Source organism: Pontibacter sp. SGAir0037, assembly GCF_005491705.1.
GTDB lineage: Bacteria > Bacteroidota > Bacteroidia > Cytophagales > Hymenobacteraceae > Pontibacter.
Genome location: NZ_CP028092.1, coordinates 1,845,490 through 1,903,160, shown reverse-complemented (window position 1 = coordinate 1,903,160; position 57,671 = coordinate 1,845,490). Strand labels below are relative to the sequence as shown.

General features: G+C 45.4%; 30 protein-coding genes, 2 tRNA genes, 3 rRNA genes and 1 pseudogene (1 of these 36 running past the window's edge). 28 read left to right on the top strand and 8 right to left on the bottom strand.

The features are described from left to right. The first annotated feature begins 884 nt into the window (after positions 1 to 884). The 11 genes and pseudogenes from C1N53_RS07800 (at position 885) to C1N53_RS07750 (ending at position 20,116) form a co-directional block, all read left to right on the top strand. Entirely contained in the window at positions 885 to 4,025 is a 3,141-nt protein-coding gene (locus C1N53_RS07800; protein WP_137758767.1) for a TonB-dependent receptor, read from the top strand. Between the two features lie 9 nt (positions 4,026 to 4,034). After that, entirely contained in the window at positions 4,035 to 5,678 is a 1,644-nt protein-coding gene (locus tag C1N53_RS07795) for a RagB/SusD family nutrient uptake outer membrane protein (protein ID WP_137758766.1), read from the top strand. Between the two features lie 110 nt (positions 5,679 to 5,788). Next, positions 5,789 to 7,282, top strand: coding sequence for a PQQ-binding-like beta-propeller repeat protein (locus tag C1N53_RS07790; RefSeq protein ID WP_168193988.1), 1,494 nt, complete (start codon positions 5,789 to 5,791; stop codon positions 7,280 to 7,282). A 151-nt stretch (positions 7,283 to 7,433) separates the two neighbouring features. After that, entirely contained in the window at positions 7,434 to 8,279 is an 846-nt protein-coding gene (locus C1N53_RS07785; RefSeq protein WP_168193987.1) for an endonuclease/exonuclease/phosphatase family protein, read from the top strand. Between the two features lie 195 nt (positions 8,280 to 8,474). Next, positions 8,475 to 9,713 carry an ROK family transcriptional regulator gene (locus tag C1N53_RS07780; protein ID WP_137758764.1) on the top strand — a complete coding sequence of 413 codons (1,239 nt, stop codon included), beginning with the start codon at positions 8,475 to 8,477 and terminating at the stop codon, positions 9,711 to 9,713. A 156-nt stretch (positions 9,714 to 9,869) separates the two neighbouring features. After that, a pseudogene (nagB, locus tag C1N53_RS07775) lies at positions 9,870 to 11,816 on the top strand (glucosamine-6-phosphate deaminase); the annotation flags it as partial. 109 nt (positions 11,817 to 11,925) lie between these two features. Further along, complete coding sequence (locus tag C1N53_RS07770; RefSeq protein WP_137758762.1) at positions 11,926 to 12,810, top strand: ROK family protein; 885 nt, start codon at positions 11,926 to 11,928, stop codon at positions 12,808 to 12,810. Positions 12,811 to 12,847: 37 nt separating this feature from the next. Then, positions 12,848 to 13,687: an endonuclease/exonuclease/phosphatase family protein gene (locus C1N53_RS07765; protein WP_240773429.1), complete on the top strand. Its 840-nt coding sequence runs from the start codon at positions 12,848 to 12,850 to the stop codon at positions 13,685 to 13,687. Between the two features lie 147 nt (positions 13,688 to 13,834). Beyond that, on the top strand, positions 13,835 to 16,036 hold the full coding sequence (locus C1N53_RS07760) for an alpha-N-acetylglucosaminidase (protein ID WP_137758761.1): 2,202 nt from the start codon (positions 13,835 to 13,837) through the stop codon (positions 16,034 to 16,036). Between the two features lie 35 nt (positions 16,037 to 16,071). Beyond that, positions 16,072 to 18,354: an alpha-N-acetylglucosaminidase gene (locus C1N53_RS07755; RefSeq protein ID WP_240773428.1), complete on the top strand. Its 2,283-nt coding sequence runs from the start codon at positions 16,072 to 16,074 to the stop codon at positions 18,352 to 18,354. A 364-nt stretch (positions 18,355 to 18,718) separates the two neighbouring features. Next, complete coding sequence (locus C1N53_RS07750) at positions 18,719 to 20,116, top strand: Gfo/Idh/MocA family protein (RefSeq protein ID WP_137758760.1); 1,398 nt, start codon at positions 18,719 to 18,721, stop codon at positions 20,114 to 20,116. A 17-nt stretch (positions 20,117 to 20,133) separates the two neighbouring features. Here C1N53_RS07750 and C1N53_RS07745 read toward each other — a convergent pair whose 3' ends face one another. From C1N53_RS07745 to C1N53_RS07715, 7 genes are all read right to left on the bottom strand, one after another. Beyond that, positions 20,134 to 20,574 carry a hypothetical protein gene (locus C1N53_RS07745; RefSeq protein WP_137758759.1) on the bottom strand — a complete coding sequence of 147 codons (441 nt, stop codon included), beginning with the start codon at positions 20,572 to 20,574 and terminating at the stop codon, positions 20,134 to 20,136. A gap of 88 nt (positions 20,575 to 20,662) precedes the next feature. Beyond that, the gene (locus C1N53_RS07740; protein WP_137758758.1) at positions 20,663 to 21,913 is read right to left on the bottom strand and encodes an alkaline phosphatase family protein; all 1,251 of its coding nucleotides are present in this window, start codon (positions 21,911 to 21,913) and stop codon (positions 20,663 to 20,665) included. Positions 21,914 to 21,915: 2 nt separating this feature from the next. After that, positions 21,916 to 23,376, bottom strand: coding sequence for a SusD/RagB family nutrient-binding outer membrane lipoprotein (locus tag C1N53_RS07735; protein ID WP_137758757.1), 1,461 nt, complete (start codon positions 23,374 to 23,376; stop codon positions 21,916 to 21,918). A 14-nt stretch (positions 23,377 to 23,390) separates the two neighbouring features. Then, positions 23,391 to 26,804 (bottom strand): SusC/RagA family TonB-linked outer membrane protein, encoded by a 3,414-nt coding sequence (locus C1N53_RS07730; protein ID WP_137758756.1) that lies wholly within the window; start codon positions 26,802 to 26,804, stop codon positions 23,391 to 23,393. A gap of 12 nt (positions 26,805 to 26,816) precedes the next feature. Beyond that, on the bottom strand, positions 26,817 to 27,809 hold the full coding sequence (locus C1N53_RS07725) for a FecR family protein (RefSeq protein WP_137758755.1): 993 nt from the start codon (positions 27,807 to 27,809) through the stop codon (positions 26,817 to 26,819). A gap of 70 nt (positions 27,810 to 27,879) precedes the next feature. After that, on the bottom strand, positions 27,880 to 28,440 hold the full coding sequence (locus C1N53_RS07720) for an RNA polymerase sigma factor (RefSeq protein WP_137758754.1): 561 nt from the start codon (positions 28,438 to 28,440) through the stop codon (positions 27,880 to 27,882). 182 nt (positions 28,441 to 28,622) lie between these two features. Then, a complete protein-coding gene (locus C1N53_RS07715; protein ID WP_137758753.1) occupies positions 28,623 to 30,071 on the bottom strand; it encodes an NAD-dependent succinate-semialdehyde dehydrogenase in 1,449 nt (482 codons plus the stop codon). Between the two features lie 907 nt (positions 30,072 to 30,978). Between C1N53_RS07715 and C1N53_RS07710 the strand changes: the two genes are divergently transcribed. The 16 genes from C1N53_RS07710 (at position 30,979) to C1N53_RS07635 (ending at position 55,842) form a co-directional block, all read left to right on the top strand. Then, a 16S ribosomal RNA gene (locus tag C1N53_RS07710) occupies positions 30,979 to 32,502 on the top strand. Positions 32,503 to 32,607: 105 nt separating this feature from the next. After that, a tRNA-Ile gene (locus tag C1N53_RS07705) sits at positions 32,608 to 32,681 on the top strand. Positions 32,682 to 32,771: 90 nt separating this feature from the next. Further along, positions 32,772 to 32,845 (top strand) — tRNA-Ala (locus C1N53_RS07700). Between the two features lie 216 nt (positions 32,846 to 33,061). Further along, a 23S ribosomal RNA gene (locus C1N53_RS07695) occupies positions 33,062 to 35,955 on the top strand. A gap of 100 nt (positions 35,956 to 36,055) precedes the next feature. After that, positions 36,056 to 36,167: ribosomal RNA gene (rrf, locus tag C1N53_RS07690) — 5S ribosomal RNA — on the top strand. The 16S, 23S and 5S rRNA genes sit together here with 2 tRNA genes alongside, the layout of an rRNA operon. 349 nt (positions 36,168 to 36,516) lie before the next feature. After that, positions 36,517 to 39,423: a triple tyrosine motif-containing protein gene (locus C1N53_RS07685; RefSeq protein ID WP_137758752.1), complete on the top strand. Its 2,907-nt coding sequence runs from the start codon at positions 36,517 to 36,519 to the stop codon at positions 39,421 to 39,423. Between the two features lie 570 nt (positions 39,424 to 39,993). Then, entirely contained in the window at positions 39,994 to 42,999 is a 3,006-nt protein-coding gene (locus C1N53_RS07680; protein ID WP_137758751.1) for a TonB-dependent receptor, read from the top strand. An 18-nt stretch (positions 43,000 to 43,017) separates the two neighbouring features. Beyond that, positions 43,018 to 44,526: a RagB/SusD family nutrient uptake outer membrane protein gene (locus C1N53_RS07675; protein ID WP_137758750.1), complete on the top strand. Its 1,509-nt coding sequence runs from the start codon at positions 43,018 to 43,020 to the stop codon at positions 44,524 to 44,526. 42 nt (positions 44,527 to 44,568) lie between these two features. Continuing rightward, positions 44,569 to 45,408, top strand: coding sequence for a LamG-like jellyroll fold domain-containing protein (locus C1N53_RS07670; RefSeq protein WP_137758749.1), 840 nt, complete (start codon positions 44,569 to 44,571; stop codon positions 45,406 to 45,408). Between the two features lie 96 nt (positions 45,409 to 45,504). Next, positions 45,505 to 47,166, top strand: a complete 1,662-nt coding sequence (locus tag C1N53_RS07665) for a glucoamylase family protein (protein WP_137758748.1) — start codon at positions 45,505 to 45,507, stop codon at positions 47,164 to 47,166. An 11-nt stretch (positions 47,167 to 47,177) separates the two neighbouring features. Beyond that, positions 47,178 to 48,587 carry a glucoamylase family protein gene (locus tag C1N53_RS07660; RefSeq protein ID WP_137758747.1) on the top strand — a complete coding sequence of 470 codons (1,410 nt, stop codon included), beginning with the start codon at positions 47,178 to 47,180 and terminating at the stop codon, positions 48,585 to 48,587. 45 nt (positions 48,588 to 48,632) lie between these two features. Beyond that, complete coding sequence (gene bglX / locus C1N53_RS07655; protein WP_240773427.1) at positions 48,633 to 50,981, top strand: beta-glucosidase BglX; 2,349 nt, start codon at positions 48,633 to 48,635, stop codon at positions 50,979 to 50,981. Between the two features lie 115 nt (positions 50,982 to 51,096). Continuing rightward, positions 51,097 to 53,424 (top strand): c-type cytochrome, encoded by a 2,328-nt coding sequence (locus C1N53_RS07650; RefSeq protein ID WP_137758746.1) that lies wholly within the window; start codon positions 51,097 to 51,099, stop codon positions 53,422 to 53,424. Positions 53,425 to 53,460: 36 nt separating this feature from the next. Further along, on the top strand, positions 53,461 to 54,282 hold the full coding sequence (locus C1N53_RS07645; RefSeq protein ID WP_240773426.1) for a formylglycine-generating enzyme family protein: 822 nt from the start codon (positions 53,461 to 53,463) through the stop codon (positions 54,280 to 54,282). Between the two features lies 1 nt (position 54,283). Further along, positions 54,284 to 54,997 (top strand): DUF1080 domain-containing protein, encoded by a 714-nt coding sequence (locus tag C1N53_RS07640; protein WP_137758744.1) that lies wholly within the window; start codon positions 54,284 to 54,286, stop codon positions 54,995 to 54,997. A 56-nt stretch (positions 54,998 to 55,053) separates the two neighbouring features. Next, complete coding sequence (locus tag C1N53_RS07635; RefSeq protein WP_206077626.1) at positions 55,054 to 55,842, top strand: prolyl oligopeptidase family serine peptidase; 789 nt, start codon at positions 55,054 to 55,056, stop codon at positions 55,840 to 55,842. Positions 55,843 to 56,060: 218 nt separating this feature from the next. Here the strand turns inward: C1N53_RS07635 and C1N53_RS07630 are convergent, their stop codons facing one another. Further along, positions 56,061 to 56,732, bottom strand: coding sequence for a DUF4397 domain-containing protein (locus C1N53_RS07630; protein WP_168193986.1), 672 nt, complete (start codon positions 56,730 to 56,732; stop codon positions 56,061 to 56,063). Between the two features lie 785 nt (positions 56,733 to 57,517). Here C1N53_RS07630 and C1N53_RS07625 point away from each other — a divergent pair. After that, on the top strand, positions 57,518 to 57,671 hold the beginning of the coding sequence (locus C1N53_RS07625) for a cyanophycinase (RefSeq protein WP_137758742.1). 740 nt of this gene lie beyond the right edge of the window; 154 of the gene's 894 nt are visible here — the first part of the coding sequence; it begins with the start codon at positions 57,518 to 57,520; the stop codon falls past the right edge of the window.

The following is a 57,671-nucleotide window of genomic DNA, read 5'->3' as shown; positions in this document are numbered from 1 at the left end:
AATCGGATAGCCGTACAGGTGCTTTAAAAAAAGCGCCTGTACGGCTATTTTTTTAAAGCCATATTACCCTTCTGGCTCATCTTCTGCTGAAATGCGCTGTCGTACTACTGTGCTGCACAAGATGCTGTTACAGCATCTAAATAAATCAGCTCGTTTTAGCAGCTTTCACCCCCTCGAAAAGCTCACCTCGGCTAAATTTATTTTATTATTAAGTCCTGTTAGTGATTCTTAACATAATAGTAAAACACATTTCTTTTCATAGAATATATAAACCAATAATTTTGACTTATTAAAAAAAATAACAAAAGTATTGTTTGTAATTTAAAATTTTTGCTTCTTTAGATAAACATTCAACATGTTCATAAACATCAAAGAAGGTTCGAGCTAAGGCATCCGGTAAGTAGGATAAACAAAAATGGTAAGAATGTCTGCTCAAGCTTTGAGTAAGTGTACAGCCTGAAGAAGCAACATATAGAGTTTTGGTGTAAGGTCGATGCCGTACCGTGGCACCTTCTACAGGATCAGGTAGGAGGTTTTAGAAAGATAGAGGAAGCAGGTACTAGCTATTGATTCAGAAGAAATTAGTGAATAGGGTTTAACACTTTCTTTCCTGATTAAGAAGCTGCACCAAGTTAAGTTCAAAAGATTATAGGATAAAGTAGATAATAGCTGATACAATTTAGAAGCGTTTCGCCTGGAAAAACCTGAAACGCCATTTTTTAAAGTAGCAGTTGAATCACTTTTAAGTAATAAACCACTGTGTCAGGAATGGCTTGGAAAATATACTCCGGCCACTGAAGTGAATAGGCTATTGCTTTAAAAAGCCCAGCCTGCAGTACTTATTTTAATCAGGAACAGAATAACCACTAAACTTTCATGTTGTTATGAACCAAAAGTTACAATCAAGAAACAGTGGAGGCTCGCGTCGAAGATGCTCGCTGCTATTGTTGGCCGTGCTCGGTTTCGCCCCTATAGAAGGCTATACCCTCGGGCATGAAAACGCAGCCTCCGGTTCGATGGTTGCCATGAATTCCCCCCTCGACAAAAGCCAGGACAATACGGTAACAGGTGTAATAAGAGGCACCGACGGGCAGCCACTGCCTGGCGTGTCGGTATCGGTTAAAGGAACTAGTACCGGAGCCATTACAGATGTAAATGGCCGTTTCACCATTAATGTTGCTGGTGTTTCAGATCCGGTTCTGGTTGTATCCTATATCGGTTTTCAGCGTCAGGAGATTACCATAGGCAGCCAAAGTACTTTCGATATCTCCCTTCAGGAAGATGTTAAAATGATGGATGAAGTGGTGGTGGTAGGTTATGGCACCCAGAAAAAGGCCAACCTGACAGGTGCAGTAAGTCAGGTTACATCGGAGGTGCTGGTAAACAGACCAATTACGAACTTGAATTCTGGACTACAAGGTACTATGCCAGGGGTTACTATTACAGGTGCCTTAGGAGCTCCAGGTAATAATGCAGGTAATATTAGAATCAGGGGTATTGGTACCTGGGGTGATGCATCACCACTAGTAGTGATTGATGGTGTGCCGGGTGGTAACCTTAACATTTTGAACCCAGATGATATTGAAAGCATATCGATTCTTAAAGATGCTGCTTCCTCTTCTATTTTTGGAGTACGAGGGGCCAATGGGGTAATTATGGTGACCACAAAAAAAGGTACAACTGGAAAGCCTAGTATTTCTTTTAATACTTATTTTGGTTTGCAGACACCTACAGCTCTGCCTGAATTTTTGGGATCACCGGAGTATATGGAGCTCTTGAATGAGGCAATGGTCAATGCAGGAAGAAATCCTACTTATACTGATGAAGATATTGCCATTGCCAGAAGCGGCTCTGATCCTAATTACTTTGCTAACACCAGGTGGATGGATGAAATCTTTAAAAAGCATGCTCCGCAACAAAATCACAGTTTAAGTATAAATGGTGGTACAGATGGTATGAACTACTACATCTCTTATGCATATCTTAATGAGGGGGGGTTAGTTACAGGGGATAATTTTAGTGCTAACAGACATAACATACGTGCAAAAATTTCTACGAAGATAATTGATAGAATAGATGTGACTGCCAATATGGGTTATGTAGATAGAACTTATACTAGCCCAGCAAATGGAACAGGTTCAATTAGCGCAGCTACATCTATTTTGCCACTTGTACCTGTACGCAATACTGCTGGTAGTTGGGGGTATATCGGCGGGCAAAGTAATCCTGTTGCTTTAGCTACAGACGGTGGATACAATGATTTTACTTCACAAGAGTTTACAGGAAATTTAAATGCTACTTTAAATCTATTTAAAGGGTTTAATCTTCGTGGTCAATATGCCTTATTTAGATCTAACTCCAAACGAGATATTTTTAATAAAACTATTAATTATTTTAGTCCTGAGGATGGAAAATTAGTTTATCAAACAGGAAACCCTAATAAATTTGAGACAAGAGATTACTCAAATATTAAAAAAGGTATTATTGCTACTGCTGAATATGAACGCAGGTTTGCTGATAAACACGACGTCAAGCTGTTGTTAGGTGTTTCTCAAGAACAAGAATTAAGTGATAATTTTGAAGCATCAAGGACCCATTTACCTACTCAATCAGTAGGGCACATCAGGCTAGGTACAGACAATCAACTGAATGATGGTAGTGCTACTCAAAGTGCTTTACGCTCTTTGTTTGGCAGGGCAAACTACGGTTTTAATAATAAATATTTAATTGAAGGAAACTTTCGCTACGACGGCTCATCCCAATTTATAAGCAACCTTCGCTGGAAATTATTTGCGGCTGGTTCAGTAGGGTGGGTATTTACTGAAGAGAACTTTTTTGCTGGACTAAGAGATGTTGTTGAGTTTGGTAAAATTAGGGCTTCTTACGGAACACAAGGTAATGATAGAATTGGAAATTATGCCTTTATGGACATTTTAGGTCCCGTACAGACTATGCCAATTGGAAATGCAAACAGGATTGGCTATAGACAAACAATTGTTGCTAATGAAATTCTTACTTGGGAGTCCGCAATTAAATCAAATATTGGAATTGACTTAGCATTCTTAAGGAATCGCTTAAATATTTCAGCTGATTACTTCATTAATCAAAGTGATAATCTGCTTCTTAATTTACAAAATCCAGCAGTGTTTGGTGCTCCTGATCCAATACAAAATGCCGGTAAGATGGAGAATAGAGGTTGGGAATTGCAACTAAACTGGAATGATAGAATCGGGGAAGTGAGTTATGGTGCGAATTTTAATATTTCTGATGTAAGAAACAAAGTTGTTGATTTAGGAAATTCTAATCCAACTTATGGTGATCGAGTAAGGTTTATAGGCCAACCCCTAGAAGCATTTTATGGTTTGGTGGCAGAGCGAATTGCGCAAGAGTCTGATTTTCGATATGATCCAGAATCTGGAGAGTTTGTACCTGACTTTCCGTACATCGCTACTGATCCAGTTCGTCCTGGAGACATCATCTATAAGGATCTAAATGAAGATGGCAAAGTTACACTTGACGAAGATCGTCAAGTAATTGGTAGCCATATACCAAGGTATACCTATGGCTTCCGAGGGAATATCGGCTGGAAAGGTTTTGATCTTAACTTTTTCTTACAAGGCGTTGGTAAAGTAAACGGCTATCTGACTGGCTCTACTCGACATGCTTTCATGGATCAAAGTACAATGCCGCAGCCTATCCATTTGGATCGTTGGACACCCGACAATCCTAATGCAAGCTACCCTCGTCTTTCATTTCAGCAAACTTTTAATCAACGTTTATCAACCTTTTGGTTAGAAGATGCTTCTTATTTAAGACTAAAGAATGTTCAGATCGGCTATACACTGCCGTCGACTATTTCGGAGAGATTAAAAATTAATCGCTTAAGAGTATATGCTTCTGCTGATAACCTGTTAACCATAACAAATTTTTTCTATGGATATGATCCTGAATCACCGGTAGGTGGAGCAAATTTTTATCCGCAGGTGAAAACCTTTGTGTTTGGTCTAAATATCAACTTAAAGTAAGAATTTTCAATGAAAAATAAATTTATATTCGGCTTAGTCTTTAGTACAATGCTTCTTAGTTCATGTAATAATGATTTTTTAGACATAGCACCTAGGGATGTTCTTTCAAATGATAATTTTTGGGAAACTGAGGAGCAACTAGTTTTGGCTGTTGATGCACTATATGCCAACGTGAAAGCAAAAAACACGGTCGATATGGAAAACATGGGCGATAATACTTTATGGCCTTCAACGACAGCTTATCAACAAATTGGTAGTGGGGTTTATGGGCATGACCTTCCGACTTTAAATACTGAATGGACAACCCAATATCAAGCTGTTCGCCAAGCAAATGCCTTTCTAGAAAATTATAATAAGGCAACTTCTGTAAGTACAGCCAGAAGGGAAGCATTGGCAGCTGAAGCACGTGTAATCAGGGCACTTGGATATTTATTTCTAACTAGTTTTTTTGGTGATGTACCTTTAGTAACTACCACTCTAACAATTGAAGAAGTGTATGGGCCAAGAAATCCAAAGGAGGATGTAATAGATTTTATCCTTGAGGATCTTGAACTAGCTGCCACGCATTTACCCGCCGAGATTCCATCAGGTAATAATTTGGGAAGAATGAGTAAAGGGGCTGCTTTAGGTTTGAAAGCTAGGATTGCACTTTATAATGGGCGGTATGATATAGCTGAAAAAGCTGCTAAAGATGTTATGGATCTTAAGGTTTACCAATTATTTAACACAGGAGATCCTACACGAAATTATTACGAGTTGTTCACTTATAAAGGAAGGTTAGCAAATGGCCTGAATAAGGAGACAATGATTGCTCGCATGCACTTACCTGATATCTTAATGCACAATCTTAGTCGTGAAATTCAGGTGCCTGACCAAGTAATTCGGTGGAATCCCACCAAATCACTGGTAGACTCTTATCTGATGAAAGATGGTTTGCCTATTGATAAATCGGAACTTTATACGGAGAATAGTTATGCAGATATTTTCAAGAACCGAGATCCCCGTATGACACAAACCATATTAAGTCCGGGTGCTGCCTGGGGAGGGCGAGTTGATGGTAGAAATGTGAATGACGGTACATTTGTTGAACCTAAATTTGATAACGACCGCAGAGGAGCTGTAACCATAACAGGTTACTACTTTACCAAGTATGCTGAAATTTCTACTATTGGTCAGGTTGGTCGGGATCATAATGACATTCACCTGCTGCGCTATGCTGAAGTATTGCTGACCTATGCAGAAGCAAGAATGGAACAGGGTAAATTAACACAGAATGATCTAGATATAAGCATTAACCTGTTGCGTGATAGGGTAGGAATGAAGCACATGGAGCTTTCAGAACTGGCAAATCATGGTTTAGATGTTCGAGAGGAAATTCGCCGTGAAAGACGTGTGGAATTAGCTTTGGAAGGACAGCGTTGGTTTGACCTGATGCGCTGGAAACAAGGCTCAAAATTGGCTGAGGATGTAAAAGGTATGAAAAAGTCATGGGCGGCAAACCAATCGCATGTGGCAAACTTTGCACAGGATCAGAATGGCTATATCGTAGCTTTTAGCGGCAGAACCTTTGTGGCGCCACGTAATTACCTGTGGCCGGTTCCGTTGGCTCAACTCCAGCTCAACCCTAACCTGGGTCAGAATCCGGGCTGGTAATTAAGATATGCCTGTTGCTCCTGGTGCTTCAGCACTTGTGGTACAGTTGTAAGGGGCGACAGCGGCAAACGTTTATCATGTTAACATCAAAAACATCAAATGATAAAGAAATGGAAAAAGTAAAAGTCATGTTATTAAGCGTTTTGTTGAGCTTAATTGCATTCAGCTGTAAAGATGATGACTTAGGTGATCTGGTTCCGCCTGAAGTAGTTTTTAATTACACTCCAGCTACTCCTGTAGAAGGGCAGGAGGTTTTGTTTTACGCAGACAGGGCCGTTGGTTCCGGAGAAGTATCTACCTGGAACTGGAACTTTGGGGATGCCAAAGGTTCTACTTCGAACAAGCGAAATCCTTATTTCACTTATGAGGCAGCTGGTACTTATAACGTAACCTTAACAGTTACGAATGCTGCCGGGGCCACACATCAGGTTTCCAACCAAGTAGTAATTGCACCAAAACCGAAAGAGTTGGTAGCAAGCATTGTGTGGGAGTTTAACAATAATACAGCCGTTACTGCCATTAACGAAGGTTCTAGTTCACCCGTTATTGGCGATGATGGTACCATCTATTACCTCGAGTCTAGGTTTGGCAATAATGGTAAGGTTGTGGCTGTAACAGATCAGGGGCAGACAGCTCAATTAAAATGGGCTAGAGAAGTAGGTCACTATATTGCTAATGCTCCTTCAATTGGTCCAGATGGAAATATATATGTAAATACCTGGGATAATGCCAAAGCCATTCAAAAGCTGAATGGTCAGGATGGAACAGTTATGTGGACTGGTGGAGGTTCTGGAGTTTTGGGCGCTTCTAACACGACACCAGCCATAGACTCTCAAGGGAACATTTACCATGGGTCAAGGTTTACTGCACCAAATGGAGGATTCTTCTCTTTTAGTCCAACAGGAGAAAAACGCTGGCAAATTATTGGAGTTGGTGCCTTCTATACCGCGCCGGTTCTTAGTCCTGATGAAAAAACTGTTTACGTGCTTAATACCAACGAAGGTAAACTTTGGGCGGTGAACACGGCAGATGGTACCAGCAAATGGACAGAGTCGGTAGGTATGGGCAGTGGTACACATGGTAGCTCTCTTTCAATGGATGCTGATGGTACTATTTACTATACAACTAATGCACATGTTGTTGCTATCACTGATAATGGTACAACCGGGGCTGTTAAATGGTCAGCAACTGTTACCGGAGCAGCTCAGTCTGGTGTGGTAATCGGAGCCAACGGAGACCTTTACACCGGATCAGCCGCAGGCCTGGTTGCCTTAGAACCGGCTAATGGAAATGTTAAATGGACTTACAATTTAACAACTACTGAAAGTGTGCCTGCAGTAGACAAGAACGGCTATATCTATATTGGTTCTGCTGACGGAAAATTGGTAGTAGTGAGCAGCGAAGGTCTTTTGGCTAAAGAATTTCCGTTGGGAACAGGAGCTGTAAATTCCCCAACCATTGCTAATGATGGAACTGTGTATGTGGAGGCATTAGCCGGATCAAACATCAAGCTTTATAAAATAGCTGTAGAAGAAAGTGGTCCTGCCGATTCGCCATGGCCTATGAAAGGTCGTAACGTGAAAAATACGGCACAGACGAAATAGTATATTAGCAGTTTATGCAAAGCCATTCATCCCGGCAATCTTACAAGACTTGGAGATTGATGCGGATGAATGGTTTGCTTTCCAACATCTAAAAATTGATGGTAAAGTTGTTCATGCAAAAGCTTTGCCTTTCTGTATCTTGAAATTCAGTATGAAAAATATATTTCTTAGCCTTGCTGCGGGTATTGTTTTGTTCGCGAGTGCTTGTGGTAGTTCTTCAGAAGCACCTGCGCCATCACCGGAAGAAAAGCCGGGTGTAGAACGTGTGGCATCTTTAAAGGTAATGTCTTATAATATTCATCACTGTAATCCGCCATCCAAAGCCAATGTAATAGATGTAGGGGCCATCGTAAATGTGATCAACGCAGAAAAGCCTGACCTGGTAGCGCTACAGGAAGTGGATGTAAATACTCAGCGATCGGGAGTCAGTTTAAACCAGGCGGCAGAAATTGCAACCAGGCTGCGCATGAGCTACTACTTTGGTAAGGCAATAGATTACCAGGGCGGCGGATATGGTGTGGCTATTTTGTCTAAGTACCCCTTATCCCAGACGGTAGTGCATCGCCTGCCTACACTGCCGGGTAGTGGTGGAGAAGCAAGGGTATTGGCTACAGGTATAGTTACCTTGCCCGATGGCACTCAACTACGCTTTGGCAGCACTCACCTGGATGCCTTGTCAGATCCGGCTAACAGGCAGGCACAGGTAGACCAGATCAACAGCATTGCCTCCAATGAATCCCTGCCGTTTATTATTGCCGGAGATTTTAATGCTGTTAATGGTTCTGCCATCATCAACACCCTGGATCAGCGCTTTCAAAGGACCTGCAGCGGGTATTGTGCCCCAACCATTCCTGTAAACAATCCATCAAGAGCCATCGACTTTATAGCTTACAGGCACCCGCTAAATAAATTCAGCACCGGAAGTCATAAGGTAATTGATGAGCGCTATGCCTCAGATCATTTACCGGTAGTGGCTGTCATCAGCATAGCAGAATAATGAATACTCATATTGAATAAGTTCTTTCTGATGTTTTAGATTAAAGATCCTTTAAATATAATTAAGCTTATATTTGTTCTTTATTTTAAAGTATATATTAGCTAAAGTCGGAATTCTTTTTTAAAAATTTTATAAAAGTTCTTGCTTTAAAAGGAATAAATTACATTCTTTAGGTAATTAATAGCACGAGACGAAATGAGTACTTTGATACTTGAGGATTCCTACCTGGATACACTTAACCACGTTGAGAGGAAGAAGCATACTCAGAAGATAAAGATAATAAAGCACTTATATGTAAAAGGGCCTAAAACAAATGCTGACCTCTGTAGCGATTTCAATATCAGCTCACCTACATCTATAAATTTATTAAATGAGCTGATGGTTGAGGGACTGGTGGAAAAGCAGGGGAGAGGTAAATCGGAAGGTGGCCGCAAACCTGACCTGTACGGTTTGCGTGATCAGTCTTTGTTCGTGCTAAGTATCGCCATGGGAAGATTTAAAACCCGAATGGCCATCTTCGATAATAACAATAACAACATTACGGGGGTTAAGACTTTCCCTCTCAAGATATCAGAAGGTATTGCCGTGCTGGAGCAGTTGCAGCAGTTTGTGCAGGGCCTGATTGAGGAGTCGGGTATCAACTCAGATAAATTGATGGGTATCGGTGTAAGCATGCCGGGTTTGGTGGCTTCCAAAGAAGGAAATAATTATACCTACATGCATACAGATTCCGAACTGGAATCCTTACAGCAGGTGCTAACCAAAAGATTTAAAAAGCCGGTTTACATACAAAATGATGTGAAAAGTGCTGCAATGGCCGAACATCGTTTCGGTCTGGCCCGTGGTAAAAGAGATGTGCTGGTGCTTTCACTGGATTGGGGTGTTGGTTTAGGCGTGATCATGGATGGGAAACTTAGAAGCGGTGCCACAGGATTTGCAGGTGAGATTGGCCATATTCCCTTGGAGAATGATGGAGCCCTGTGCTACTGCGGAAAACGCGGCTGCCTGGAAACAGTGGCGTCGGGTATTGCTTTGGCAAACATGGCGAAAGAGGGGATCAAATCCGGTCAACACTCTTTGCTTAACCAGCTGTCGGATCAGGAAATAGACAGCATAGAGCCACAACTGGTTATAGATGCTGCCAACCGTGGAGACCAGTATGCCATTAATATTCTTTCTAAGATAGGTATGAACTTGGGGAAAGGTATTTCGATTCTGATTCAGCTGTTTAATCCGGAGCTCATTATTCTGGGAGGAAAAATTGCAGAGGCAAAGCAGTATATCACTACTCCGATTCAGCAGGCGATAAACACTTATTGCATGGCCCAGTTAAGAGAGAAAACAACCATAGCCTTGTCTGGTTTAGGACAGGATGCCGGCATACTAGGCTCTGTAGCTGTTGTTATGGAAAATATTTTTAGAGATCAGATTTGACCGGAACAGTGGTTTGGCTTAGGGTAAGGCTTGTCATAAATTAGCTTTTTCTGATATAATAACTTTGTTATATGCTTTAGGCGATAACACTATCATGTTACCTGCGTAGCAGTGTTTTAAATTTATTTTATAATAAACTAAAAGCTTAATCAGCACCAAAATAAAACTATACATAAGTCTATGGCTCGTTTAAATCTCTTGGAAGAAACCCGGTTCGAGAAACTTCCGGTTACCGTTTATCCCGATCAACATATTGCTTCCGTAAAGGTGGCTTCCCGAATTGCTAACCTGATCCGGGAAAAGCAGGAGCTAGGCGAGAAAGCTGTGTTGGGGCTGGCTACAGGTGCTACACCGGTTGGAGTTTATGAAGAACTGGTGCGTCTTCACCGGGAGGAAGGGTTGAGCTTTAAAAATGTGGTAACATTCAACCTGGATGAATACTACCCGATGCATCCTGCTGCCGTGCAGAGCTATGTTACCTTCATGAATGAAAACCTGTTCGATCATATCGATATAGCTAAAGCTAACATTCATATACCGGATGGAACACTTCCGAAAGAAGAGATACATGCCTTTTGCCTGGAGTATGAGCAGAAGATTGAGGCCTTGGGAGGCCTGGATCTGCAGATTCTGGGTATCGGGCGTACAGGCCATATCGGCTTTAACGAGCCAGGCTCAGCACCCAATTCTGGCACCCGGCTGGTAACGCTGGATGATCTTACCCGCCGCGATGCCTCCAGGGATTTTGGTGGTAAGGAAAACGTGCCCCGAAAGGCCATTACAATGGGTGTTGGCACTATTTTTAAAGCCAGAGAAATTATACTGATGGCTTGGAGCCGAAAAAAGGCTCCGATTATTAAAAAAGCTGTTGAAGGCGAAATTTCTGCTGAAATACCGGCCACTTATCTGCAGCTCTCCGATCATGTAGAGTTTGTGCTGGACCAGGATGCTGCCGCTGACCTGACTCGATTCGATACTCCCTGGCTGGTGAAAGACTGCCAGTGGGATAATGCCCTGATCAAAAAGGCAGTTATCTGGCTGTCTTTCCAGGTGAAAAAGCCTATTCTGAAGCTTACGGAAGAAGATTACAATAACCATGGTATGGCACAGCTGGCTACCGAAAAAGGGCCGGCCTATAACATTAACATCGATATCTTTAATCAGCTGCAACATACGATTACTGGCTGGCCGGGAGGAAAACCAGGGGCAGACGACTCTCAGCGACCTGAACGTGCCGAGCCGGCACAGAAGCGGGTGGTTATTTTCTCACCCCATCCCGATGACGATGTCATTTCTATGGGAGGCACTTTTATACGTCTGGTGGACCAGGGGCATGAGGTGCATGTGGCTTACCAGACGTCGGGTAATACAGCTGTTTGGGACGATGATGTGCTTCGCTACATGGAGTTTGCGATAGATTTCGCCAAGAGCCTTGGGCAGGACAGTAGCAGGTTAAGTAAAATCTACGAAGATGCCAGAAAATTCATAGAGCAAAAGCAACCTAACCAGATCGATACGCAGGAAATACGCGATGTGAAAGCCTTTATACGTAAAAGTGAGGCCATTGCAGCTGCCCGTTATGCAGGCTTGCAGGACGATTATATCCACTTTATGGCTTTGCCTTTTTATGAAACCGGTAAAACCCGAAAGAATCCTGTTTCGGACCTCGATATTGAGATGACAATGGCGTTGCTGCAAAAGGTAAAGCCGCACCAGGTGTTTGCCGCAGGCGATTTTGCAGATCCTCATGGCACCCATGTTGTCTGCTTTAAAATTATACTGGAAGCTTTAAACCGCTTGCGTAAATCCGAAGCCTGGGCACAGGACTGCTGGTTATGGATGTACCGCGGTGCCTGGCACGAATTTGAAACGCATGAGATAGAAATGGCTGTGCCACTCTCCCCACAAGAGGTGGAGCGTAAGCGGAATGCTATTTTCAAGCACCAGTCGCAGAAAGACACCCCTGTTTTCCCGGGAGATGATTCACGTGAGTTCTGGGTAAGGGCAGAGGCCAGAAACAGAGAGACGGCCCGCTGCTACGATGACCTTGGCCTGGCCGATTACGAAGCCATGGAGGCTTTTGTTAAATGGAGATTTGACTAGGGCGCTGCCTCGTGTGTATGGATTACAAGGAGTAAGATTTAATTATTGAAGCTGCGTTTCTCACAAACTGACGAGCAGTTAAGGCAGCCTAATGAAAACGTTATGATATATGGGAGAGGACAACAAAGTTATAGGGATAGACATTGGAGGTACAAAAGTGCACATTGGATTAGTGCAGGATGGAAAAGTATTGGAAGAAGTTAGGTTGTCTACCTCTGCCCATGCTCCCCAGGAACAGATTATAACTGAATTAATAAATGGCATTGAGCAGGTGATGGAGCCTGGTGTAGCCGGAATCGGCATAGGTGTGCCGGGCCTGATAGACGAAGAGAATGGGGTTGTGCATAACGTGCAGAATATTCCCTCGTGGCGGGAAGTATACCTGAAAATGCACCTGGAAGAGTACTTTAAAAAACCGGTTTGCATTACTAACGATGCCAACTCCTTTGCTGCAGGAGAGAAAATGTACGGCAATGGGCGAAGCTACAAAAACATGGTCGGAATAACCTTGGGCACCGGGTTTGGCACCGGTATCATCATAGAAGATCAGGTATACGCAGGCAGGTTTTCCAGTGCCGGTGAGTTTGGAGGCATCCCTTACCTCGACCTGACTATTGAAGACTATTGCAGTGGGAAGTACTTTAAAAGAGTACACGGCATGTCTGGTCTAAAGGTACAGCGATTGGCCGAAAAAGGAGATGCTAGTGCTTTGGCAATACTTCAGGAGTATGGGCATCATCTGGGCAATGCCATTAAAGTAATTTTATATGCCATTTCTCCTGATGCCATTTTTCTGGGTGGCTCGGTTAGTGGCTGCTATACTTATTTTAAAGATGCCATGTTGGAGAGTGTGCAGTCATTTCCATTCAAAGTGGTAACAGATCAGCTCGTTATTGAGCGTTCGCACATCGGTAATGTAGCCATTCTAGGTGCTGTGGCGCTCTTCAGAATGCGTAATGCCAGCAGTTATGTCAACACCAAAGCTTTTGTATAGGTCTTGCCTCAGATTATAGCTTAACCATACCTTTCATATGAAAAAAGAACTATTTTACTGCGCTACTTTTGTTGCCTTTGTCGTGCTACTTATGTCCTGCACCGGGAAAACAGTTGGTAGTACCAGCAATTCGGCTTCCGCCTCTGCTTCTACAGGAGTCCGCCAACTGAAGGTAATGACCTATAACATTCACCATGCCAGCCCCCCGACCAAAACGAACACTGATATAGACCTGGATGCGATCGCCAATGTGATTCGAAAGGAAAATCCTGATCTGGTAGCGCTGCAGGAGGTGGATGTTAACACAGGGCGTTCGGGGCCTGGAAACCAGGCCGAGGCCATTGCAGAGAGAGTCGGCATGAAAGCCTATTTCGGCAGAGCTATCGATTACGAAGGAGGCTACTATGGCGTGGCAATACTATCCAAATACCCAATGTCTGAGACTACGGTTATACCATTGCCAGAAGACGCAGACCCAAAAGCAGAAGACCGGGTGCTGGCTACTGCTAAAATAACCTTACCCGATGGTAAGATTATCCGCTTTGGAAGTACACACATTGATGTGCGCAACCTGGAAAACCGTGATCAGCAGGTACGGAAAATAAACGAAATAGCCGCTAAGGAAACATTACCTTTTATAGTGGCCGGCGACTTTAATTCTCTGCCGGAAAGTACGGCTATTGCAGAACTGGATCAGGTTTTTACCCGCACCTGCACTACCGACTGCGAGCCCACGATTCCGGTTGTAAACCCGAGCAGAACAATAGATTATATTGCCTTTACCAAAAAATCTCCTTTCAAAGTTGTGTCTCAGCGAGTGATTCAGGAAAGCTATCCGTCAGATCATTTGCCTGTCATAGCCACGCTCAGCTACTAAAGCAGTTTTAAATATAAAATAGAGCGTAAGTTGTCTGCTTTTGAAATTGTTAAGCTTTGGGAGGAGCTGTAATTCAATCTGCTAACCAGTAAAAGCTGTATGTCTTGTATCGTGATACCTGTGTCTCATTTTCAAAAATAGAAGCTTATGCGCCCACTCTATACTTTCTTAGCTGTTTTAGTGCTGTTTTGTGCCTTCTCCTGCAGCACCTCAACCCACAACAAGACAGAAGTAGCTGCCAGTACCCCTGACAGTAAAGCCATAACTGCGGCAAGAGGTGTGATGCAGCGCCTGATAGGTGACAGGGCAAACAATATCAACCTGGAAATTATAGCTGCCGAAGACAGCCTGGATACCTACGAAGTGGAGGCAGTTAATGGGGAGCTTACAGTAAGAGGCAGTAGTGCTGTAGCGCTTACTTTTGGCTTCTACCAGTATCTGAAAAAAGGAACGCTCAGCATGGTAAGCTGGAGCGGTAATCACCTGAATTTGCCAGACGAGTGGCCTGATTATCCCAAAGAACGCGCCACCTCACCTTACAAATACCGTTATTTCCTGAATGTAGTCACCTATGGCTATACGACACCCTACTGGGACTGGGAGCGCTGGCAAAAGGAAATAGACTGGATGGCGCTGCATGGCGTAAATATGCCCTTGGCTTTGGTCGGCAGCGAAGCCATTGCCGAACGGGTATGGAAGAAACTGGGCCTGAGCAACGAAGAGACCAGGGAGTTCTTTACAGGGCCTGCACACCTGCCCTGGCACCGCATGGGCAACATTAACAAATGGGATGGTCCTATACCGGACGGCTGGCACGAAGATCAGTTAAAGCTGCAGCACCAGATACTGGACCGTATGCATGAACTGGGCTTTGAACCTATAGCCCCTGCCTTTGCCGGCTTTGTGCCGGAAGGTTTTAAAAAACTGCACCCGGAGCTGGAAGTAAATGCGCTGAAATGGGGCGGCTTTCCGGCTGAGTATAATGCATATGTGCTGCCACCAAACTCGCCCTACTTCGAGCAGATCGGGAAGCTTTTTGTGGAGGAGTGGGAAAAGGAGTTCGGAAAAAACAAACTTTACCTTTCCGATAGTTTCAACGAGATGGATGTGCCCGTGCCGAAGGATGATCCGGAGAAGAAGTATGCACTGCTGGCTGGCTACGGCGAAGCTATTTACAAATCGGTAGTGGCTGGTAACCCCGATGCGGTTTGGGTAACACAAGGCTGGACCTTTGGCTGGCAACATGAGTTCTGGGATAAAAAGACCCTTAGTGCTATGATGTCGAAAGTGCCGGATGACAAAATGATTATACTGGACCTGGCGAACGAATACCCGGACCTGGTATGGAAGATACCAATGGTCTGGAAAGAGCATGAAGGCTACTATGGCAAGCAGTGGGTGTATAGTTATGTGCCTAACTTCGGAGGCAAAACACCTTATACAGGAGTACTTTCAATGTATGCTTCAGGTGCTGTGGAGGCTTTAAACTCGCCTTACAGCAAAACCTTGATCGGCTTTGGATCTGCTCCGGAAGGCATCGAAAACAATGAAGTAGTGTATGAGCTCTTGGCCGATATGGGCTGGTCTCACGAAATAATAAACCTCGACCAATGGCTGAAAGGGTATAGCCAGGCACGCTATGGGGCTTATCCAGACAAAATGAAAACAGCCTGGGAACAGTTGCGTGAGTCGGTTTACAGTAGTTTTTCGCCTTATCCAAGATTTGTGTGGCAAACGGTGGTGCCCGATACACGTCGGAAAGGAGTGGTGCATGCCAGTGCTGAGTTCTTAAGCGGAGTAGAGCATTTCCTGGCTGTTTCAGAAGAGCTGAGCGCGAGCGAACTCTACCGTAATGATGCCATAGAGCTGTCCATGCTGTACCTGGGTATTAAAGCGGATGAATATTATCAGGAAGCTTTAGAGGCGAAGGCTGCCAATAATACTGCAGCCATGAAAACAGCAGGCGAGAAAGCTATTAACATACTACAGGATATAGATCGTTTGCTGGAATCTCATCCAACAAACCGCCTGCAGCCCTGGGTTGACTTTGCCCGTTCACACGGTACCACCGCTGAACAGAAAAACTATTACGAAGCCAACTCTAAGCGGCTAATTACAACCTGGGGAGGTACCATCGAAGATTATGCAGCCCGATTATGGAGTGGCATGATCAGAGACTATTACATCCCACGCATTCGGATGCACCTTTTTGAACCCAATACGGATCTCAATGCATGGGAAGAAGCCTGGATTCAAAAGCCGGGAGTAAGCAAAGCAGTACCATTTAATGATCCATTGGCTAAAGCAAAGGAACTGGTAGCAAAGCATAGTCGCACAAAAACCCGGTAGAGGCATAAAGCCCTAAAAAATCTATGATTACCTATATGAAGCCAACAAGAAAACATAGCTTACAACGTACTGTCGGAGCGCTGCTGCTGTTTATGCTGCTCGGCACCTCCTGTGCTGTTCCGAAAAAGACCGCAACAACAGCTGAAAGTCCGGCAGCAACTGCTGTTGCCCGATCAGCTGCAAATGCTGAAGCTGTTTATGGACTGATTAAACGGGTAGTGCCGACGCATGCCAGGCATTTTACAGTTGAATTTATACCAAAGGAAGCCGGCAAGGATGTGTACGAAGTGGAGAGCCGTGATGGCAAAATTGTATTGCGTGGAAACAACGGTATTTCGGTAGCCAGTGCTTTGAACCATTACCTGAAGTACTATACGAACAGCAGCATCACGTGGAACGGCTTTAACCTGAATCTATCGGATACACTACCTGTTGTAGCGCAAAAGGTGCGGCATGTAAGCCCCTATAAGTACCGCTACTACCTGAACTATTGCACCTACAACTATACCATGAGCTGGTGGGACTGGGACCGCTGGCAGTGGGAGATAGACTGGATGGCGATGAACGGCATCAACATGCCTTTGTCCATCACGGGCCAGAATGCGATCCATCGCCGGGTGTATAATAGTATGGGCCTTACCGACAAAGACCTGGAAAGTTTCTTTAGCGGTCCTGCCTACTTTAGCTGGTTCTGGATGGGCAATCTGGATGGCTGGGGAGGTCCGCTGCCCGTTAGCTGGATGGAAAGCCACGAAGCCTTGCAGAAGCAAATACTGGAACGGCAAAGAGGCCTGGGCATGACACCAATACTGCCTGCCTTTACAGGGCACGTTCCTCCTGCTTTCAAGGAAAAGTTTCCGCAGGCAAATCTTAAGAAAACAAATTGGGTGAGCTTCCCTGATGTGCACTTGCTCGACCCCGACGATCCGATGTTTGTGGAGATAGGAAAGAAATTCATAGAAGAGACAATCGCCACATATGGCACCGACCACCTCTATACTTCTGACACTTTTAATGAGAACAGACCTCCTTCCGATGATTCTGTTTTCCTGAACAATGTGAGTCAGAAGGTATACCAGTCTATGGCGGCAGCCGACCCGGAGGCCGTCTGGGTTATGCAAGGCTGGCTCTTCCATTTCTCCCGCGATTTCTGGAAGCCTCGGCAGATACAGGCGATGCTGCACGCGGTGCCTGATGATAAAATGATTATCCTGGACCTGTGGAGTGAGAAGAACCCGATGTGGCTGAAAACGAATGCCTACTATGGCAAGCCCTGGATCTGGAACATGCTGCATAATTTCGGCGGTAACGTGAACATGTATGGCCTGATGGACAGAGTAGCTACCTGGCCTTCTGAAGCCCTGCATCATCCTGAAAAAGGAAAAATGATAGGTATCGGTTTAACGCCTGAAGCCATCGAGCAGAACCCTGTGGTGTACGAGCTGATGATGGAAAATGCCTGGCGCGAAACACCGATTGAACTTGAGTCGTGGCTGGAAGGCTATACCAAACGCCGCTATGGCCGCGAAAATGCCAGTGCCAGCAAAGCATGGGAAATATTGCGTCGTACAGTATACGCCGACACCCTTACCTCAGGCGGACCCGAATCCATTATAGTGGGCAGGCCGACCTTCAATAAAAATACCGGTGGCGTTACGACTACCTTAACGTATGAGCCGCTGGAGCTGGTGAAAGCCTGGGATCACCTGATAGCTGCTTCAGAGGAGCTGCAAAACAGCGAAGGTTACCGGTTTGATCTCGTTGACCTTACCCGGCAGGTAATGGCCAACTATGCCACTGTAAAGCAACAGCAGTTTGCACAGGACTTTAAAAACAAAGATCTCGCTGCCTTTAAACTACATAGTGCAGAATTTATCTCTTTAATAGATGATATGGATAAACTGCTGGCAACGCAGAAAGACTTTTTGTTGGGCCGATGGCTGAATGCAGCCAAAGCCTGGGGAACGACAGATGAAGAGAAAAAGCTTTACGAAAAGAATGCCCGCAACCTGCTCACCCTATGGGGCAACAAAGACAACAAACTAAGTGAATACGCAAACAGGCAATGGTCAGGCTTGCTGAACGGCTATTACAAACCACGCTGGCAGCAGTATTTCGATTATGTAGTAAGCCAGATGGAGAAAGGGCAGGAGGTAGATCAGAAGGGTTTTACTGAAAAGATCAAGAATTGGGAATGGCAGTGGGTGAACAGCCACGAGAGTTACCGAGACAAAACAGAAGGTGATGCGGTAGTAGTTGCCAGTGGCATGTACCGCAAGTATAACCAACGTATTAAAAACGGTTATCGAGCGCAGTAAAGCTATTGCTGTTCTTGATTATTTTTTTAAGTAAGTTATGACTGCTGGATTTCCCTTCGAGGACAACCTAAAGCGAGAGCTTTAGAGTTGCAGGCAAAGCCAAGAGGGGTGTTAAAAGCAGACGAAGTGGTAAAAGCAATAGCAATTTAAAAACCAGCAAATGTAAACACCCCTCTCTTGAGCTGCACTGGCAAGCTATGAACTCTCGTTCTTGCTTGTCCTCAAGGGGAGGATATACTTTATGAACTAGGTGGGTGGAGCACTGAAATGAAGTAGTACGAAGAGTCTGTTCCGGTTATACATCCAAGTAAAAGAAGGTCATGTATAATGATCCTTGTGTCGTTTTATATAAAATTATATTGCCATGAATCGTAGAAATCTACTCAAATCATTGGGCCTTAGCATTGGGGCCGCAGTTATCAGCACAGAGGCATTGGCTAAACTCGGAGAGAATAGCTACGGGTATCAAATACCTGCTAACCCGCTGCACAAGCCAATGGCGAAACCCATAACAGCCATCACTTTAGGGGCAGGTAACAGAGGTACGGTTTATGGTAATTTTGCGGCAAAGTTTCCAGATCAGATGAAGATTGTTGGCGTGGCAGAACCTGTAGAGTTCCGCAACGACCTTTATGCAAAAACACATTCCATCCCTGATGAGCACAGATTCGATACATGGGAGCGAGTGTTCGATAAGCCAAAGTTTGCTGATGCAATTATCATCTCTACACCAGATTATATGCACTATGCTCCCTGTATGAAGGCGCTGCAGATGGGCTACGATATTCTGCTGGAGAAACCTATTGCTCCCACCGAGAAAGAGTGCCGCGATATACTTGCCCTTGCCAAGAAAACAGGGAGAATTGTAGCCGTTTGCCACGTTTTGCGATACGCACCATACTTTGTGAAGATGAAGGAACTGGTGGCACAGGGTGCTATTGGGGAAGTGATCAGTGTGCAGCATTTCGAGCCGATAGAGCACACGCACATGGCCCATTCTTATGTGCGCGGCAACTGGTACGATTCCAAAGCAACTACTCCCATCATTCTGGCAAAGTCTTGCCACGATCTCGACATCGTTAAATGGGTAATTAACAAGCAAAGCAAACAGATTGTGGCCATGGGCGACCTGAAGTGGTTCCGTAAGGAGAATGCTCCTGAAGGTAGCACTGCCCGTTGCACTGACGGTTGTAAAGTGGAGCGGGAGTGTCCTTATTCAGCCATCAAAGAGTACCATGAACGCCGCACACGCAACAAAGTACTAGATTTGCCTGCCGATAAAAGCAAGCACAGCGAGGTGATAATGGAGCGTTTGCGCACCACCAACTATGGTCGATGTGTGTATCGCATGGAAAACGACCAGCCCGATCACTACATCACCAGCATCATGTTCGACGATAATGTTACAGCCAGCTTTTCTATGGAAGCGTTTACCTCTTACCACGGCCGTCGCACCCGTGTAATGGGTTCTATGGGCGATATGGTGGGTGATATGAAAGAACTGGTGGTAACGGACTTCCGCACCCGTGAATCCACCAAATTTATACCTCAGGCTGAAGATGTGGAAGGTTACAAAAACAGTGGACACGGAGGAGGCGACTGGCTTTTGGTGAAAGATTTTGTGCAGGCCGTTTCTCAGCAGGATCCGAATTTACTGACTTCAACTATAGACGAATCTATCGAAAGTCATATCATGGGCTTTATGGCGGAAGAAAGCCGCAAGAAAGGCAAAGTAATGCCGATAAAGATGCAGAGAGTATAGCCGGAAAAAGAGCAGTTCTAGGTCAGGCTTTCCAGCTTCTGAGTTAGCGTCTCAATCAGCTCGTCACACCACTGGCGTGAAACAGATTGATACTCCAGGTTGTCCCAGGGCTGCTCATATGTTTTCTCTAGCCAAACCTTGTTTTTGTCTGGCCCGACTTCGTAGCTGTAAGGGTGCAGCTTAAAAAGCAGCTCTTTTTCCAGATCGAAAGCAGCAATTCCTGCTCTCTGAAATCCCTCCAGTTTCAGGCGCACACCCAGCAGTTGTATGTTGCCGTTTTCTATACTGATTTGTTCTGTTGCTCCTAGGTCTGTGCCTCTCGTCCAGGTATCAAGTACCCGCTCCAGGCTAAAGTCGTGAAATAAAGGAACAATTTCTGCCAGGTTCTGGTGCAGGTGTTTAGCCAGAACAGGCAGTATGTTATCATACAGAGCGGTTATAGTTTGCTTATTTCTCATGCTGTTTTTTAAAGGTGTAAAAATAGCTAAATCTTCCAATAAAAAAGGGCTGCCGTATGGCAGCCCTTTTTTGTTAGAAAAAGCATGACTACTGCTTTAGTACCACCCACTTATTGGCCATGTTGTGAGGAGCTTCTAAAACAATTTTGTAATAATCAGATGGCAAATCAGCTAAAGCTATACTAGCTTTTTCATCTTTCAGCGATACAGTTTTAATAAGTTTATAGAAATCTTTGCCTCCTGTTTTAAAATGGTTGGTAGTGCTTACCCATACCTTTACCTTGCCTTGCTTTTCCAGTGCTTTCCAGTTTAACTGAAGCATGCCTTTATCCAGGGTAGCTGCAGGTTGTATAAGAGAGATTTTACCTATAAAGGGTGTTCCGTCTATTTCCATTTGTGTTTCGCGCGGTAGCTGAACATCCATAAAACGCGCTATACTAGGCATAATGTCTACAATGCCGGGCGTTTGAGTAAAAGCTGTATTCAGACCCGAGGCATTGGTAACCATCCAGGTGGTTCTTTCTCTTTCTGTTTGGCCGCCATGGTGCCTGCCGCTTTTGCTGTCACGCCCGTGGTCCGTTGTAATCACAATCAGCCAGTCCTCCTGATGCTGCTTCTGCCTTTCTTCTATTGCTTCCCATAGCCTGCCTATCTGGGCATCGGCTAGTTGTACTGCTTTATAAAGTTGCTCGCTATCACCATAGTAGTGCCCCATGTCGTCGGGATACTCGAGGTAAACCCATGAAAGATCAGGTGCATTGGTTCTGATATGTTTTGCTGCTTCGTTTGTCACATGCTCGTCGATATGGTGCATAAACAGCCTGCCCTTATCATGCGGAAACTTCATTGTATCCAGCTCTAATCCATCCACTGCATAATCTACTTTTAAATGCCCTGTTTCTGCCAAACCATCGCCTACTAACTTAGTGCGGTTATCGAGCCAGCTGGAAAACACCGCCGTTTTCTTTTCCGGGTACTGTGTTTTCAAGTATCTGAAAATGGTAGGGTAGTGGTAGTTCGGCTCTTTGATATCGTTCCCCCATACATTGTGCTTGTTCACCCAGGTGCCGGTAAGCAAGCTGTTATACCCTACCGCAGAAATAGTGGGTGTTTGGGAATAACCATCTTTTTCGCCTCCTACATAGGCCCTTGTATATCCCCCAACAGACGAAATTTTATCTAAGTGAGGTGTTGGCTGCTTTTCCAGCACATCAGCAGGAATACCATCTACTATGACAAAAACAGTTTTTTTAACCCTTGACTGCGCAATTGCCGAAACGGATAGTAGCAGCAAGAGAAACAAGGATATATTCTTAAATTGTTTGAGATAAAAATTCATGGTTATTCCTCTTTTAAAATCCACATAATACTGTTGATGTTATCGCCATCGGGATATTGACGGGCAATGGCTGCTTCTACGTGTGGCCTGTTCAGGTTAAACTCACTTTCAGGGTACATCCAGCGTTTAGGAATTCTTTTTTGGTTTAAGGCTCCGTCTCCACTCACATCGAAGGCGGGCAGGCCTGTGCGACGCTGCTCATAAAAAGGTTGCCAGCCTGAGTTCATGAAAAAGGAAATGTATTTCTGAGTTAAAATAGTTGCTAATTTATTTCCGGCTGATAGCTGTACTTCAGGCTGATTAAGGTATGCAGCAATGGCAGCTGTTGGAATATTATAAAAAAGCATAGATGCTTCAATGCCTTTTTTATAGTGCTCTTCTGCATTGGCGTTTACCCACCCTTTTGCGGCTGCTTCGGCCAGAATAAACTGCACTTCGGCATAACCAATCGCAATACTTGGTTCGTTGGTTGGGCTGCTGTAGTAGCGCGAGGCAATTTTAGAGGCCTCTCCGGCTACCACCCGTGCTTTGTTTACATCTAAGGTTTCGCTGCCTTTCACACCGCCGTAGGCTGCTAAGTTTTCTGCAGGAAGGTTAGCAGCTTTGGGAGCCGGATCAGCAAATTTTGGCAAGCGCGGGTCCTGCAGATTTTGAAGTAAAGCTACGAAGGTTTCATCCATATAATATGCCGTTTTCATATCATTGTTGTTGAAATAAGGATAGCGGTTGCTTTCCAGATCGTAGAATGTTAAGCTGGCATTATCGGCATTGGAGGTAAAGATGGGAAATTTGGCAGGATCGTTTACAATCTCCTGGAAGCGTTGCTTAACCCCTAGCTTCGTATTTCTTTCTTTGTGCGACAGGTTGATGAGCACCCGTAGCGTAAAGGAGTTCACGAGCTTTTGCCATTTCTTGAGGTCTCCTTTGTAAACGACGTCTCCGGTAATACTCTCCTGCGTTGTAGCCAGCATTTGGTTTGCTTCTTTCAGCTCTTCCAGCACGCTTAGGTAAATATCCTCCTGTTTATCATATGCAGGTGTAAACATACCTTCATCCCCTTTTAAGGATTCGGTATATGGGATATCGCCAAAAGTTTGTGTAAGGCCGATGGCAAAGTATGAACGGAAGAATTTAGCCAGTGCACCATAAACAGGTTGGTTCGTTCGCTGCGCCTCTTGTTCCAGCTTTACTACCTGCCTTAAATGGTCGTAGCTTTGGTAAGAACTTCTTTGCCAGCCGTAGTATTGGTTTAGAGAAACGCCATCGGTATATACCAGGTACCTGGAGGCAAGCCCGGCAGAGAGCTGCACCTCATTAAACGCTTTGGTTTCTATGTTGGTGAGGAGCAGGGCAGGAGAGGCCTGAGTAGTTCTGTTCGGGTCTAGCTGCATTTCCTCAAAGCTGCTGCAGGCAGATATGCAGCTGGCTATAACTAATAGAATAATGTACTGTATCTTTTTCATGATGATGTCAGGAATTAAAACTTAAGATTAAGGTTAAAGCCCATGCTGCGAGTAGATGGTGTTTGCAGGTTGTCTACTCCTGAATCAGGATCTACATTAGGTAGTTTAGACCACAGCAGCAGGTTGCGCCCTACAAATGAAAGTGAAGCCGCTCTGACAGGTATCCGCTGCAGCAGTTGTGCAGGCAGATCATACGTCAGTGTCACTTCGCGCAGTTTCAGGAATGTTTCGTCGTAGTAGTGGTAATTGTGATTATGCGCATTGCTGGTATTAATCATGTAATTGATGTAGCTTACATTTTTGGTATTGGGAGCGAAAACACGGGTGTCTTCTACAATATTACCCTTGCTGTCGTATTTCACATCTCCGCCAACTACTACTACGCCTTCTCCTACAAAAGTAGCTTCTCCTGCATTAGCTTGATCCCTGAACTGGTTCACTGTACCCGGATGCGTGCCTCCCCACCACATTTTTTGATTTGTAGTAGAATAAAGTAGCCCGCCGATGCGGCCATCCACCTGAAACCTCAAGCCAAAGTTGCCATATTTAAAGCTGTTCTCAACTCCGTATACCCAGTCTGGTTCGTCGTATCCTACAAAACGGGAGAAAGGATCATTTTTAGGATATCCGTTGCTGTTATAGATGATGTTGCCCTGCGGATCTGTTTCATAAACAGTAGCAAATATTTTATCTGTTCTGTCGCCTGGCTTTAATCTGTTAAGTTCTTCGGAACCGCCGAAAATTTCTTTCAATTGTCTGCGGTATTGGCTGAAGTTGGCTGCTACATTCCAGGTAAATTTATTAGCAGCAATGGGTGTTGCCCGAGCTACCAGTTCAATGCCTTTTCGCTGGTACACGTTACCGTTTTCTAACCGATAACTATAGCCACTGGTAGAGGAAACAGGAATCTCGTTAATGATATTATAGTCTTTCGCCTGGTAATAAGTAACATCGAAGCCCAGCCTGTTCTTTAGCAGATTTACTTCCAGGCCTGCCTCCCAAGCGTCAGAGGTTTCAGGATGTAAGTTAGGGTTAATGTAAGTGCTACCATAGTATAAGGAAGGGGTGCCGTTCCACTTTACTCCATTTTCGTAGGCAGCTATGTGGCTGTAAGGATAGGACCTGAAACTACCTTCCGAAACACGTGACCAGGAGCTACGTACTTTCATGTAAGAAATAGTATTAGGCATCGTGATCAGATCAGAAAGTACAAGCGATCCAGTTACGGAAGGGTAGAAAAAAGAGTTGTTCACGAGTGGCAAAGTTGAAATCCAGTCGTTCCGGCCTGTAAGGCTCAGGTAAAAAGCTCCAAACATTTCCATATCCACCACACCGTATATACTATTTTTCTGCTGCTCTTCTATGGTATTGGTACCTAAAACCGGATTTGCGGAGTTGCCCAGGTTATAGAAGCCAGGAATGGTAAGACCATCGGTGCTGATGTTCTGGCTTTTCAGATTTTGATAGTTATTGGCTGCTCCCGCCTGTGCACTGATAGTGAAGTTATCAGAAACCTTGCGCTCATAGCGAAGGATAATATCTGATATGATATCAAAATAATTCTCGTTGCTCAGGTAGTAGTTACCTCTGGAGATATCGCTATACCCCACATAGCTTTTCGGCTCTTTGGTAGATCTGGTAAGACCATAAACATTTACACCTGTTCGGTATTTGGCACTGAAAGACGGGCTTAGTTTATAGTCCAGTGTAACTGAACCAAAGGTATTGTCCTTGTAGTAGCCTCTCTCATACTCGTAAGCCTGGAAGTAAGGATTATTATACCAGGATTGGTTATAATGTCTTTGCTGTTCACCTTCCCGGCCAGCTGCCCAATAATTTCTCAGGTCACGAATATCCACATCCGGGCCCGTCCATAGTATCAGGTTGTACAGATAATTAGTAGGTCCGTATCCGGTTTCCGGAAAGTTATCGGTATACTGCCTGTTGTAGCTGATACGCACATCAGAAGTCAGCTTAGGCGATAAGGCATAATTGGCTGCAAGGCTAAAAGAAGTGTTGTTCAGATCGGTGTTAGGTACAATGCCTCCCTGATAGATGTGTGAAGCCGCTGCTCTTATGCTACCGTTTTCAGATGCTTTTGTGATGCTGATACTGTTGGTAGATATAAGCCCTGTTTCAAAGAAGTTCTTTACATTGTCCTTGCCTCTTGCTATCCAGGGTAAAGGCTGGCGTTGACCAGTAACAGGATCTACCGGGCTGTTGTATTGGGGAGTTTCCCAATATCCGCTTGGCGTGTTTGGGTCCGGTTGGTTTAGTTTTGGTCCCCATATCCAGCCGGAACCTTCTACACCACCTCCTGAGCCGTTAACATAGGCATAGCGTCCGTTATTTCCATTGCCATAAGTAGTCTGCACCTCTGGGATACGGATAAAGCCCGGCTGAAACATGGTAGAAGAGTTAAATTCAACACTAAGGTCTTTGCCTTTCCCTCGTTTAGTTGTAATCATGATAGCACCGTTACGCCCTATTGAGCCATAAAGGGCAGAGGCGGTAGAGCCTTTCAGTACTGTAATGCTTTCCACATCATCTGAATTAACTTTCCACAAATCAGCTGTCTGATCGGGTACACCATCTATAACCAGAAGTGGCTTTCTGCCACGCAGGCTGATGCTGGGATCCTGAAACAGGTCGGTAGAATTTCGTATAGTTAATCCAGCTACCTTGCCTGTAAGTGAACTCACCATATTACCTTCGCGCGCTTTTACCAGATCTTCCCCCTGTACTTCCTGCACGGCATAGCCCACTGATTTTTTATCTTTCTTGATGCCCAGCGCCGTCACCACAACTTCCTGCAGACTTTTCGTATCTTCTTGAAGGACTACCGTAAAGTTTTGCTCGTTGCCAGGTACAAACTCACGCGTTTTAAAACCAAGGTATGCGAAAACCAGAACAGGCTGGGTTGTTCCAGATAGATTAAGTGTAAATTTTCCATCAGCATTAGTTATGGTACCTGTTGTGCTTCCTTTTAAGTGCACAGATACACCAGGCAGGGGCTGGCCGGCATCGTCTTTCACAAATCCGGAAACAGTTGCAGCATCTTGTTTTTTAACATTGCTGCTGCTGGCTATGCTCACTGAGATCGTGTTATTTTCTCTATGAAAAGCAAGATCACCTTCTTTTGCTAACGTTTGAAGCACCTCATCGATCGATCTATTGTGGCCGTTAAGAGAAAAGGTCCTGTTTAAGCTTGCCACATCCTGTGTATAGGCAAAGTTGTAATCTGTTTTTGCCTCTATTTCTTTAAAAACCTGCTGAATGCTGCCTTCTGCTATCGAGAGGTTGACAGCCTTGGTTTGCATTGCCTGGGCATGTCCGGAGATTGGACCAAACCCCAGGAGAGCTAGCAGTAGAGCAGAACACCTGCGGTTGGTGCTACTCTTTTTTTGAGCCTGTAAATTTTGAGACATAGGTTAAATGGTTTATTTGTAGTTTTTTGTAAGTTGAATAGTGCCGTCAGGTAGTACTTGGTAGTGGAAGTTCTGCAGGAAGGCTATACTTTTCAGGACATTTTCTGCAGGTTCCTGCTCGTAGCGGGCAGTGAGGTTGGCGTTTTTTAGGTGCCTGTCGTATCGAATTTTAATGCCGTACCACCTCTCAATGCGTGCAATGGCATCTTCGAATGGCAGATTATCGAATTCCAGAGTGTTTTTTGTCCAGCTAAAATCAGCCTCGCTTGTTGCTTCTGTTTTTTCAAACGTGCCACTTACATCGCGAAAAACGGCTTTCTCAGCAGGGTTTAATAGAAAGAAATGCTGTTGTCCTGATTCGTTTTCAATCACTTTTACTTTTCCTGTAGCTACTGTTACAGTATAGTTGTTAGCGTATGAGTTAACATTAAAGGAGGTGCCCAGTACCTTGGTAGTAAGCTTTGTGGATATTACTTCAAAAGGCCTGGTGGTGTCTCTTTTAACCTCAAAAAAAGCTTCTCCCAACAAGGCGACCTGGCGTGTAGCTTCGCCAAATCTGCTGCTATAGGAAATTTCGCTTTGGCTGTTCAGATGAACTTTAGATCCATCAGGTAGGGTAATTTGCTTTCTTTCTCCGGGCGCAGTACTTATTTTTACTGTGTCGGCTATAGTCGCTGCATTAGCGCTCTCTTTCGTATGTGTTTTGAGCTGCAGGTAAAGCACACTGCTGATCGTTAGGAGCGTGATTATGGCAGCAGCCGCACGGATAAATCTATTTTTGCTCCAGCTAACTTTCTGAGCGGGCTCTGCAGGAAGGCGAGCGGCAATTTTTTTCCGGATGTTGTTTTTTACTTCTTCTTGCGATGCCTCTATATCATTCCAGATAGTAGTGTGGTCCAGCTTGTGTTGTTCAAAGAAAGTATCCAGTAGTTTCTTTTCAGAGCTACTTGCCTGTCCTTCTAAATAATTCCTGAAGATTTGTTGCCAGTGTTTCTGCTTATTCATTTGTGCCGCTTTTCACAATTAAGTATCCAAAACAGGGTTTTGTACTCAGTGAAAAACGATTATGGATTTGTTAAAAAAGCTTATTCAGTATTAACAATAGCATAACAGGATTCAGGTTGTTCCGAAGGAACTTAGCCGCTTGGTACAAGTGATTCTCCACCGTACGGATAGACATGTTCAGTTTCTCTGCTATTTCATCTACAGAAAGGCCTTCATACTTCCTTAAAACAAACACTTCTTTGCAGCGGGGTGGGAGTTGCTCTACTGCTGATTCGATCGATATGCTGATTTCGTTCCAGATAAGCTTCTCTTCTGGTGAACTTTCCAGTAGAAGGCTTTCGAGTAGCTGAAGATTGCGTTCGGGTATCCTGGTTCGGGATAAAGTGATAAAGGACCGATTCTTTACCATTTGTGTCAGGAATGCCTCTGTATTGTGTATCAGCAGATGCTTTTTTCTCGTCCATAGGTCTACAAAAACATCCTGCACCAGGTCTTCCGCGGCCTCTCTGTCGCGTAAAAGCTTATAGGAAAGCGCAAAACAGCGCTGCCAATGCACATCGAACAAATCCTGAAATGCCTGTTCGGAGCCATTCTTTATACCAATCCAAATGTCAGCTTCAGCTAAAGGCATAGTTTTTTCTTAACTATGCAAATGAAGTGCTGCAGTATTATACTATTGTTTAGCAGGTATTATTTTAATGTTAAATATAATGAAGAATAAGCCACGTAAGCAGTGGTAATAAAAAAGCAACCCCTGTTTGGAGCTGCTTCTTATGTAGTACATTATCTGGTTATCGGCAAGACGGTTAGCAGTTATGAAGTAACGCCACCAAAGCACAGGTACTTTATTTCCATAAAATAATCTATGCCGTATTTAGAACCCTCCCTTCCGAAACCTGATTCTTTTATGCCTCCGAAAGGTGCTACTTCCGTTGAAATTAAACCTTCGTTGATACCAACCATGCCATATTCTAAAGCCTCTGCTACACGCCAGCAACGGTTTACATCTTTGCTGTAGAAGTATGAAGCCAGGCCATACTCGGTATCATTTGCCATTTGTATAGCTTCTTCTTCTGTATGAAACCTGAAAACAGGAGCCACAGGTCCAAAAACCTCTTCACGTGCAATGAGCATGTCTTTAGTGGCATTGGCTATTACGGTTGGCTTGTAAAACAATCCTTCGAGAGGCTCTCCTCCATAAGTCAGCTTTGCTCCTTTAGCAACAGCATCTTCGACATGTTCTGTTACTTTTTTTACAGCTTTCTCGCTGATAAGCGGCCCCAACTGTACATTTTTATCTAGTCCGCTCCCAATCTTAAGTTCAGATACAGCCTGGGTGAATTTAGCGACGAAGGCATCGTATACCTTGTCCTGCACCAGTATCCTGTTTACACAAACGCAGGTCTGTCCATTATGCCGGAACTTAGACTGAACGGCCCCTTTTACAGCAGCGTCAAGATCGGCGTCATCAAACACAATAAAGGGAGCGTTACCGCCTAGCTCCAGCGAAAGCTTTTTTAAGGTAGAAGCACTTTGGCTCATCAAAATCTTGCCTACAGGAGTAGAACCTGTGAATGAAAGTTTACGCACCTTCGGGTTTTCACATAGTTCTTTGCCTATTTCGCTGCTTTCTGTTGAAGGTACTGTATTATAAACACCGGGAGGAAATCCCGCTTTTTCCGCCAGAACAGACAATGCTAAAGCTGTTAAGGGTGTTTCATGAGGAGGCTTTACAACTACTGGGCTGCCCGCAGCCAGGGCTGGCCCAACTTTACGGGTGATCATAGCCATAGGAAAATTCCAGGGAGTAATAGCGGCTGCTACACCCACTGACTGCTTAATCACCACAATTCTTTTGTCTTTTGCCGGAGCAGGAATTACATCACCGTAAGTGCGTTTGGCTTCTTCTGCAAACCATTCTATAAAAGAGGCAGCATAGTTTACTTCTCCTAAACTTTCAGAAAGAACCTTTCCTGATTCGATGGTCATGATATAAGCCAGTTCTTCCTGGTGCTCCATCATCAGGTTAAACCAATTCCTGAGTAGGGTAGCTCGCTCTTTTGCTGTCGTTTCTTTAAAGGATAGCCATGCAGCATCCGCAGCATCAATAGCATGGCGTACATCTTCTCTGTTTAAATCTGTTACAGAGGCAATCACTTCTCCTGTCGCCGGATTTTTTACATCAAACGTTTTCCCGCTTTTAGCTTTTACCCATTGCCCATTTATATATGCTTCCGTTTTAAGCAGATTTTTCTTATCCATATATTATATCTATTGCCTGTTGGAATTTACCAAATATAAGAAGATGTTCGTTTGCTCCCTTTTACTACTGCTTCTTCAAACTAGATTTAGTATACCACTCGCTGCCTTCGCTGCATGTAATTTATTCCTGGTAGGGTTTTGAGCAATTTCTTGTTGAACAAAACTAATTAATCTTAACGCTATAAGGAAGATCATCAGCTGGAACTCATGCTCTACTTTTTAGCGTTTTTCTCTGGTATGTGCTCAGGCAGGGGAGGCCAGAAGAAGTAAAAATATTCGCTTCTTTTGCGGAACTTCAGTTGGTGGCTTTGCTGTTACCACATTTGGTGTGCTTACTGGAAAAATTATTACTTCTGAAACAGAATGTATTAGGTAGCAAAGAGCGTCAATAGGAAGTATTTTAAGCTTTCTCTGCTTGCGGGGCGGGGAAAGATTGCTACCTTTGCCTCCCCGTTCGGCAGGAGCGGTTTGGCTAACAGGGGCTGCAGGGCCCTAAGGCCGAAAATAAAAAGTTGCCTGGTTGCTTGCAAAGCGGGAAAAGGTTCTTACCTTTGCATCCGCTTCGGACGGCAGGTCCGGGAGTGAGGGTCGGAGGCTGCGACGCCGAAGGGCAGAAAAAAGAAAAAAATATTTCTCGCTTTTGCTTGCAGATTGAGAAAAAGTCCTTACCTTTGCACTCCCTTAACGAAAGGGGCTCAGCAAAGCGAGAGCGACACAGTGCATCACACGGCAGGGAAGGCTGCCGCAGGCGGGAGGGGGAAGTCCTCCCGGCAAGTTCTTTGAGAGATTGCAAGAGACAGACAGCAACACAGGGCAAGGCGGCGCTACCGGCGGTAGCGCCGGAAACAAAGGGGCTCGGGGTCGGACGAACACATTTGCGGTAGCGATGCTGCATTAAGTAATTTTTACAATGGAGAGTTTGATCCTGGCTCAGGATGAACGCTAGCGGCAGGCCTAATACATGCAAGTCGAACGAGTCCAGGGGCTTCGGTTCCTGGGTTAGTGGCGCACGGGTGCGTAACGCGTATGCAACCTGCCTTCCATAGGGGGATAGCCCACCGAAAGGTGGATTAATACCGCATAAGACAGCGGGGTGGCATCACCCTGCTGTTAAAGCTGAGGCGATGGAAGATGGGCATGCGTGCCATTAGCTAGTTGGCGGTGTAACGGACCACCAAGGCGACGATGGCTAGGGGTTCTGAGAGGATGGTCCCCCACACTGGTACTGAGACACGGACCAGACTCCTACGGGAGGCAGCAGTAGGGAATATTGGGCAATGGCCGCGAGGCTGACCCAGCCATGCCGCGTGCAGGAAGAAGGCCTTCTGGGTTGTAAACTGCTTTTACACGGGAAGAAAACGCCCCTGCGGGGGTAACTGACGGTACCGTGTGAATAAGCACCGGCTAACTCCGTGCCAGCAGCCGCGGTAATACGGAGGGTGCAAGCGTTGTCCGGATTTATTGGGTTTAAAGGGTGCGTAGGCGGCCTGCTAAGTCAGCGGTGAAATCCCGGGGCTCAACCCCGGAACTGCCGTTGATACTGGCGGGCTTGAGTTCGGTAGAGGCGGGCGGAACTCATGGTGTAGCGGTGAAATGCATAGATACCATGAAGAACCCCGATTGCGAAGGCAGCTCGCTGTGCCTGCAACTGACGCTGAGGCACGAAAGCGCGGGGAGCGAACAGGATTAGATACCCTGGTAGTCCGCGCCGTAAACGATGGTCACTCGATGTTGGCGATAGACGGCCAGCGTCCAAGCGAAAGCGTTAAGTGACCCACCTGGGGAGTACGCCCGCAAGGGTGAAACTCAAAGGAATTGACGGGGGCCCGCACAAGCGGTGGAGCATGTGGTTTAATTCGATGATACGCGAGGAACCTTACCTAGGCTAGAATGCGCGTGACGGCCCCAGAGATGGGGCTTCCCTTCGGGGCACAAAGCAAGGTGCTGCATGGCTGTCGTCAGCTCGTGCCGTGAGGTGTTGGGTTAAGTCCCGCAACGAGCGCAACCCCTACCTTTAGTTGCCAGCGGGTCAAGCCGGGGACTCTAAAGGGACTGCCTTCGCAAGAAGCGAGGAAGGCGGGGACGACGTCAAGTCATCATGGCCCTTACGCCTAGGGCTACACACGTGCTACAATGGCGCATACAGAGGGTCGCTACCTAGCGATAGGGTGCCAATCTCAAAAAGTGCGTCTCAGTTCGGATCGGAGTCTGCAACTCGACTCCGTGAAGCCGGAATCGCTAGTAATCGCGCATCAGCAACGGCGCGGTGAATACGTTCCCGGGCCTTGTACACACCGCCCGTCAAGCCATGGAAGTCAGGGAGACCTGAAGCCGGTGACCGTGAAAGGAGCCGTCTAGGGTAAAACTGGTAACTGGGGCTAAGTCGTAACAAGGTAGCCGTACCGGAAGGTGCGGCTGGATCACCTCCTTTCTAGAGACGGCTCCGGGCCCTTTTCCGACCGTCTTGCCCGTTTGCCGGGTGTCTCTTGCGAAACCTCAAAAAGGAAAAGAAGGATGCGGCACAAGGCCGCGCCGCGGGCTTGTAGCTCAGGTGGTTAGAGCGCTACACTGATAATGTAGAGGTCCGTGGTTCGAGTCCACGCAGGCCCACGAGCCAGGCGCAGCCTGGCAAGTAGAATTAGGAATTAAGGATGATGAATTAGGAATCGCTCTTAGCTCATAACGCTTAACTCAAAAGCCGGGGGATTAGCTCAGCTGGCTAGAGCGCCTGCTTTGCACGCAGGAGGTCAACGGTTCGACTCCGTTATTCTCCACACGGATCACGGCCTATGCAGCAGGCATAGGCTACTATTTGGGGTACCTGAGAGAGAGCGGGGTGAAGGGTTAGACAACTCTTGGCTCTGGACTCTGGACTTGTGCCCTGGGGAAAGTTCTTTGACATGATGGGAGAGAGAGAAAGAAGGACGTTCCGGCCTTAGGGCCGGGACGGAAGAGAAGAGGCGGGCCGCCCCCACGCTTGTGGGGCGGCCGAGAACGCAGAGAAGGGCGCACGGGGGATGCCTAGGCTCTCAGAGGCGATGAAGGACGCGACAAGCTGCGAAAATCCGCGGGGATCGGCACATACGATTTGATCCGCGGGTGTCCGAATGGGGCAACCCAGTGCATTGAAGATGCACTACACCTTCGGGTGGGCGAACCCGGGGAACTGAAACATCTAAGTACCCGGAGGAAGAGAAAATAACAATGATTGCGCAAGTAGTGGCGAGCGAACGCGCAGGAGCCCAAACCAGCGCTGTCACGGCAGGGCTGGGGTTGTAGGACCACGCCGTCGGACCAATGAACGAAGCTTAACTGCCTGGGAAGGCAGGCCGGAGCGGGTGATAGCCCCGTGAGCGCAAGTTGATTGGCCGTAGTGGAATCCTGAGTAGGGCGGGACCGGAGGAATCCCGCCTGAATCCGGCGGCACCATCCGCCAAGGCTAAATACTCCTGAGAGACCGATAGTGAACCAGTACCGTGAGGGAAAGGTGAAAAGCACTCCGAATAGGAGGGTGAAAGAGAACCTGAAACCGTGCGCCTACAAGCGGTCGGAGCCCCTGTGTGGGGTGACGGCGTGCCTTTTGCATAATGAGCCTACGAGTTACTCCTCCCTGGCAAGGTTAAGCGTCTGGAGGCGCGGAGCCGCAGCGAAAGCGAGTCTGAATAGGGCGCAGAGTCAGGGGGGGTAGACGCGAAACTTTGTGATCTACCCATGGGCAGGATGAAGGTTGGGTAAAACCAACTGGAGGTCCGAACCAGTTTGCGTTGAAAAGCATTTGGATGACCTGTGGGTAGGGGTGAAAGGCCAATCAAACTGAGAAATAGCTCGTACTCCCCGAAATGCCTTTAGGGGCAGCGTCGCGGTGGAGTCATGTGGAGGTAGAGCTACCGATAGGACTAGGGGGAGTCACATCCTACCGAATCCTGACGAACTCCGAATGCCACTTGACATACGCGGCAGTGAGGCGCGGGGTGCTAAGGTCCCGCGCCGAGAGGGAAAGAACCCAGACCGCCGGCTAAGGCCCCAAAGTCCACGCTAAGTTGAACAAAGGGGGTCCAGCTGCCCGGACAGCCAGGAGGTTGGCTTGGAAGCAGCCATTCCTTTAAAGAGTGCGTAACAGCTCACTGGTCGAGCGGCAGGGCATCGATAATAATCGGGCATCAAGCGAGGCGCCGAAGCCGCGGATTATGACACGGGTCATACTGGTAGGGGAGCATTCCAAGGACGGCGAAGGCGTCCCGGCAAGGGGCGCTGGAGTGCTTGGAAAAGCAAATGTAGGCATAAGTAACGATAATGCGGGCGAGAAACCCGCACACCGAAAGACCCAGGTTTCCTGATCAACGCTAATCGGATCAGGGTTAGTCGGGTCCTAAGGCCGAGGCGAAGGCTAAGGTCGATGGACAGCTGGTTAATATTCCAGCACCGGCGCGCCATAGCGATGCGGTGACGGAGAAGTGAAAGGACGGCGCACTGACGGAATAGTGCGTTTAACACCGTAGGTATTGGGCCGGTCGTCAAGCACGCCGGGCTAGCCGAAAGTGGAAAGTACTCCAACCCCCCGGGGGCGGAGATCGTCCCTAAGCAGGCTCCCTAGAAAACCCGCTAAGCGTTTAAATGGCGCGCCGCCCGTACCGCAAACCGACACAGGTGGTCGAGGAGAGAATCCTAAGGTGCTCGAGTGAATCACGGCCAAGGAACTCGGCAAAATGGCCCTGTAACTTCGGGAGAAGGGGCGCTTCCTTGCAGCGATGCAAGAAGCCGCAGTGAAAAGGCCCAGGCGACTGTTTAACAAAAACACATGGCTTTGCCAAATCGAGAGATGACGTATAAGGCCTGACACCTGCCCGGTGCCGGAAGGTTAAGAGGGGGGGTTAGCCGCAAGGCGAAGCTCTGAATCGAAGCCCCGGTAAACGGCGGCCGTAACTATAACGGTCCTAAGGTAGCGAAATTCCTTGTCGGGTAAGTTCCGACCTGCACGAATGGTGTAACGATCTGGGCGCTGTCTCAGCCGTGAGCTCGGTGAAATTGTAGTATCGGTGAAGATGCCGATTACCCGCAACGGGACGGAAAGACCCCATGAACCTTCACTACAGCTTAGCATTGCCTCTGGGTCACTCATGTGTAGGATAGGCGGGAGGAGAAGAGGCGGCGTCGCCAGGCGTCGCGGATCCGTCCTTGAAATACCGCCCTTGAGTGGCTTGGAGCCTAACCGCGTGAGCGGGACATTGCTTGGCGGGTAGTTTGACTGGGGTGGTCGCCTCCAAAACAATAACGGAGGCTTTCAAAGGTTCCCTCAGCACGCTTGGTAACCGTGCGCAGAGCGCAATAGCAGAAGGGGGCTTGACTGTGAGGCCCACAAGCCGAGCAGGGCCGAAAGGCGGATATAGTGATCCGGTGGTTCCGCATGGAAGGGCCATCGCTCAAAGGATAAAAGGTACTCTGGGGATAACAGGCTGATCTCCCCCAAGAGCTCATATCGACGGGGAGGTTTGGCACCTCGATGTCGGCTCGTCACGTCCTGGGGCTGGAGAAGGTCCCAAGGGTTCGGCTGTTCGCCGATTAAAGTGGCACGCGAGCTGGGTTCAGAACGTCGTGAGACAGTTCGGTCCCTATCTGTTGCGGGCGTCGGAGATTTGCGGGGCTCTGTCCTTAGTACGAGAGGACCGGGATGGACGAGCCTCTGGTGGACCTGTTGTGCCGCCTGGTGCAGCGCAGGGTAGCTACGCTCGGACGGGATAAGCGCTGAAAGCATCTAAGTGCGAAACCCGCCCCAAGATGAGATCTCCCTTGAAGGGCCGTGGGAGACGACCACGTCGATAGGCCGCAGGTGTAAAGCCGGAGACGGCAAAGCCGAGCGGTACTAATTGCCCGGGCGCGTTCTCCAGGAGGCCGGAAACGGCCCGCCGCTTCCCCCCCTTTCCCTCTCCCCCACAAGGTCAAAGACACACCACAGCATCAGGCACGGACAGCAACCGTGCGACGGCAATGGTGGCTATGGCGCCGGTGTTCACCTCTTCCCATCCCGAACAGAGAAGTTAAGCCCGGCTGCGCCGATGGTACTGGGGTCACACCCGGGAGAGTAGGTGGCCGCCAACCACATCACGAAGGGTTACCCCCACAAAGGGTAACCCTTTTTTCATTCCACACACCTCACCCCACACGCGGCAGGGCCAATCCCTTCCCGCTCAAGCACGCCCGCATCCGACCCCAGGCAAAGATCACGTTCTTCAGCAAAGTAATTTTCTTTACTAATTAATCAATAGTAGCAGAAACAGTATTAAAGCTTGATAGTAACCTGAAAATAATATTATTTGTAGATTGTCTTACAGCCGAATTGCGTTTCATTTCAGATAACCGCTGAGCATGACGAAGTATAATTTTGCTTCTTGTTTATCCGTTAAAAAATTAAGATTTTTGTGCTAATATAGAAGCAATTACTTTTTAAATGCCCATCAAAAGCAAATACACTCTTCTGGTTCTAATTCTGATCTTCAAAGTAGTTGCCGTTTTTGCCCAATCAGGAATAATACAAAACGTAGGTGTGCCCTATGTGCAGAACTATACGAAATATGCCTACAAATCCGGAAATCAGAACTGGTCTCTGGTAAGAGGGGAAAATGGTGTAATGTATTATGGAAACTCAGACGGATTGCTCTCATTCGATGGGAACAAGTGGCAACTGTATAAAATGCCGCATAACATTATTGTTAGAGCAGTTACCACAGATAAATCAGGTAAAGTTTATACCGGCGGGTATGGAGAATTCGGATACTGGGATTATGATACCAATGGTAAATTCGTCTATAGCTCCTTCATAGATCTCATTCCTAAAGCAGAAAGACCCACTGATGAAATTTGGAAAATCTATACAGATGGAAATCGGGTATTATTCCAGTCATTCTCCAGAATATACATCTATGAAAATAACAGATTTACGGTTGTAAGAGGCAATAATTCCTTTTTGTTTCTGCATAAGGTTGGCAACAGATTCTTTGTAGAGGTTCTTTCTGAAGGTTTATACGAATTGAAAGGTAATGCTTTGAGCTTTGTTGAGCACAGTGACAAGTTAGGGACGTCCGGGGTTTTATCAATTCTCCCTTACAAGAAGAACAGTTATCTAATTGGTACTGCTAAGAGCGGCTTATTTATTTATGATGGTGTTGATGTGAAGCCCTGGTTAAATGAAGGGGATAATTTTCTAAAGACCTATCAATTAAACAATGGCTCCTTTGTGCTGAACAAGTACTATGCCTTCGGAACCATCCTAAACGGCATTATAATTCTTGATGAAGAAGGCAGAATAGTGCAACAGATCAATAAATCGAGTGGCTTGCAAAACAATACAGTTCTTAGCCTGTACCTGGACAAGGAATACAACCTGTGGGCTGGACTGGATAATGGGATAGACAGAATAGAGATCAATTCTCCGCTGTACTTTTATTTTGATAAAGTAGGTCGCTTTGGAACAGTTTATTCCAGCATTATTTACCAAGATAAAATTTACTTAGGAACTAACCAGGGACTATTTTATAGTGAATGGGCTGATAATAATAAAAGCTTTTATCAATCTTTCGATTTTAAGCTGATTCCTAACTCTCAAGGGCAGGTGTGGGATCTTACATTAATTGATGGTCAGTTGATTTGTGGCCATAATAACGGCACTTTTAGAATCGAGGGTACGAAAATTATACCAATTTCTAATGTTAATGGTGGCTGGACAATTAAGAAGTTCACGCAAAATTCAGACAAGCTTATTCAAGGTACCTATACTGGTCTGGTTTTATATGCAAAAGACGAGTCAGGTAAATGGAAGTTCTCTCATAAATTAGAAAACTATGGAGAGCCGTCTACTTATGTGGAGATGGACAATTCTGGCAGTATATGGGCTAGCCACCCGAACAAAGGTCTTTACAGGCTTATAGTAGATAAAGACTTTAAGCAGGTAACGCAAAGCAAAAACTTTGGGAAGGAGCAGGGGCTGCCAAGTGATTTCAACATTAATATTTTCAAAGTTAATAATCGGATTATCTTTTCTACTGCCAAGGGCTTTTTCATTTATGATGATATAAGTGATAAGTTTATGCCTTATAACCAGTTAAACGAGAAGTTAGGAACCTTTGCATCTTCTAACAAAGTGATAAAAGCGGCAGACCAAAAATATTGGTTTATTAACCACGGAAAGGTAGCACTGGTAAATATGGCACAGCCAGGGAGGCTGGAGATTAATACAAGCCCGTTTAGTGTACTGAACGGAAGGATGGTGCAGCACTACGAGAATATTAGCAGGATCAGCAATACACTTTACCTGATCAGCATTGATGATGGTTTTGTGATTTATAACCAGGAAGCAGCCAATCAGTTTAAGGCTACACCATTACCTCCTGTGCTGGTGACACAAATAGAGAACATCACAGATAAGTCTACAGTTATAAGTGAGCTTGGGCACAAAGGACGACCTATTAGATTACCCTTCACTGAAAATAATATTCGTATTTCTTACGCATTGCCTTATTATAGCCAGGCAACTGTTAAATTTCAGTATTTTCTTGAAGGGTACTCTAACAACTGGTCGGAATGGAATTTTGAAATTCAAAAGGAATTTACAAACCTGGCCCAGGGTGACTATACCTTTCAGGTCAGAGCAAAAGTTAATGAGAATCAGCTTTCTGAAACGACCAGCTTTCAATTTTCAGTACTTCCTCCTTGGTATGCCACATATTGGGCTAAAATTATCTACGCTTTAATTTTGCTAGCCATTATTTTTTTAGTCAGGTATCTATTTAACAGGAAATTACGCCGTGATAAAATTATGCTGGAGCAGAAACTTGAACAGGAAAAGGAGGAGTACAAGCGGCAGCAGCAAATTGAAACCGAACAGAAGCTGGTAAAACTCAAAAACGAACAGCTGGAGGTTGATTTAGCTGGTAAGAGCAGGGAATTGGCTAACTCTGCTCTGAATATTGTCTACAAAAATGAGTTGCTGCAAACTATCAAAGATGAGGTGCTGCATCTTAATGACTTGTCAGACAAATCACTCCCTCAGGATCAATTTAAAAAAATTCAGAAGATTATTGATGAAGGTATGAGTGATGAGCAGGACTGGCAGCTTTTTGAGAGTAGTTTTAACGAAGCACATGAAAATTACTTTAAAAAATTAAAAGCAGATCACCCTGATCTAACTCCCAACGATTTAAAGCTTTGTGCTTTCTTGCGGATGAACATGAATAGTAAAGAAATAGCTTCTTTACTTAACATTACGGTACGGGGAGTAGAATTAAGGCGATACAGGTTAAGAAAGCGCTTGAACCTAGAACATGAAACGAACCTAACAGAGTATTTGCTGAACGTATAGCTCTTTGTTCAGACGACAAATCAATTTCTCTTTTACTCCTTTTCTATTACTTCACCATTTATTCTCTGTATTCCACTGCCTGCTGACAGTACAAGCAGGTATGGCATTTCATGCCCTTACTTACTGATCACATTAGTTTGCAATGCGTTTCCTCCCTTACTCTTATACAAAGCGAACTATTACGGTAAACCAAATAGTAAAGTTTTTAAAAATTTAGTTAAAAGTGAGTGTATACTCATGTTGTTTTGCCCGATTAGGTGCTATTGATTTTGTTTTCAAGCTTAAATCACCTCTCATCTTGCCATTATAACTTAAAGAACACCTCATCATTACCTCTCATTCTCCTCTCAAGCGCTGTAAAAAGACAATTTTGTAATTTTATTAAAATTGTAATATACGCATTAACTAGGACTTTTTTAGCTTTAAATTCCACTTATGCAAAAAACAGATTAGGATAATATCATGTTTTTAAAAGTGATGTAGTATTGTAGGGGTTTAAAATTTGAGTACTTACTCATTTGTTTTCAATTTTGAAGAAGATTTTACACGTCTAACCAATCGACAAGATATATGAAGAAAATTGTTTTACTTTTTTTCTGTTTACTGACAATTCAGTTGCTACATGCCCAGAATACTATAACAGTTCAGGGTAAGGTAACGGATGCCACAAACGGACAGCCGCTCATTGGAGCAGGTGTTCTTATAAAAGGAACAGGCCAGGGTGCACAAACAAATTTGGAAGGAAATTACACTTTAACAAATGTGCCATCCGATGCTGTGCTAGTAATTAACTACATCGGGTACGAACCTAAAGAGGTGCCTGTAAATAACCAGACAACGCTGAACGTTCAGTTAGGCGCCAGCGCTGCAGCATTAGAAGAAGTTGTTGTAATTGGCTATGGTACAGCATCCAGACGAGATTTAACGGGTTCTATTAGTACTGTAAGAGGGAGCGAAGTAGCAGATCGACCATCAACTAACCCCATTGCATCTATTCAAGGTAAGGTGGCAGGTGTTCAAATTGTAAATAACGGACGTCCTGGTGAACAGCCTGATGTTCGCATTCGTGGTACGAACTCCATCAATTCTGTTCAGCCGCTGTATGTAGTAGATGGTATTCTGAATGATAATATCAACTTCCTGAATCCTGCTGATATAGAGTCTATGGAAGTACTTAAAGACCCGTCTTCACTTGCTATTTTTGGTGTAAGAGGCGCTAATGGTGTAATTATAATTACAACAAAAAGGGCTAAAGAAGGTCAGTTGCAGGTAAACTTTAATTCCACTATAGGTTTTAAAAATGTAGTAGATCGCATTTCGCTTACCAATGCCGCACAATTCCAGGAGCTTTACAACGAGCAGTTAATGAATCAGGGAAGTGCGCCCTACAATTACTCCAACTGGCAGGGAGATACAGATTGGCAGGATCAGATTTTCCAGAGAGGCGTGCTAAACTATAACAATGTAAGCATAACAGGGGCTACTGAGAAAAACAGATTCTATATGGGCTTAGGTTATATGACGGAGGAAGGAGTAATTAAGCATGAGAAACTCGAAAAAATAACTCTGAACCTGAATGACGAACTTAAAGTTTCAGATGCTTTGAAATTTGGTTTTTCATTAAATGGTTCCAAGTCAAAACTGCCTCAAACAAGAGATGTAGGCGGGGCTATATTGGCAGCACCTATCGCCGAGCCTTATAATGAAGAATGGGGGCTGTACAGTACACTTCCGGATTTCCAGAGAGCACAGGTTTGGAACCCACTAGTTGATGTGGAGCTAAGAAAGAACACAAACCTCAGAAATGAATACAGATTGGTAGGGAACATATTCGGAGAAGTAAATTTTCTGAAGAACTTTAATTTCAGAGCTGCTTTTTTAGCTGATTATGGCTTTAACCAGGGCCGTTCTTATAGCCCACTTATCAGAGTCTACAACCCTGATATAGTTAATGCTGATCCGGTTGAACTGCTGGTGCAAAGCACTTCGGTAAACCAAAATCAAAATATATATACTAAAATACAGTCTGATTACTTGCTTACCTACAAGAACACGTTCGGAGAGCATAATCTTACTTTGTTAGGTGGTTTTACAACTTATTATAACTCCTATGAGAGCATTAATGCAGCTTACAATCAACCACCTACCAGTGATCCTGTGCCGAACGATCCTCGCTTCTTCTATGTAGGCATAGGAGATGCGGCTAACAGAACTGCTGGTAGCGATCAATGGGAAAGGGTTACAGCCTCCTATCTTTTCCGGGCTCTGTACAACTATCAGAATAAATATTTACTGAATACTTCTTTCCGGCGAGATGGTAGCTCAGGTTTCAGAGTTGATTTCGGTCAAACATGGCAAAACTTCTTTGCGGTAGGCGGTGCATGGGTTGTAAGTGAAGAATCCTTTATGCGTAACCAAACCTTCCTGGATTACCTGAAAGTTAAAGGATCATGGGGAGTGCTGGGAAATCAAAACACAGGAGGATCAGCATACCCAGCTTATCCGGTTTTAACAAATGCTAACTCAGGTGTATTTGGTAATAATGTGATTCCAGCCTTGGAACCAGAGTATATTGTAGATCCTAATCTTCGTTGGGAAAGCGTTCGTTCGTGGGAAGCTGGTGTAGAGCTGGCCACTTTAGCAAACAGGTTAAGCTTTGAAGGAGTCTACTACGACAAACGCACTGATGATATTATAACGCAGGTACCAGGTATATCCGGTACAAAACCAGGTTTGAGAAACCAGGGATCTGTAGCCAATCATGGTATTGAGCTGGCTGCTTCATGGAACGATAAAATCGGCAACGACTGGAGCTACTCTATCAGCGGTAACCTGACCACCATCAACAATAACGTTTTATCACTGGCTAACACAGGATATCGCATCGTGCAGGACCCATCCAGAACGGAGGCAGGTTATCCAATAGGCTACTTCTATGGCTACATTTCAGATGGCATCTACCAGACGAACGAGGAAATCATACAATCACCTGTTAATACCTTACATGAGGTAAAACCAGGAGATATCAAATACAGAGACGTGAATGGTGATGGTATTATCGATGAAAATGACAGAACCATGATTGGTAATCCTACACCTGATTTTACGTATGGTGCTTCTGTAAGTATAGGCTATAAGGGCTTTGATTTAAGTGCTGACTTTATGGGTGTATATGGAAATGAGATTTTCAGAAACTTTGGTCGTAGCACTTTTGCCCAATTTAACTATCCTACCTACAGAATGGATCGTTGGAACGGCATAGGAACTTCTAACTGGGAGCCTATTCTGCACACAGGCCGTGCCAATAACTACATGGTTTCTAATTACTACATAGAGGATGGCAGTTTTTTCAGAATTAGAAATTTGCAACTAGGTTATAACTTCAACGCTGATCTGCTTAAAGCCATTCGCCTAAAAACGCTTCGGGTATACCTTAATGCTCAGAACCCGCTTACCTTTAAAAGGACGACAGGCTATACACCTGAGTTTGGAGGAAGCGCTACTTCTTTTGGTGTAGACAACGGTTCATACCCAATACCAGCCATTTATACAGCCGGTATCAATGTTAATTTCTAATACAGACAAAGAAGATTTATGAAAAGCATATATAAAATTAAAACCTGGGCTATATTACCCGCCATTGCCTGTACTTTAACTTTAACAGGTTGTGGAGATGATTTCCTCGATCGTCAACCTTTGGGCAGATATACAGAAGATGATTTAACAAGTGGCTCCCTCGAAAGCCAGGTATTTGCGGCCTATGCTGGTTTAAGAAATGAAGGTGTTGGTGGGCTACCGTTTATAGCAGTACACAATATCAGGTCCGACGATGCAGATAAAGGCAGCTCTGTGAGTGATGGTATCGATGCAGAAAATATTTTTGATAATTTCCAATACAATAAAGATTTTTGGTTAATAAATAATTACTGGACAGGTCATTATAATCTGATCTCACTGTCCAATAATGTTATCACTGCTGCTAATGAGCTGGAAAACCCTGATCAGGCTACACTTGTAAACCGAGCCGAGGCAAAGTTTCTCAGAGCATACGCCTATTTTAATCTGGTGCGAGCATTTGGCGAAGTTCCGCTTATAAATTTTAGAGTTACAGAAGAATCACAGGCAAATGTTCCAAAATCTACTGTGGCCGAAATTTATGCTCAGATTGATGCTGATTTACAGGAAGCCTCTGCTGTACTTCCTGCTTCATGGGATGCGCGTTTTACCGGAAGGCTGACAAATTATGCCGCTCATGCCCTGCATGCGAAAACCTATCTGTATCGGCAGAACTGGGGAGCAGCACTTACTTCAGCTAAAATGGTAATAGGTGGGCCCTACAGCTTAAATGCTTCTTATGAAGGAATTTTCAGAGAAACAGGTGAAAACTCAAGCGAATCTATTTTTGAGATACAAGCTATTTACACTCAAAATCTTACTAACCTCGGTGTGGCTTATGCTCAGGTACAGGGTGTTAGAGGCGCTGGAGTTTGGGATTTAGGCTGGGGCTGGAATACGCCAACCGAATCACTTGCAGCTGCTTTCGAAGCAGGGGATCCCCGTAAAGATGCCACTCTACTTTACTCTGGCCGGGTAAACCAACCTTATGGAGAAACAGTGCCAGCAGCTACAGCCACTGTACCAAGGCCTTACTGGAATAAAAAAGTATATACTGATCCTCGAATAAGGCAAGAAGTAGCCAATCGCTTCGGGCAGTGGATGAATGTAAGAATTATCCGGTATGCCGATGTACTGCTAATGGCTGCTGAAGCTGCCAATGAGTTGGGAGGTGCACAAAATACGGCTGATGCACTCTCTTATCTGGAAATGGTAAGAGCACGTGCGAGAGGAAACAACAGTAATGTTCTTCCAGAAGTTACAACAACAGATCAGGTGGAGCTAAGAGAAGCTATCCGTCACGAAAGAAGAGTCGAGTTAGGTATGGAAAATGAACGATTCTTTGATTTGGTGAGATGGGGAGTTGATGTGGAGGTACTGCATGCAGCTGGCAAAACAGGTTATCAGGTTAGAAACCGCTATTTACCTATTCCACAGCCTGAGATCGACAGATCTGGTGGTGTTCTGGTGCAGAATCCAAATTACTAACTTGTAAAAAATACGGAGACGTTAATTCAAAAATTACTTCTTATGAAAGGAAATAATAGCATCTTACATACTCTTTTTGTTGGTGTATGTATGAGCCTGGGCATACTAACTTCCTGCCAGGACATGGACAGGCCAGAAATGAACATTATACCAGACGATCTGGAAAAATTAAATGGGCCTCTACAGCGGTATATAACCTTCGAAAACAGTGCTATAGATAGTATACACTATGTAAAAGGTACAGCAACTAATATTACCTACGTTGAGGGTGTTAGCGGGAGAGCTTATAAAGGAGCCTCTAACGGACATATAGAATATCCATCAGCTGGTAAACTGGCCGAGATGACCAGCTTTACCGTTGCCTTCTGGATGAATACGGAAAAACATGTAGGAGGCGCACAAAGTATTTTTATGATGCCAAATACAGATGACTTCTGGGGCAATATGTTTGCCATCATTGAAGGAAATAACAATGCAGCGGATAACTCTATGCTAATGAAAATTTTCTTTAATGGACAGTGGGTTGAATTTTCAGGTTCAGGTACCCATCCTGCCCGTTTACCAGATATGTACGGCAAATGGAAACACGTTGCTTTTTCATATGATGAGACTACCTCTAAATTCTCTATGTACATAGATGGCCAAAAACTCAACCTAGGTGCATCTAATACAGACCGCAAGAATGGCGCAAATCCTTTGGGACCGTTAGCCTTTAGAAATGTTTCAAAGTTTGTAATCGGCGCGTATCAGCAGCATATAAATATCAAAGCTCCGGCTGATGCCTGGATGCTTCGCTATACTGGAATGCTGGATCAGTTCAGAGTATACACAACAGTGCTGACTGATGATGAAATAAACACGCTGTATACAGCAAAAAGGTAAAGTTGATTAAGTAAGGGCTGGCCTTCATACTACCTATGAAGGCCACGCCTGTTTTTTCTAAAGGGCTATACTTCTCTCTCTTACAAATTATTCGCTATGATCAACAAAATTATTATAGGACTGGTTTTTCTGTCGGGGATGCTTTGTTCCTGTAATAAAGAAAATGATACACCGGGTCCGGCAGCCTCTTTCAATTATACAGGAATAAGTGTAAATGGAAAAAGCAATAACAGCTTTACCTACGACTATATCAGTTTGTCTCCTGCCATCAAATTTTCTTTTGCGGAACCTGTCAGTCAAGCGTCCATAGCAACGAGTATCTCTATGAAAACTCAGGCAGGTACGGCTTTAGAATATAATTCAACTTTAGAAAACGGGAATAAAACAGTTGTCATACAGCCTAAAACTCCTTTGGCACCGCTATCGAAGTTTTCTGTAAATGTTTCCAATGAATTGCTTTCCGAAGCACAGGGTAAATTAAGATCAGCAATCAGTCTAACTTTATCTACCGGAATAGACTCCACAAATAAATTTCCGGTTATTTCGGATGAGGAGCTTTTAACTCTTGTTCAAAGACAAACTTTCAAATATTTCTGGGATTTTGCCCATCCTGTAAGCGGGTTGGCACGGGAGCGTAACACTTCAGGCGATGTGGTAACAACAGGTGGATCCGGTTTTGGAGCTATGGCTATCGTAACGGGCGTTCACCGCAACTTTATCAGCAGGAGCGAAGGTCTTGCACAAATGCAAAAAATTGTCGGCTTCCTGAAAAACAGGGCCGAGCGCTTTCATGGTGCTTATCCGCACTGGCTGAACGGCAGTACAGGAGCGGCCATTGCTTTCAGTAGCAAAGACAATGGCGCAGACCTCGTGGAAACATCTTTCCTGATGCAGGGTTTGCTGACCGCGCGGCAATTCTTCAATGGCACAGATCCTGCTGAAGCTGCTCTTCGAGCGGATATCAACACACTATGGAGGGAAGTGGAATGGAGCTTCTTCAGAAAAAGCAATGAGCAGGTGCTATACTGGCACTGGAGCCCTGACTACCAGTGGGAAATGAACATGCCTGTGAAAGGCTGGAACGAAGCACTGGTAACGTATGTACTTGCTGCTGCCTCTCCTACACATGCCATACCTAAATCAGTTTATGATGCAGGCTGGGCCATGAGTGGTGGTATGCGTAATGGAAATACGTATCAGGGAATTACATTGCCGTTAGGTCCGGCGAATGGAGGCCCGCTATTCTTTTCCCATTATTCGTTTTTGGGTATCAATCCGAATGGCCTTGCTGATGCTTATGCACAGTATAAAACCCAGAACCAGGCCCACAGTTTAATTAACTATAACTACTGCAAGGCAAACCCGAAAGGCTTCTACGGCTATAGTGCCTCTTGCTGGGGCCTTACTGCCAGCGATGATATAAACGGATATATGGCCCATGAGCCGAACAATGACAATAGTGTTATTTCACCTACTGCGGCTCTATCTTCTTTCCCATATACACCAGCCGAGTCGATGGCGGCTTTGAAGTTTTTCTACTATAAACTGGGAGACAGAATCTGGAAGGAATATGGCTTTGTAGATGCCTTTTCGCTGCACCACAACTGGTTTGCTGATTCTTTTCTGGCCATTGATCAGGGGCCCATTATCATCATGATCGAAAACTACCGCAGTGGTTTGTTATGGGATTTATTTATGAGTTGCCCTGAAGTGAAAACAGGCATGCGTGAGCTCGGGTTTCAGAGTCCGAATCTATAGAAAATATAAAAATGAACAATACACTTAACACTACGAAATCAAACACAGCCTTTAAAAAATATGCTACTGTGGCTGCACAGGCTTTGCTTGTGTCAGGCGCGCTGTTTTTGAACAGCTGTAACCAAAGCCCTGCACAGTCTACAGCCGTAGCAGAAGAATCCACAGCTCGGCTAAGCGACGAGCAACTGCTGACGCTGGTACAGAAAAACACATTTCAGTATTTCTGGGATGGAGCTGAACCAACTTCTGGCCTGGCGAGAGAACGTATACATTTGGATGATCATTATCCTGAAAACGATCAGAATGTAATAACCACAGGGGCGTCTGGTTTTGGTGTGATGGCCATATTGGTCGGGATAGAGCGGGGTTTTATTACGCGCGAAGAAGGCTTTCAGCGTTTACAGAAGGCAATCAACTATTTGGAGAAAGCCGACAGATTTCATGGCGCCTGGCCGCACTGGATACAGGGGGAAACAGGAAAAGTAAAACCCTTCAGCAGGAAAGATAATGGCGGCGACCTGGTAGAGTCTGCTTTTTTGGTGCAGGGGCTTCTGTGTGTGCGGCAATATTTTGCTGATGGAAATGCACAGGAGAAGGCACTGGCAGCACAAATCAACAGACTTTGGGAAGGGGTTGAGTGGGATTGGTACCGAAATAACACAAATGCACTCTACTGGCACTGGTCACCTAGCTATGGCTGGGAAATGAACTTTGCAGTGTCAGGGTACAATGAGTGCCTGATCATGTATGTACTGGCGGCTGCTTCTCCCACACATACAATTCCCGCTGAAGTTTACCACGAAGGATGGGCCAGAAACGGAGCTATTAAAAACAATACAGAGCGTTACGGGTACAAGATCGCTTTAGAACATAACGGGCAGCAGGGGGGAGTCGGGCCTTTGTTCTGGGCTCATTACTCTTACCTAGGTCTGGACCCGCGCGGCCTTAAAGACCGCTATGCAGATTACTGGCAGCATAATGTAAATCACACCCTCATTCACCGGGCATATGCTATCGATAATCCTAAAAATTTTGAAGGCTATGGCGCAAATGCCTGGGGCTTTACCTCCAGCTACTCTCCGAGAGGTTATGCAGGGCACAGCCCGCAGGAAGATCTGGGAGTAATTTCTCCTACAGCGGCTCTTTCGTCCTATCCTTATACACCAAAGGAATCGATGCAGGTTATCCGGCATCTTTACGAAGATTTGGGTGATAAAATGTGGGGCAAGTATGGCTTTTACGATGCCTATAGCCTTAAAGAAAACTGGAACCCGCCACGCTACCTGGGCATAGACCAGGGACCTATTGTGGTGATGATCGAGAACCAGCGAAGCGGATTGCTCTGGGATCTTTTCATGAGTTGTCCTGAAGTACAGTCCGGCCTAAAGAAACTTGGCTTTGAAAGTCCGAAACTTAATTAGAATTATTTACTAACCTTTTAGCAATTGCTAATCCTTCCATAGAGAATGAAAAAATTTAATACCGCTTTCCTCATCCTGGCCTGCATGGCATGTTCACAAAACGTAACACAGCCGGATAATGCAAATACTTCTGCTTCAACAACAGCTACGGTAACACCAACCGCTACCAGTGCAACTGCTGATCCTGAAATGGACAGGTTTATCAGTGAATTGATAGCTAAAATGACAGTAGAAGAGAAGATCGGTCAATTGAACCTGGCGGCAGTCGGGTTTGATGTTACCGGGCCAATTGTGAGCGAGAATGTGGATGAGAAGATACAAAAAGGCCTGATTGGAGGCGTGTTTAATACTTTTACGCCTTTAGCTGCCCGTAAATTACAGGAAATGGCAGTCACAAAAACACGTTTGGGTATTCCTTTGCTGTTTGGTTACGATGTTATACATGGGCACAGAACCATTTTCCCGATTCCACTTGGTCTGGCTGCCAGCTGGGACCTGAATGCCATCGAAACCAGTGCACGTATTGCCGCAGAAGAGGCTAGTGCCGATGGCCTGAACTGGGTGTTCTCGCCGATGGTAGATATTGCCCGTGATCCGCGATGGGGACGTGTAGCCGAAGGGGCCGGCGAAGATACCTGGTATGGAGCACAGGTGGCCAAAGCAATGGTGAAAGGCTATCAGGGCGATGACCTGGCAAAGTTTAACACGGTTATGGCTTGTGTAAAGCACTTTGCCCTTTATGGCGCTGCAGAAGCCGGCCGCGACTATAATACTGTAGATATGAGTATGCATCGCATGTACCAGGAGTACCTGCCGCCATACAAAGCGGCTGTAGATGCCGGTGCCGGTACAGTAATGACATCCTTCAACGAGATTAATGGTATTCCTGCCACTGGAAATAAATGGCTGATGACTGACCTGCTCCGCAAGCAGTGGGGCTTTAACGGTTTTGTGGTAACAGACTATACCGCCATTAATGAAATGGTAGCACATGGTGTGGGCGACGAGGCAAAAGCTGGTGAACTATCCCTGAAAGCAGGTACTGACATGGATATGGTAGGGGAGGTATTCCTGAACAACCTGAACAAGTCTGTGCAGGAAGGCCGTGTAACTATGGAAGAACTGGATACGGCCGTTCGCCGCATTCTGGAAGCAAAATACAAGTTGGGCCTCTTCGAAGACCCGTACCGCTATACCGACGAAAGCCGTGCTACCAGCACCATCATGAAAAAGGAATTCGTGGATGCTTCCCGTGATATAGCCCGTAAAACCATGGTATTGCTGAAAAACCAGAACAACATACTTCCTTTAAAGCAGGCTGGTTCTATTGCACTGGTGGGGCCGCTGGTTAACAGTCAACGGGACATGATCGGTAACTGGAGCGGTGCCGGCGACTGGAAACAGGCTGTGTCGGTAGAGCAGGGGATACGTAACGTGGTTGGCAATAAAGTTAAGATCAACTACGCTAAAGGAGCCAACATTGCAGACGATCAGCAGATGATCAGCCGCCTGAACGCACATGGAGGAGAACTCGATATAGACAAACGTTCAGCGGAAGCAATGATACAGGAGGCGGTAAAGGTAGCCCGCAATTCTGATGTTGTGGTAGCCGTGGTAGGAGAATCGCAGGGGATGAGCGGGGAAGCCGCCAGCCGTTCAGATATTACTTTACCGGGCCAGCAACTGGAACTTCTGAAAGCACTGAAGAAAACCGGTAAACCGATGGTGGTGGTGCTGATGAGCGGCAGACCTTTGGCGCTGAGCTGGGAAGATAAAAACGCAGATGCTATTCTGCAGACCTGGTTCTCGGGTACGCAAGGCGGCAATGCTATTGCCGATGTGCTCTTCGGCCTCTACAACCCTTCTGGTAAAATCACCATGACATTTCCGGAGGTAGTTGGGCAGGTGCCGATCTATTATAACCACAAAAGCACAGGTCGTCCGTTCAACGGGGAACTGCTCGATAAGTATAAGTCGCGGTATATGGATGTAACCAATGAGCCGCTTTATCCTTTTGGCTATGGATTGAGCTATACTACTTTCAGCTACTCCAAACCGCAACTGAGCAAAACGACCATCCGTGCCAATGAGGCGCTGGAGGTGAAGGTAGACGTCCGGAATACCGGCAACTACGATGGCGAGGAAGTGGTGCAGCTGTACGTGCAGGATGTGGTAGGCTCTGTAACACGGCCTGTAAAGGAGCTTAAAAACTTTCAGAAAATCTTCCTGAAGAAGGGAGAGAGTAAAACAGTTACATTCAGAATTACACCTGAAGACTTAATGTTCTACAATTATGAACTGGAGCAGGTGCTCGAGCCGGGGGCTTTTAAAGTGTTTGTAGGCACCAATTCAGCCCAGGTACAGGAAGCAGACTTTACAGTTCAGGGAGAATAAAGCGGCATCTCCTAACCGGGAGGCTTAAGATCATGCAGCAAGGGCCTGTTTTAACTAAAGCAGGCCCTTGCTGATCATTCAAAATTCTAGAAGAACTAGCGGAGAAAATATACACATGTATTTGAGAGCAGGTTTAAACATTATTTCGAAACAAAAGAAGGTAGCTCTTTACGCTGCCTGTGCACTTTTCTGGCTGACAGGTTGTGGTTCTGGAATAACTTCTTCTGGTGAGGAAGATTTCGAGCGAAAAGTAGTTGATCAGAATCCGCCTGCTACTCCTTTATCGCCGGAAGAGAGTATAGCTAAAATGCAGCTGCCTCCTGGTTATCGGGTAGAGTTGGTGGCAAGCGAGCCGATGGTGCAGGAACCGGTGGCTATTTCCTGGGACGGTAACGGTAGAATGTATGTGGCTGAAATGAACACCTACATGAAGGATGCCGAAGGAACCGGCCAGTTTGAGAAAACCAGCAGGATAAAGCTGCTGGAAGATACCAACGGAGACGGCAGGATGGACAAAGCCACCATTTTTGCCGACAGCCTGTTGCTGCCCCGTGTAGTGCTTCCCGTTGGCGATCAGGTGCTGGTGCAGGAAACAAATGTGCAGCATATCTGGAGCTACCGCGATACCAACGGCGACGGTAAAGCTGACGAAAAGAAAATCGTTTTCCGGAATGATGTGCTGGACGTACGGAACCTGGAGCATCAGAATGGCGGCTTGCTCTGGAACCTGGACAACTGGATTTACCCCTCCCGCGACAACCTCAGATTCAAGTATAAGAATGGTGCGCTGGTAGCTGATACATTGGTAGACAATATGATTGGCCAGTGGGGGATGACAACCAACAACTACGGGCAGTTGTTTTATTCTGAGGCTGGGCCTGGTTTGCCGGCAGTTCAGATTCAGCAAATGCCAGCCTACGGAGCCCTTAACTTCAAAGATCAATATACTCCTGAATTTGCGGTGCCCTGGCCTGTTATCGGTACCATAGATGCACAAGGCGGCCCTGATGCTTTGCGGCCAGACAGCACCCTGAGCCATTTTACCTCCGGTTGCGGTCAATCTATTTTCCGGGGCGACCGCTTACCCGCCGATATGCAGGGCGATTACTTTATACCTGAACCGGTTGGCAGAATCATCAAGAGAGGCAGAGTTACAAACAGAGACGGTAAGAATTACATCGATAATGTGTACCGGGAGAAAGACTGGCTGGCTTCAGCGGATATGAATTTTCGCCCGATCAATACCTATACCGGACCGGATGGTGCCTTTTACATTGTAGATATGTATCATGGCATTATACAGGAAAGCGAATGGTCGGGCCCCGGTACATACCTGCACAAAATTATACAGGATAAAGAATTATATAAGAACAGGGGAATGGGGCGCATCTATCGTGTGGTGCACGAAGATTTTAAACCGGATCAGAAAAAGCCAAACATGTTAAATGAGCCGGCAGCCCAACTGGTAAATCACCTGTATCACCCGAATGGCTGGTGGCGCGACAATGCGCAGCAACTGCTTATTGTACGGAACGACCGCTCTGTTATTCCAGCTCTGAAGCAAATGGCTTTAGGAGAAAGCGGTTCTTCAAAAGAGAAGTCGAACGCGCTGGCCCGCATCCATGCGCTGTGGACACTGGAGGGAATGGAGGCGATAGATAAGAAAACCTTGTTCAGCGCCTTTGCCGATCCGGATCCACAGGTTCGGAAAACCGCTGTCTGGGTAAGCGAACTTTTTATAAAGCAAAACGACCAGGAAGTTATAGACCGTGTAGCCGCTTTAAAGCAAGATGCCAGTGCAGAGGTGCGCATTCAGCTAATGCTATCGCTGCGAGGTAACATATCCAGAAAAGCACAGGCTACAGTAAAAGAGTTGCTGGCAGAAAATCCTGATAATGAGCTTATGCAGTATTCTTACCAGACCTTTGCCGAAACTCAGAAAGTGCTGGCGGCAGAGCGCGAAAGAACGCGGAATCTTGGTCCTGCTGATAGAGAATTGGTAACGAATGGCGCTACAATCTTTAAGCAACTATGCTCGAACTGCCATGGTGCAGATGGCCGGGGCCGCCAGTTAGGCGGAGACGAAATGCCTGCACCTCCATTGGTTGGTTCACCGCGTGTAAAAGGAGATAAGACCCTGCTGCTGCAGTTAATGCTGAACGGCTTGAGAGGACCCGTCGACGGGAAAACATATCCGAATATGATGCCGGGCATGTCGCACCAGGATGATGAATGGATTGCAGCAGTGGTAAGCTACATCCGCAACAGCAGTGAGTTAGGCAACAACGCCTCAATTGTTACACCGGGAGAAGTAAAGACTGTCAGAGCCAACACACCCACTATTCCGGAAGGGATGACCCTGCAGATGCTGGAGATTTTCAAACTGGGGCGTGCCGAAAGGACCAACTGGGGAGAGGGAGAAGATTCAGATGCAAAGAAGTAACTGCTAAATTTATATCTGATGCCGATACAACTGAAGTTGCCCCTATTACTGCTGTTTTTTTGCCTTGCCTGTGGGAGTGGGCTGTATGCACAGGAGGCTACCTATACCAATAGTCTCGGAATAGAGTTTATACTGATCAGGCCCGGGAGTATGGTAGTCGGCAGGTATCAGCCAACTGTCGGAAAACCGCAGCGGCAAGATCCAAACCGCAGAAGTCTGCCAGACACTGTATATCAGCTTGCCCATGAAATGGCACAGCAGGCTGCAAGGCCTGGTTTTCCTGTTAGCATAGAGAAGGCTTTTTATATAGGTAAGTTTGAGGTAACACAGGAGCAGTGGCTAAAAGTAATGGGAGAGAACCCTGCTTTTTTTCAGGGCGAAAAAGTAACAGGAAATGCTGCTAAACACCCTGTAGAGAATATTACCTGGCAGCAAACGCAGGCTTTCATAAAAAAGCTGAATAAGCTCGACAAATTGCACCATTATCGTTTACCAAGTGAGTTTGAATGGGAATATGCTGCCAGAGCAGGGGCAGAAGATGATATTGCCTGGTCAGAAATTGGAGCTACTGCAGTGTTAGGCGGTAAAACTACGCTAGAAGCCGGACAGAAGAAACCGAATGCGTGGGGGCTGTACGATATGCTGGGAAATGTTTGGGAGTGGGTGCAGGACTATTACAACGAAAAAATTTTTGCGGATCCCGTACCTCCAACTTCAGGTAAAGTGCATGTACTTAAAGGAGCTTCTTTTACAGGTGATGTGAAAAACGCTACTTATATGACGCACGCTGCAGGACCAGGGAACGGATTTGATGTTGGTTTCAGGCTTGTAATGGAAGTAAAGAAACAGGGAAATTAGCATGAAAAGATATCTGAAACGCTACGGTAGCCTGGCTGCTTTTATCTGTTGCCTGCATGTTGCAGAGGCTCAGGTTCCTGATGGCTTCAAACCTATTTTTAACGGCAAAAACCTGAAAGGCTGGCACATCAGCAGAACCACGCACCAAGGCACAACCCCTGATGTACAGGTAGAAGATGGAGCAATTGTGCTAAGGCAACAGCCATACGGACAGGGCGGTGTGCTTTTATCTGACAGGAAGTATAAAAACTTTGAGTTGTATTTGGAGGCTAAAATAGACTCTTTTTCCAATGGGGGCATTTTCATCCGTTCGTCCGAAAGCGGTATAGCTTACCAGATTGAGCTAGACGAAACAGCTGGCAGTACGGGTTATCTGCTGGGCGAGCGCATGCCTGTGAGCAAAGGGGCTGAAACGGCAGGGCGTGATAAGGTTTGGAAAGCTAACGATTGGAATTCGTTCCGGATACGCATGGTAGGAGACATACCTCACATAACCCTCTGGATTAACGGTGTGCAGATGTGGGACGTGGTGCAGCCGGCAAATGATTTCCCGGCCGAAGCAACAGAGGGCATGATTGGGTTTCAATCGCACTGGACGGCTCTGTTCTCTCCTGCTGCTTTCGACTGGAATGGCCTTGAATCCTGGGCACCGGGTGCGGTACATCGCTTCCGGAACATTGCAGTAAGGCAGCTACATGATAACTTGACAAACTAATTTATTTGTTTTACCTATACTATTCCATTATTCCTGATAAACTAAGAATTCCACTAATGAAGAAAACAGTTGTTCTCCTGCTTTTAAGCATGTTTTTCCTGCAGCGAGGGTTGGCGCAGGACCTGGAAATGTACCAGCGAAAAGTATATGTTGCCAAAGCCGATAGTCTGCCTTACCGCATTCTGTATCCCGAAAATTTCGATCCGGCAAAAAAATATCCTTTAGTGATGGTCTTACATGGTGCCGGGGAGCGTGGAAATAACAATGAGTCGCAGCTGGTATATGGCGCTACGTTATTCCTGGAGCCGCAGAACAGGCAGCAATATCCTGCTATAGTTGTGTTTCCGCAATGTCCGAAAGACTCTTACTGGTCAAACGTGAACATTGTAACAGACGAGAATGGAAAGCGAAGCTTTCATTATCTGCAGAAATCGGGTGAACCTACCAAAGCCATGAAGTCGCTGCTGGGCCTTTTAAACGAACTGGAAAAGTCAGGTTCAGTAGACAAGAAGCAGCTTTATATTGGAGGCTTATCAATGGGCGGCATGGGAACTTTTGAATTGCTTCGCCGGAAGCCAAAGAAGTTTGCTGCTGCTTTTCCGATTTGCGGCGGTGGTCATCCTGATGGTGCTAAAAAATATGCAAAGCGTGTGCCGCTATGGGTGTTTCATGGAGAAGTGGATGGTGTTGTTCCGGTAGAGAAGTCAGAGGTTATGGTGGAGGCAGTTCAGAAAGCTGGAGGTAACGTTAAATTTACTGTATATCCCGGCGTGAACCATAACAGCTGGGACTATGCCTTTAAAGAGCCTGAGTTGCTCCCCTGGCTGTTTTCACATAAAAAATAACAGAATCTAATGTAGTGCAGAAGTCTGTTGCCTTTTGCTGCTTTTGTAATTAAACCGGCTTCTTTCTCAGCTCTTGTTTATATCCTGAAAATAAGCTGCACCCCTGGTTTAAAATGATAGTATAAGCAAGTTGATAGTTAAACAAACCACCACTAAACAAGAACGCCAGCAAATATTTGCTGGCGTTCTTGTTTAGTGGTGGTTTTAATAAATGTTATTTATCTGTCAGGATAGTTCCTGTATAACTGTATGTTAATGCTGTTTGTGTTATTGGCCGGAGGAGTCACCATCCCTCTTACAATAATTGTATAAATTTGTTTTTCGGATAGCGTGAGCTCATTTGGTGTAGTAAATAAAACTTCGCCTGTTTCTGAATGCACCAGGTTAAGCTTAACATTGCCTGTGTTTACCTCCATAAAATCAGTGTCTTCTTTGTATGCTACATCAGAGAATAGCGTGTTAGGAGTTGTGCCTACAGTCTTGATATCCACACTTGGTGCATCCGGTGAAAGATGAATAACCCTGATACCAGCCTTACCCGTTGCAGGAATCTCTAATTCATCTTCTACCACCAACACTTCCTGACCTTTACCTGATGCTGCCGTCTGGCTTCTCAGCCCTATTGTAAAAATGGAGTAAACTTTATCTTTTTCAAGAGAAACAGACTTTTCAACGGAAGGTCCTGGATCAGTTGTTGTAGCAGGGGAGAATTTAAAGTTATATGTTCCGGGCGTGAAGTTTTGATAGATATAAAATTTCGAGTATCCGAACAAATCATTATTTACACGTACATTGTTTACCAGTATATTAAAATTCTGGGCATCGGGTGAGGCCTGGTAAAAAGATGCATAAGAATACTCTGCCGGTGCCGGAGCCTCAGAATCATTCATACAGGAGGTAAAAGAAACAGCTACAAAGCTGAGTAAAAAAAGGGCCGTTTTTTTTAAGGGCATTCGATTAAAAAATTTACGCATAGAAAAGTAAAATTTAGTTTAAATTAAGTTTGAGTAAAATGATTGGTATTACTTGCTGCAGTAAGTTACAACATGCATAAGTAAGACCCAAGCCTGGCTCCGATGGTTGCAAGCATTCTAAAAAATATTCTTTTTCTTGAATCTGTATTTCCTTGCCAGATCAGGTGTGTGCGTATTTATACTTATGTACCGTATTAACTAGTATTTAAACGCGTATATGCTTATTTAAAGTATGCCGCTTGTTCCAAAGCCTTTTCGGTGCGTATAGTCCTGTAACTGTAAAGCGTTTATTTATTGGGAGTAGCTATTGGTTGGTTGAGTTATTACTAAATAGGTAAGCATCAATTTTTATCTGTCTGAACAGGTAGAAGAACTGCTTTACAAGTATGGAAGGCTACCCCTGTTGGGTGCTTGGGGTAGCCTTAACCATGCCTGATCAGGGTCATTCGCTAAGTGTAGGCGTTTGTCCCTTTTTTGTTGCAGAAACCTGGCACAGGATGTAGCATAACCAAGGAATGCATATGCTGCTTTAGCAGTAAATAAGTTAACTGTAGTTACTTCTACTGTACCTGTAACCGTATAAAAGCAGTGTTTATTAGGAGTAAATATTTGGAGAAGTAGCGGAAACTAATGAAAAGCTCTACTGCTGTATCTGCTAAAGTCTATAGCACTTACAGTATTTTTATCAAACCAATTCAAATATGGCTAAAAGGCAAGTATCAAAGCGACATGAACACCATAAAGAAGCTCCATTTCCTAAAGGAAAACTTATAGCAATAGGAGGGAAAGAGGATAAAGGAAATATGGAGCTCAAAGAAGAGCAAAAAAGAAATTCCGGATTTATAGCTGAAGAAA

Excerpts from the sequence above, each read along its gene's own strand:
- C1N53_RS07800 (WP_137758767.1), top strand. The coding sequence starts at position 885 with ATGAACCAAAAGTTACAATCAAGAAACAGTGGAGGCTCGCGTCGAAGA.
- C1N53_RS07795 (WP_137758766.1), top strand. The coding sequence starts at position 4,035 with ATGAAAAATAAATTTATATTCGGCTTAGTCTTTAGTACAATGCTTCTT.
- C1N53_RS07790 (WP_168193988.1), top strand. The coding sequence starts at position 5,789 with ATGGAAAAAGTAAAAGTCATGTTATTAAGCGTTTTGTTGAGCTTAATT.
- C1N53_RS07785 (WP_168193987.1), top strand. The coding sequence starts at position 7,434 with ATGAAAAATATATTTCTTAGCCTTGCTGCGGGTATTGTTTTGTTCGCG.
- C1N53_RS07780 (WP_137758764.1), top strand. The coding sequence starts at position 8,475 with ATGAGTACTTTGATACTTGAGGATTCCTACCTGGATACACTTAACCAC.
- C1N53_RS07770 (WP_137758762.1), top strand. The coding sequence starts at position 11,926 with ATGGGAGAGGACAACAAAGTTATAGGGATAGACATTGGAGGTACAAAA.
- C1N53_RS07765 (WP_240773429.1), top strand. The coding sequence starts at position 12,848 with ATGAAAAAAGAACTATTTTACTGCGCTACTTTTGTTGCCTTTGTCGTG.
- C1N53_RS07760 (WP_137758761.1), top strand. The coding sequence starts at position 13,835 with ATGCGCCCACTCTATACTTTCTTAGCTGTTTTAGTGCTGTTTTGTGCC.
- C1N53_RS07755 (WP_240773428.1), top strand. The coding sequence starts at position 16,072 with ATGAAGCCAACAAGAAAACATAGCTTACAACGTACTGTCGGAGCGCTG.
- C1N53_RS07750 (WP_137758760.1), top strand. The coding sequence starts at position 18,719 with ATGAATCGTAGAAATCTACTCAAATCATTGGGCCTTAGCATTGGGGCC.
- C1N53_RS07745 (WP_137758759.1), bottom strand. The coding sequence starts at position 20,574 with ATGAGAAATAAGCAAACTATAACCGCTCTGTATGATAACATACTGCCT.
- C1N53_RS07740 (WP_137758758.1), bottom strand. The coding sequence starts at position 21,913 with ATGAATTTTTATCTCAAACAATTTAAGAATATATCCTTGTTTCTCTTG.
- C1N53_RS07735 (WP_137758757.1), bottom strand. The coding sequence starts at position 23,376 with ATGAAAAAGATACAGTACATTATTCTATTAGTTATAGCCAGCTGCATA.
- C1N53_RS07730 (WP_137758756.1), bottom strand. The coding sequence starts at position 26,804 with ATGTCTCAAAATTTACAGGCTCAAAAAAAGAGTAGCACCAACCGCAGG.
- C1N53_RS07725 (WP_137758755.1), bottom strand. The coding sequence starts at position 27,809 with ATGAATAAGCAGAAACACTGGCAACAAATCTTCAGGAATTATTTAGAA.
- C1N53_RS07720 (WP_137758754.1), bottom strand. The coding sequence starts at position 28,440 with ATGCCTTTAGCTGAAGCTGACATTTGGATTGGTATAAAGAATGGCTCC.
- C1N53_RS07715 (WP_137758753.1), bottom strand. The coding sequence starts at position 30,071 with ATGGATAAGAAAAATCTGCTTAAAACGGAAGCATATATAAATGGGCAA.
- C1N53_RS07685 (WP_137758752.1), top strand. The coding sequence starts at position 36,517 with ATGCCCATCAAAAGCAAATACACTCTTCTGGTTCTAATTCTGATCTTC.
- C1N53_RS07680 (WP_137758751.1), top strand. The coding sequence starts at position 39,994 with ATGAAGAAAATTGTTTTACTTTTTTTCTGTTTACTGACAATTCAGTTG.
- C1N53_RS07675 (WP_137758750.1), top strand. The coding sequence starts at position 43,018 with ATGAAAAGCATATATAAAATTAAAACCTGGGCTATATTACCCGCCATT.
- C1N53_RS07670 (WP_137758749.1), top strand. The coding sequence starts at position 44,569 with ATGAAAGGAAATAATAGCATCTTACATACTCTTTTTGTTGGTGTATGT.
- C1N53_RS07665 (WP_137758748.1), top strand. The coding sequence starts at position 45,505 with ATGATCAACAAAATTATTATAGGACTGGTTTTTCTGTCGGGGATGCTT.
- C1N53_RS07660 (WP_137758747.1), top strand. The coding sequence starts at position 47,178 with ATGAACAATACACTTAACACTACGAAATCAAACACAGCCTTTAAAAAA.
- bglX (WP_240773427.1), top strand. The coding sequence starts at position 48,633 with ATGAAAAAATTTAATACCGCTTTCCTCATCCTGGCCTGCATGGCATGT.
- C1N53_RS07650 (WP_137758746.1), top strand. The coding sequence starts at position 51,097 with ATGTATTTGAGAGCAGGTTTAAACATTATTTCGAAACAAAAGAAGGTA.
- C1N53_RS07640 (WP_137758744.1), top strand. The coding sequence starts at position 54,284 with ATGAAAAGATATCTGAAACGCTACGGTAGCCTGGCTGCTTTTATCTGT.
- C1N53_RS07635 (WP_206077626.1), top strand. The coding sequence starts at position 55,054 with ATGAAGAAAACAGTTGTTCTCCTGCTTTTAAGCATGTTTTTCCTGCAG.
- C1N53_RS07630 (WP_168193986.1), bottom strand. The coding sequence starts at position 56,732 with ATGAATGATTCTGAGGCTCCGGCACCGGCAGAGTATTCTTATGCATCT.